Below are 44399 nucleotides of genomic sequence, written 5' to 3'. Positions count from 1 at the left end.
CGGTTACATTCCGAACCCGGAAGCTAAGCCTTTCAGCGCCGATGGTACTGCAGGGGGGACCCTGTGGGAGAGTAGGACGCCGCCGAACAATCATTAGCCTCAGGCCCGAGATCTCTGATCTCGGGCCTGAGGTTTTTTTGCGTTGCGATGCTGCCCGGACGGCTGACACGATCGCCGTATGGGATACGAGATACGTGCCACCAAGCCGCACGAGTGGCAGCAGCGGAAGCAGCTGAGGCTGGCCGCGCTTCTGGATCCGGCGAGCAGCGTGGCCTTCGTCAACACCTACGAGACGGAAGCGGCCTTCCCCGAGGAGACGTGGCAGCGCAGAGGGACCACCCCGGGATTCGTGGCCGTCAACGAGGCCGGCGAGTGGGTGGGTTCCGCAACGGTGCTGGTGGAGGTGGGAGCCGCGTTCCCCGTTCCGCAGACCCACATCGTCGGCGTCTACATGGCGCCGGAAGGCCGCGGCAACGGGCTGTCCGAGAGGATGCTGCAGGCCGCGATCGACTGGTCCTGGGAGCTGCCCGAGAAGATCGGCCGCGTTCGGCTGTGGGTGCACGAGGACAACGCGCGGGCGCAGGCGTTCTACACGCGGCTGGGGTTCACCAGGACTGGCGAGACGATGGCGTTCCCGCTGGACGAGTCGCAGACCGAGTACGAGATGGAGCTCCCGCGTCCCTCCTGACCAGCTCCTGAACACCCACCACCTCCTGAACACCCACCACCTCCTGAACACCCCTCCTGAGCATCGGCATCCGCCTGAGCCCCCCGCACCCCGGGTCTACGCGATGCGCTCCAGGTCGGCCGCGCTGACCTCGCCCAACAGACGCTCGCCCCGGGTCCAACGCCGTACCTCGTCGACGGCGTAGGCGCCGAGCCGGCGGACCTCGCTGCCCTGGCAGCCGGCGATGTGCGGAGTGACCAGGACGTTGGGGAGGCCGAACAGCGGATGACCGTGGGGGAGCGGCTCCGGATCTGAGACGTCCAGGTAGGCGTCGAGACGGCCGGTGGAGCATTCGCGGACGAGGGCGTCCGTGTCGATGAGCCGGCCGCGGGCAGTGTTGATGAGCGCGGCACCGTCGCGGAGCAGGGCCAGTCGGCGGGCATCCAGCAGATGGTGCGTCTCGGGCAGGTCGGGGGCGTGGACGGTGACGATGTCGGAGGACCGGCACAGCTCGTCCAACTCCACCCGCTCGACTCCCAGTTCAGCTGCTCGTTCCACGGAGACGTAGGGATCGGCGAGCAGGATGCGGTAGTCGGCGCTCGCGGTCGTGAGACGGTCGATGATCCCGCGGCCGATACGGGACGCCCCGATGACGCCGATGGTCGCCCCGTCCCCGCCCTGGCGCTCGCCGAAGCCGGGCAGGTCGCCGCCGGCGTACTGGGCGGCGGTCCTGAGGGTGCGGCGGGCGGCCAGCACGATGGTGGCCAGGGTGAACTCGATGACGGGGCCCGCGTTGGCGTCGGCCGCGGAGGAGACGGAGATTCCGCGTCCCCAGACGGCCGGGTGCACATGGTGTTTCACGGTGCCTGCGGCGTGGACGACGGCGCTCAGCCGGGGTGCGGCGGCCAGGGTGTCGGGGCCGATGAGCGGGCAGCCCCAGCTGGTGATCAGCAGGTCCGCGGTGCGTAGCGCGGACCGGGCCGCGAGGGTGTCGAAACCGCTGGTGATGACGTCGGGATGGAGCTGTACGCAGCTCTCGAGCCTGGCCCGCAGATCGGCGGGGAGTACCGCGTCGACCACGTCCGCGCGCATGGCCAGGACTGCGGTCGGTCGGTCCGCCATGAGAACCCCCACGATGTAAACGGTTACTTGATGTTGATCGGAGGCTAGGGCTGCCAGCCCTCCAGGTCAAGAAGGACACAGGCTCAGGGTCTTGACCTCACGTAGTAACCGGTTTAGTTTCCTCCCACCTTGACCGTCAGGGAGGACGCGATGGCGATAGCCAACCAGGGCGCCACCGGCCGCAGCCATGCGGTCGCAGCGCCCGTCGGACAGCAGGAACGGGAAGGGCCGGTGCGAGAACCGGGCGGGCCGCCCCGCAAGGACTCGCGGTGGAAGCGGTTTCGCAAGGACCGGGTCCTGCTGCTGCTCATGCTGCCGGGGCTGGGGTACTTCCTGCTGTTCCACTACGGCGCGATGGCCGGCAACGTCATCGCGTTCAAGGATTACGTGCCCTTCGACGGGCTCTGGGCCAGCCAGTGGATCGGGCTGGAGAACTTCCAGCGGATGTTCGAGGACACCGACTTCTGGGCGTCCGTTGTCAACACCCTGTGGATAGCGCTGCTGCAGCTGACGTTCTACTTCCCCGTCCCGCTCGCGCTCGCCATGCTCCTGCACAGCCTGACGAGGGACAGCGTCCGGCGCTTCGTGCAGAGCGTCGCGTATCTCCCGCACTTCCTGTCCTGGGTCATCGTCGTCGCGCTCTTCCAGCAACTGCTGGGCGACACCGGCCTGCTGAACAGCGCGCTCGGCGATGCCGGGCTGCACAGCGTCGACATCATCGGGAACCCCGACGCGTTCAAGCCGCTGGTGGTGGCACAGGTGATCTGGAAGGACGCCGGCTGGGGGACGATCATCTTCCTCGCCGCGCTCGCCCAGGTCGACGAGCAGCAGTACGAGGCGGCCGCGATCGACGGCGCCGGGCCGTGGCGGCGCTTCTGGCACGTCACGCTGCCCGCCGTGCGACCGATCGTCGTACTGCTGCTGATCATGCGGCTCGGCGACGTGCTGTCCGTCGGGTTCGAGCAGATGCTGCTGCAGCGCCCGGCGGTGGGGCCGGAAGCGGCGGAGATCATCGACACCTTCGTCTACTACAAGGGCATCATCGGCGGCGACTTCGGGTTCGCCGCGGCGGCGGGGCTGTTCAAGGGCCTGGTCGGCGCCGCGCTGGTCTACACGGCGAACAAGATCGCTCATCGTCTCGGGGAGCAGGGGGTGTACCGATGAGCGCCGTCCGCCCCAGTTGGATGGAGAGGCCGCGGCCGGTCACGCGGGCGGCGAAGGCCGTGGCGCTGACGGCGGTCGTGGCGCTGGTCCTCGTCCCGTTCCTGATCATCGTCTCGACCAGCCTGGCCTCCAATCAGGAGGTCGTGGACAACGGCGGCTGGGTGCTGTGGCCGCAGCACCCGACCCTGCGCGCCTACCACCAGATCTTCGACGGCGGGATCGTCGGGCACGCGCTGATGGTGAGCGCCGGGGTGACGGTCGTCGGTACGGCGGTGAGCCTGGCGTGCACGATCGGACTCGCCTACGCGCTGAGCCGCCCGGGTGTCTTCGGCGGTCGCCCGGTGCTGCTGCTGATCCTCTTCACGTTCCTCTTCCCGCCCGGCATGATCCCCGGCTTCCTGCTGGTCAAGGGGCTGGGAATGCTCGACAGCTACTCCTCGCTCGTCGCTCCCGTACTGATCAACGTCTTCAACCTGATCGTGCTGCGCGGCTTCTTCCAGTCGGTGCCCGAGGAGCTGTACGAGGCGGCCCGGCTCGACGGCGCGGGCGACTGGATGGTGCTGCGGAAGATCGTCCTGCCGCTCTCCAAGGCGGCCCTGGCCGTCGTGGGGCTCTTCTACGCGGTCTCGTACTGGAACGCCTGGTTCTACGCGTCCATCTATCTCAACTCCGACCACTGGCCGCTGCAGCAGGTCCTGCGGACCTATGTGATCAACGGTGCGCAGATCGCCGACACCGGGGTGAGCGAGGCGGGCATGGTCTCCGCGCCGCAGACGATCCAGATGGCCGTGCTGGTGGTGGCCACCGTGCCGATCCTCATCGTCTACCCCTTCCTGCAGAAGTACTTCACCAAGGGCGTGCTCACCGGCGCCATCAAGAGCTGAGCTCCTCGTCTTCCCTCCGAAAGGACACCTCCGTTGAGTTCCTCGTCGTACTCGCGGCGTACCCTGCTGCGCTCGATCGCTGCCGGTGGCGCTGCCCTCGCTCTCCCGTCCGTACTCACCGCCTGTTCGTCCTCGTCCTCCAGCGGGCACGACGTCTCCAACGCGGGCAAGAAGCTGGTCGGCTGGCCGACGCATCTGCCCTTCCAGGGCCCGGCGCCGGACTTGCCGGGTTCGGCCAACGGGGTGCAGGCCGGATTCACCTCCTACCCGAAGAACCTGGTGCAGGCGGTCGCCGCCAAGCCGGGTGACGGCAGCACGATCAAGGTGCTGACCATCACGTACGGGACGCCGCCCAAGGCGGCCGCGCAGAACAAGTTCTGGACGGCGGTCAACGAGGCGCTCGGGGTGAAGATCGAGTACACCGTCGTCCCGGACTCGGACTACCCCAACAAGATGGCGACGCTGATGGCCGGCGACGACCTGCCGGACATCATCAACATCGGCGGCGGGTACGTGCTGCCGCGCGAGGCCGAGTTCGTGCAGGCCAAGTGCGCGGACCTGTCGGAGTTCCTGTCGGGCGACGCCGTCAAGCAGTACCCGAACCTGGCGAACATCCCCACGTACGCCTGGCAGGACATGGGCCGCATCGGCGGCCGGATCTTCGGGGTGCCGGTGGAGCGCTCCAAGCCGGGCAACCAGCTGTGGATCAACAAGGACCTGTTCGGCGGGGCCGGGATGAAGGACGGCTGGACGGCGGACGACTTCCTGGCCGTGGCGAAGGGCGCGACCAAAGGCAGGACGTACGCGCTGGGCGCCTCGCAGCAGAGCGTCTTCGGGATCAACGTGCACACGATGGCGTTCGGGGCGCCGTACGAGTGGAAGGTGGAGGGCGGCACCTTCACCGACGCGTACGCCACCCCCGAATTCCGGGCGGCCATCGAGTACATGGCGAAGCTGCGGGCGGCGGGCGTGTACGAGCCGAACGCCTCGGCGACCTCGCAGGTGGACCTCAAGACGCAGTTCTACAACGGCACCGTCGGCTCGATGACGGACGGCTTCGGCGCGCTGATCAGCAACGTCCAGGGCATCAAGGGGAAGTTCGACCTGGACGTGGCGCTGCCGTACAGCGCGAGCGGCTCGGGCGGCGCGAAGCCGGCGATCCAGCAGGCGCGCAACATCTTCGGCTACACGGTGCTGAAGCAGGCGTCGAACGACCGGATCAAGCTCATGCTGCGGGTGCTGGACTACCTCGCTTCGCCGTTCGGCAGCAAGGAGTACGAGCTGCTGCACTTCGGCATCGAGGGCACCCACTTCAGCCGCGGCGCCGACGGGTCGCCGAAGCTGAACGACCTGGGCCTGCTGGAGGGCAACACCAACCTGCCGTTCAAGTACCTCTGCGACGCGCCGCAGGTGCTCTTCATCCCCGGACAGCCGGAGGCGGTGCGGATCAACCACGCGTGGCAGGTCAAGGCCGTGCCGTTGATGGTCCGCAATCCGCGCTTCGGGCTGCAGTCGGCGACGCTGAGCCGGGTAGGTGCCAATATCGACCAGTATCTGAAGGACAGCGTGATGAGCATCGTGGCCGGGCGGAAGTCGATCGGCGAATGGGATGCGGTGGTCAAGAAGATGCGCAACGACGGCCGCGCGAAGATGGCCGACGAGTTGGCGAGGGACTACGCCGCCAACAACTGAGGGCGCGTGGATCCGCTGTGCGGATCAGTGGGTGTGGAGGGCGCTGCCGCCGGGCGTGGCACGGTTACGCTGGGCGGCAGCGCGGGGCGGGGGCGCACGGAATCGGACGGCGGGCATGCGGGCATGACGGAAGCAGCATCACGGGCCGGCGGTCAGCGTCGGGTCACCATCCGGGACGTCGCCGAGCGGGCGGGCGTGTCGGTCGCGACGGTCTCGCGGGTTCTGGCGGGGAACTACCCGACGTCCGCCGCGGCGCGCGCGAAGGTGCTGCGGGCGGTCAAGGACCTGGACTATGTCATCGACGCGCGGGCGCGGGCGCTGGCGGGGACCGGTCCCAAGACCGTCGCGGTCATCGTGCAGGCCGTCGACAGCCCGTTCTACGCCGAGGTCGCCCAGGGCGTCGAGCAGGAGGCGGCGGCCCGCGGCCGGCTCTGCCTGGTGTGCAGCCACGGCGGGGACATCGCGCGGGAGCTGGCGCTCGTCCAGATGATGCGCGAGCAGCGCGCCGAGGTGGTGGTGCTGGTCGGCGGCGCCGTCGAGGACGAGCCGTACCGCGCCCGGCTGAACGAGTACGCGCACGCGCTGTCGGCGGCCGGGTCCCGGCTGGTGCTGTGCGGCCGTCCGGCGCCCACGCCCGACATGCCGGTGCTCGTCGTCGAATACGACAACGAGGCGGGCGCCTACGCGATCACCAGCCATCTGCTGTCGGCCGGGCATCGGCGGATCCTGTTCCTCGGCCGGATCCCCGGCCACAGCACGTTCGAGCCGCGCCTCGCTGGATACCGGCGCGCGCTCGCCGACCACGGTCTGGAACCGGAGCCGGCGCAGATCTCCGGATCGGGCCTGGGGCGGGACAACGCCTACACGGCGGTGCGGGCGATGCTCGCGGCGTCCGGCGGCAGGCCGGAGTTCACGGCGATCTTCGCGGGTGACGACCTGGTCGCGGCCGGTGCGATGTCCGCGCTGCGGGACGCGGGGCTGCGGACCCCAGAGGACGTGTCGGTCGTCGGCTACAACAACGAGCGATTCGCGCAGGACCTCAACCCGCCGCTGACGACCGTGCACATCCCGTCGTACGAGCTGGGCCGCGAGGCGGTCAGGATCGCGCTGTCCGAGGACGTGTCGGCCGGGCCCGCGCAGCGCCGCCATCTGCTCGGCACGCACATCGTGGTGCGCGATTCGGTGGGGCGGGCGCCGCGGGGGTGATCGCCCTGCCGGGCGGTCCTGTTGTGGTGGTGCGGGCCCGGATGCTCGCGCCTGGGGCCGGGGGCCTCAGCCGAGCCGGACCGCGTCCGGGATCTCGTCGGCGACCATGCCGCCGGTGTCGCCCAACGAGAGCCGCACATCCGCCTGTTGCCACAGCGCCGTCCGCCAGCGGTCCCTGGCCTGCTCCGGCGACCGGAACACCGCGAGCACCGGGAGCCCGTCGGCCCGGCCGGTGGCCAACAACCCGGGCAGCTCCGGGATCGGAGCCAGCGCCGCGATGTCGTCGAGGACCAGCGTGGTTGGTGGGTCGAGCCGACCGGCAGATGACCTCGCAGCCATGGACCGGCCGTGCTCGACCACGCTCGATACGAGTGCTGTCAGCAGTGGCATCGCACCCGGGCGGGCTCGTGGATCCTCGATCGCTTCACCCACCACGTAGAGCGTTCCCCGCTCGGAGACGAACGACTCCCAATCCGGTGCACCGGCTCGACCGGGATTGCAGGCGTCCCTGATATGGATCGAGTTGAGGCACTCCAGCCCCCGGTGTATCAGCGCCTGCGCGGCATCCCGGCGCTCCGGGTGGGCGTGGAGTATCGACTCCAACTCGCCGCTCCACCCGGGCGCGGCCGTCCGCGCCGTACGCAGGATCCGTACCGCCTCGCCGCCGGCCGCCCCGCCCGCCGCCCAGCGGTGCACCTGACGGAACGGCAGACCGTCGACGGCGGCCGCGTGCAGCCAGCAGCGCAGCAGCGTCTCCGCCGCCGCGAACGTCAGGGAGTCCAGGCTGCTCGTCGGCCGCAGCGGCGCGAGCAGCGCCGCGGCGCGGGTCGCGGCCTTCGGCGCGTCCTCGCAGCCGGTGTGCGGCGCCCAACGCAGCCGTCCCGGAAGGTCGATCAGATGCGCGGGGTCGTAGACGGCGATCGGACCCAGCTTGCTGCGGTTGCCGACGGTCCTGCGGTACGTCTCCGCGTCGGCGGTCGTGACGATCACCGCGCCCGCGGCGTTCAGGATCGCGGGCTCCACGGCCCGCTTGGCCTTGTCGCCGCGCGGTGACGCGAACAGGGCGTACGTACGGGTCAGTTCACCGCCGGTGAGTGGGTCGGCCGCGGGCGGGGCGAGCGGCGGTATCCCGTGTCCCGTGGCGACGGCGGCGTCCTGCGGTACGGGGACCCCGTGGCCGGCCGGTACGGGGGCGAACTCCGCGTGGACCGGGGTGCCGTGGCCGTGTGGCTCCGTGGGAATGTCGGCGGCCGGTTGTGCTTCGTACGCAGTGGGTACGGCCGGTGCCGGAGCCGGCTGCCGCTCGGACGGGCGTTCCTGATCGCTTTCGGCCTCGAAGTCGGGCTCGCGACGGCGGGGCGGGGGGACGGCGCCGATGTCCTGGGAGTGCTCCGGCTCGGAGGCGCGGGCGTCTTCGTTGGCGGCGGCAGCCGTCGCCGCGCGGGCCGCGCGGCGGTTGGCGCGGACGACGCGGTAGCGGGTGAGGACGCCGATGAGGAAGACGGTCAGGACGAAGAGGACCATCAACTGGCCGATGAAGATGCCCCAGAAGAGCCCCGAGCCCGGGAGTTCGGGCGGCGGGGACTCCGGCCAGGCGCCCACGACGTCGTGCGGGTCGCCGATGAGGTGGCGCATGGCCAGCGGGGTGCGGGTGAAGTGCACCGCCGTGGGCCACCGGCCGTGGGCGAAGAGCCCCGCGATGCCGGTGGCCGTCCAGACCATGATGGTCATGCCCAGCAGGAAGCCGAGGATCCCGAGGATCAGCCCGTCGGGAACCCCGCCCTCGGTCTGCCGCCGCTCGGCGGCCCCGCGCCGCTCCGCCGCCACGTCAGGCCACCGCGTCGTCGGCCAACTGCTTCGCGAGCGAGACCTCCGCGGCCGCGGCCGCATCGGCCACCGCCTCCGCCTCGACCTGGGCCGTGTGGTCGACGGACGACTGGGTCATCGCGCTGTCGGTGAAGACCAGCGGACGTTCGGACTCGGTGATCAGGTGTTTGACGACCTGGACGTTGCCGTTGACGTCCCAGACCGCGATACCCGGGGTGAGCGTCGGGATGATCTCGACCGCCCACCGGGGCAGCCCGAGGACCAGACCCGTCGCCCGCGCCTCGTCGGCCTTCTGGGCGTAGATCGTGCGCGTGGACGCCATCTTCAGGATCGCGGCGGCCTCCTTGGCGGCGGCGCCGTCCACGACGTCCGACAGGTGGTGGACGACCGCGACGAAGGACAGGCCGAGCCGGCGGCCGAACTTCAGCAGCCGCTGGAAGAGCTGCGCCACGAACGGGCTGTTGATGATGTGCCACGCCTCTTCGACGAGGAAGACGCGCTTGACCCGGTCGGGCCGGATCCAGGTGTGCTCGAGCCACACGCCGACGATGGCCATCAGGATGGGCATGGCGATCGAGTTGCGGTCGATGTGGGAGAGGTCGAAGACGATCAGTGGCGCGTCCAGGTCGATGCCGTTGGTCGTCGGGCCGTCGAACATGCCGCGCAGGTCACCGTCGACCAGCCGGTCCAGCACGAGGGCCACGTCCAGGCCCCACGCCCGGACGTCGTCGACATCGACGTTCATCGCTTCGGCGGAGTCCGGCATGGGATGTCGGAGCCGCTCGACGATATCGGTGAGGATCGGCTGCCGCTCGGTGGTGGTCTCCGTGACGTACGCGTGGGCGACCTTGAGGGCGAAGCCGGAGCGCTCGTCCAGGGCGCGCCCCATCGCGACCTCGATGATCGTGCGGAGCAGCGCGAGCTGCCCGGTCGCGGCGATCGCCGGGTCGAGCGGGTTGAGCTTGATGCCGCCGTTGAGGGCGGCCATCGGGTCCAGCCGGATGGGAGTTATTCCGAGCGCCTTCGCGATCAGGTTCCACTCGCCGACGCCGTCCTCGCCCTGGGCGTCGAGCACGACGACCTGGCGGTCGCGGAAGCGCAGCTGGCGCAGCACGTACGTCTTCTCCAGCGCGGACTTGCCGTTGCCGGACTCGCCGAGCACCAGCCAGTGCGGGGCGGGCAGTTGCTGGCCGTAGAGCTGGAAGGGGTCGTAGATGTAGCCCTTGCCGGAGTACACCTCGCGTCCGATGATCACGCCGGAGTCGCCGAGGCCGGGAGCCGCAGTGGGCAGGTACACGGCCTGCGCCTGTCCGGTGGAGGTGCGGACGGGCAGCCGTGTCGACTCCACCTTCCCGAAGAGGAAGCCGGTGAACGCGTCGGTGAGCGCGGCGAGGGGGTCCAGCATGGGCATGATGGGCCTCCTGTTAGCGGCGGATTCCGGTCGCGAACGGCAGCGTGTTCACGAACGCACGGTGGTGCTCACGGTCGCACCACTCCAGTTTCAGGTACGACTTACCCGCTGACGCGCGGATCGTGCGCTTGTCCCGGGCGAGGGCTTCGGGCGAGCGGGAGGAAACGGTGATGTAGCCGACGAGGTTCACGCCGGCGGCGCCGCTGGCGAGGTCCTCGCCGCGCTGGTCGACGCGCCCGTGGTGGGCGACATCGCGCGGGTCGATCACCCGGTTCATCTTGGCGGCGCGGCTGGCGTCCGCGTCGTCGTTGGTCTTCTCGGTCAGCATCCGTTCGATGGCGACATCGGTCGGTTCGAGGTCCATGCAGACGGCGACCGTGCGGATCACGTCCGGGGTGTGGACGAGCAGCGGGGCGAGGAAGTTGACGCCGACCGGCGTCATCGGCCACTCCTTCACCCAGGCGGTGGAGTGGTGCCAGGGCGCGCGGGTGGACGACTCGCGGGTCTTGGCCTGCAGATACGTCGGTTCCGTCGCATCGAGCTCGGCCGGCCAGGCGTTGCGGCGGGTCATCGCCTGGATGTGGTCGATGGGGTGGTCCGGGTCGTACATCGAGTGGACGAGGGACGACAGCCGGGCCTGGCCGAGGGGCTGGCGTACCCGGATGTCCGCCTCGGCGAGCCGCGCGCAGATGTCGGTCAGCTCGCGGGCCATGACGGCGGCCAGTCCCGCGTCCTTGTCGACCTCGGAGCGGCGGGTGACCGTCGCGCGGGCCAGCGCGTGGCCCTCGGCGGCCAGCTCGCGGGTGAAGTGCATGCAGGCGACGAGATAGGCGCGGTGCTGCTCGGAGGAGGTCGACACCATCGACTGCAGCTGCTCGTAGGAGTCCTTGAGCCATGTCTCGGCCTGCGGGTCGCCGCGCAGCGAGACGTCCTTCGCGTGTGCGTCCGGGTCGGCGGGCAGCGTGCGGGCCAGCATCTGGAGGCGGGTGACGTATCCGTCGCCGTTCGCCACGTGCTTGAGCAGTGTGCCGAACCGTTCCACCAGGGCTTCCTGGTCCTCGCTGTCGCGCAGCCCGACGCCGGGGCCCTCGATCTCGATCGCGGCGGTCACGGTCCTGCGGTCGACGTGCAGCAGCACCGCGATCTCGTCGGGGCCGAACGGCGCGGAGAGCCAGTTGATCCGGCCGATGCCGGGCGGCGGCCCGACCTCGACCTCGCGCCCGTCGAGCCCGATGCCGGCCTCGGTGACCGCGGACCGGTACGCCGGGGAGCGGCGCAGCGTACGGCGGTAGGTGCGGTTGATCTCGAACCAGCGGTAGAACGTGCGGCGCCGGTACGGCATGTAGACGGCGGCGAACGCCAGCAGCGGCCACCCGACGAGGGTCAGGATGCGCAACGGAAGTATCGGCACCAGCAGGCCGCACATCATGCCCAGGAACGCGCCGACGACGATCAGCGCGATCTCCCCGGTCTCCCGGTTCTTGCCGACGATCGCGTTCGGACGGGCCTTGCCGATCAGATACGTGCGGCGCGGCTGGGTGAAGGGCTGGGACGTCACCGGCGATCACCTCCGTGCTTGTTTCCGTTGCCGTTGCTGTTGTTCCCGCGGTCCGGCGTGGTGCGGGGCGCGGGAGCCGCGGGGACGCCGTTCGACCCGCCGCCTCCGCCGCCGCTCGGGCCGGGGTTGCCGTTCCGGCTGCCGTGCGCGGCCACGCCGCCGGACACGGGGTTGGACGGCTGCGAGCCCCCGCTGGTTGCCTGCTCCTGTGGTCCGCCGCGCGCGCTGTGCGTCTTGATGCCCTGCTTCACCAGAGCGGCGGGCGAGGAGATCACGGCGGCGGCCTGGGCGCCGCCGGCTTCCTTGCGGTTGTTCTTCAGGCTCACGACGTCATCGCCGAAACCCGGCACGAAGCGGTAGATCATGAAGCTCGCGAAGATCGCCAGCAGGATGATCGCCAGTCCCGAGACGACGGCGGAGAACGAGTTCGGCCCGTCGGACGCGCTCAGCGCTCCCGCCAGGCCCAGCACGATCACGATCACCGGTTTGACGAGGATCACCGCGATCATGATGCCCGCCCAGCGGCGGACATGGCCCCACATGTTCTTGTCGACCAGCCCGGAGTAGACCGCGGTGCCGAGCAGCGCGCCCACGTAGAGCAGCGCGGCCCTGATCACCAGCTCCAGCCACAGCACGCCGGCGGCCAGCACCGACACCATCGACACGACGATCAGCATGATCGGGCCGCCGCCGATGCCGTTGCCCTTGGCGAGGGCCGCGGAGAAGTTCCCGAAGAACGTGTTGGTGTTCGACGACGTACCTGCCGCGATCACGTCCGTCACCGCGTCCGTCGCCGACACCACCGTGTAGAGCACCAGCGGCGTGAACGCCGAGGCCAGCACCGTCAGCCACAGGAACCCCACGGCCTCCGTCAACGCTTCCGTCAGCGGAACACCGCGCACGGCCCGCTTGGCGACGGCCAGCAGCCAGAGGACGAGGGTGAGGATGGTCGACGCGGCGAACACGACGGCGTACTGGCGCAGGAAGGTGGTGTTGGTGAAGTCCACCTGCGTGGTGGACGTGATCGCCTTGGAGAGCTTGGTGATCACCCAGGAGGCGGCGTCGGCACAGCCCTTCGCGAGCGCGCTGAGGGGGTCGAGGGTGTCGGGGAGGGGGTTGGAGGGACCGCCTCCGCCGCCCTTGCCCTTCTCGCAGTAGTCCTTGGCGGGGCCGATCAGCATGGAGCACGGATCGGTGGACGTGGTGGGTGCGGGGGTGGGCGTGGGCGCCGGGGCGGCGTAGGCGCGGGCGGCCAGGAGGACGATGACCGCCTGAACACCGGCCATTACGGTGATCCGTGAGGCGGTGCGACGGCGCGGGCTACCTGGCATACGTGAAGCCTCCGTACTGCTCGACCGCCTTGGTGATGTCGTCGGCACTTGAGGCGGGCACATCACCGGGGACCGGGGCCGGACCGTCCGTCTGGGAGTCGGAGACCGCCTTCCAGTCGTTGCCCGACCACCGCAGGTTGAAGGTCCAGGTCTGCCAGTTGGTGCGTACCGGGTCGGTGGAGCCCTGCCCGGCCATGCCGATCAGGGCCGTGTACCAGACCGCGATCTTGGCGCTGTCGCCGTTGAACTCCAGCGTCTTGGTGCCCACCGGGATGGTGCGGGAGATGAACGTCATGCCGTTCGGCGCGTCGCCGTTCTTGTTCAGTCCCAGCTTGCCGAGGAAGTCCTTCGAGTAGGCCAGGTCCTGGGCGTTCTTCAGCTTGGCCGCCGCGTCGGCGGTGTAGACGGCATCCACGATCTGATGCCGTCGGTCGGTTTTGAACATCCCGTCACCCCCCAGCGCCACCGCGTAGTTCGCCGCCGCGGACTGCGCCCCCTGCTCCGTCTTCGGGAAGCCCGACGCGATCCCCGCGTTGTTGCCCGTGACCGGTTTTTCGCCCGTCGGGGCGGTGGGGTTCGCGTTGGTGCCCTTGGTGCCGCCGGTGGATGCGCCGTCGGAGGCGGTGTTGCCACCGCCCCGGTTGGCGAGGACGATCACGGCGACAAGGAGGACGACGACGCCGAGGACCGTCACCAGCGCGCGGCTCGGCTTGGTGCGGCGTGTCGCGGCGCCGTGCCCGCCGTGGCCCTCGGGCATGCGGGTGCGCGTCGGTGGGCCGTCCTGGCCGGTATCGCTGCTGGGGTGAGTGGGCATCAGCACGCAGCCTCGGGTGGGGGAGGGGGCCTGGGACGGGCTCCCGGGGACATGGGACAGGCTGGCTCTGGGCTACACGACTACACGGCCATGCCGTAGACGATGGTGAACAGCGTGCCGAGGGATCCGATGATGAACACGCCGGTCAGCCCGGCGATGATCAGACCCTTGCCCTGTTCGGCGCTGAAGGTGTCGCGGAGGGCTGTCGCGCCGATCCGCTGTTTGGCCGCGCCCCAGATCGCGATGGCGAGGCAGAGCAGGATCGCTACCGCCATCACCACTTCGATCATCACGCGTGCTTCGTTCCCCAAGGACCCGAAGGGTCCCCAGTTGGGGGCGATGCCACCGATAATGGTGTTGATGTCGCCCTTTGTGGCTGCCAGGAACATATGGAACTCACCACCCCGCTCGGTCAGTTGGAGCCCTCGCCGGGGCGCAAGGGTCCAGGGTCTATCTTGGCCGATGTGTCAACCGGTTCTTGTCGACTCGGCGACTTTCTCGACGGATCCCCCGTGTGATCCGGACCGCAGCGTCCAGAATGTTGCACGGACCGGTGTTCGATGGGACGTAGACGACTACTCTGTGTATCACGGGCGTCACCGTAGGGCAACGATTGGAACGAAGGCGCGGAGTAATGCTGCGGAAAGTCTGGCGCACTGTCACCACCCGTGCCCCGCGGCCCGGACATCACTCCTGAGAGGGCATGGCTGATGGCGAAGAAGGTCTGGCTCACCGTCACTCTCGGCTTCGGGCTGTGTCTTTCGTTCATGGCGCTGCTGGTGATCGGCACGTTCTCGGCCGCGGCGGGGTTAGCCGGCGGGAACGGCGGGTCGGTCACGCTCGCCAAGGGGGCGGTGCCGGCGATGTACCAGTCGATCGTGCAGAAGTGGGGCAACCTCTGCCCGGAGATCAATCCGGCGCTGCTGGCCGCACAGCTGTACCAGGAGAGCGGCTGGGACCCGCGCGCGCAGAGCGCCGCCGCCGCGCAGGGCATAGCGCAGTTCATCCCGGGCACCTGGGCGTCGCACGGGGTGGACGGGAACGGGGACGGGAAGCGGGATGTGTGGGACCCGCAGGACGCGATCCCGTCGGCCGCCTCGTACGACTGCGAGCTGGCCAAGTACGTGAAGGACGTGCCCGGGGACCACAGCGACAACATGCTCGCGGCGTACAACGCGGGCGCGTACGCGGTGATCCACGCGGGCGGGATCCCGGCGTACCGCGAGACGCAGAACTACGTGAAGACGATCAGGACGTTGGAGAAGAGCTTCGCCGCGCCCGTGGGGCGCGTGGCGCCCTCCCAGCAGGCCGCGGCGGCGATCTACTACGCGCAGAGCAAGCTCGGCACGCCGTACCTGTGGGGCGGCAACGGGACGGCCGACCAGGGCGGGCGGTTCGACTGCTCGGGGCTGACGAAGGCGGCCTACGAATCGGTCGGTATCGAGCTGCCGCGGGTGGCCAACGACCAGTGGAACGCGGGGCCGCATCCCAAGCGGGACGAGCTGCTCCCGGGCGACCTGGTCTTCTTCGCCTACGACCTGACCGATCCCCGGTCGATCCACCACGTCGGACTGTACGTCGGGGGTGGGTACATGATCAACGCCCCGTACACCGGGGCGGTCATCCGCTTCGACAAGATCGACACACCGGACTTCATCGGTGGGACCCGCGTGACGAAGGACGGCGCGCAGGCGCTGCCGACTACGAGCTCCGCGTGAGGCTTTGGCCCTTGGATGCGCTTTCCGATCTCTCTTGGATAACTTCCTGGTGATCATCCGGTAGAGACCGGAACGCTACGTACCGTGTGCGCCGTTGCACAGGGAGAATGGCGAGAAGAAACGGCGTTCATGGCCTGGAGGCCAGCAGCGGGGCCGGAGTATGGATCAGGTAAGGGGCACCACCACATGGCAGAGCACGCGACCGACGGCTCGAACCCCGACCTGGGCCTGCTGCGCGACATCAACGGCCTTGCCAAGGACTCCCCGCACTGGGTAGACCGCGCCGTGGAGTTCATCGGCGAGTACGGGTTGATCGTGCTGATGCTGATGCTGGCCGGCTGGTGCTGGTGGCGGGTCGCGCGGCGCAGCGAGCAGGCGCCCGCCGCGGTCGCCGGGGTGGTGTGGTCCGGCCTGGCGGCCGGGATCGCGCTGCTGCTCAACATCCCGGTGCGCGGACTGGTGGAGCGCCCCCGGCCCTTCGTGGACCATGAGGGGCTCGATGTCCTGATCAGGGGCAAGAGCGACTTCTCGTTCGTGAGCGATCACGCGACGCTCACCATGGCCATGGCCGTCGGGCTGTTCATGGTCAGCCGCAAGGTGGGCCTCGTCGCCATACTGATCGCGCTCGCCGAGGGTTTCTGCCGGGTCTTCATGGGCGTGCACTACCCGACCGACGTGATCGGCGGCTTTGCCCTCGGTACGGCCACGGCGCTGCTGCTCGCGCCGCTCGCGATGGCGCTGCTGACGCCCGTCACGACGGCGATGGCCCGGTCCCGGCTGCGCGGCCTCGTCCGGTCTCCCGCGCGGCGCGGTGGGGCGTACCCGATGCCCACCGCGTACGACAAGGACCTGGCGGCCTGAGGCCGCACGGCTGGGCCTGCCGGCCCCCGCAACGGGTCCGGAGGACCTACAGGGCCTACAGGGCCTGCGGGAAGTCGAAGAGCCGGTCCGGGTCGTACTTCTTCTTCAGCTCCGTCAGACGGGTCGCGGCGCTGCCGTAGTAGGCCTGCCGCCAGTCCTTCAGGGCCGGGTCCGTGTAGTTCTGGTAGGCGGAGCCCGAGGCGTAGCGGCGCATCGCCCCGTAGAGGGTGTCCAGCCAGGTCGTCCGGCTGAGGGCGTCCGAGGCGATGTACTGCGCCAGGAAACGTGAACGGCGGTGGACGAACGCCGTCGCGCCGGGGTCGACCCGGTTCACCGCGCCGCCCAGGGCGGTCAGCGCCACGCTGCCGGTGCCGCCGCCGGAGAGCGAGCCGAGCCGCTCGACCTGTCCGAGCAGGGCCTGGATGCCGGCCGGCGCCAGCGAGTGGTCGTAGAAGTCGGAACGGCCGGTGTACGTCTCGCGGTTCAACCGGCCCTTGGGCTGCAGATGGCACTCGGCGGTGGACAGGCCCGAGCAGCCGGCGTACGAGAACATCGCCTCCATGTACGAGTGCGGGTGCGTCGAGAACGAGGGCGAACCGCCCCCGACGGCCCCGGCGAGCCGGTCAACGGCATTGGCCAGATCGGTCCGCGAGCCGGTCGACAGGGTGGCGAGGGAGACCGTCGGCGAGCCGCCCGCCGGCCCTTCCAGGTGCAGCGCCGACCAGATCTGGTCCGGCTGGTCGGGCCCCCACTCCTGCCAGGCGCGGACGACGGCCGCCGCCCGGCTCCATGGCCAGGTGGCGTACCCGACCACGACGGAGGGCGCGGGATGGGTGGCGAAGCGGAGCTCGGTGACGACGCCGAAGTTGCCGCAGCCGGCGCCGCGCAGCGCCCAGAAGAGGTCGGAGTTGGCGGTCGCGTCGCAGTCGAGCTGTTTGCCGTCCGCGGTGATGATGGTGGCGCCGGTGAGGCTGTCACAGGTCAGACCGTACGAGCGGCTGAGCACGCCATGGCCGCCGCCGAGGGTGAGGCCGGAGACGCCGACCGTGGGGCAGGAGCCGGCGGGGATCGTCCGGCCGTGTTCGCCGAGCCGGGAGTACACCTCGATGAGTTTCGCGCCGGCGCCGACGGTGGCGGCCGTGCCGCTGGTCGCTACGGAGTTGAGCCGGGACACGTCCAGGACGAGGTGGTCCTGGCCGCCGCTGGACCAGCCCGCGTACGAGTGGCCGCCGCTCCTGACCGACAGCCGGACCGACCGGGAGCGGCGGGCGAAGTCCAGGCACTCGCGGATGTCGTCCGGGCCCGAGGCGTAGGCGATGGCGGCGGGACGCAGCCCGTCGAAGCGGGTGTTGTAGAGCCGGCGGGACGTGTCGTACGCGCTGTCGTCCGGGCGGACGAGCGCGCCGGTCAGGCCCTTGGCCAGGGCCGGCCAGTCCGGCGGTGAGCTGGGGGTGGCGGTGGTGGAGCCGGAGCCGCTCGGGGCGGCCGGGGTACGGGTGGGGCTCGGCGGCTTCGCGTCGTCGCCGTGGCTCGCGCCGCAGCCGGCCAGCCACGTCGACGCGGCGACGCCGTATCCGGCGCGGAGCGCATCTCGTCGGTTCACGGCCGCAGCCTCCTGCCCGGGGCCCGCCGTCGGCGGGCGACTGCTCACCCTCCTACCCGCCGCGGGCCGTACGCAAGAGGCGGCCGGTTCGGGAAAGGCGCGAGGGGCGCCGGTCGGGGGAGATCAGGGGCGCGTCAACCGCCCGTGTGGGCCTCGGCGTCCCGGCGGGCGCGGTCGCGGGCGCGGCGGGCGGGGCCCTTCCAGCCGCAGGAGCAGCGGGCGGAGGCGAAGGAGCCCTTGTCGGTGACCGTCGTGTGGTGGGTTGCGGACGGGGCGGCATCGGACTGGATGAGCACACAACCACGGTACGGGACGCGCGGGCGGGTCGTGGAGGGGCTGATTCCACCCGCGTGCGGCCGCCGGCCGCTCCCTCGCGCGCTTCCGCGCGACCGGCGCCTCCCCGTGGTTCGGGGCGGGCGCCGTTACGGGGGCGGGCGGCTCGTCGTTAGTCGGACGAGGCCGGTTGCGGGATTCCCAGGGGGTAGCGGGCGATGGTGATGCAGCGCAGGCGGATGGTGACGGCCGCCGCCGCGGCGGGGTTCGTGTGCGGGGTGGCGGTGCTGACGGGGTGTGCCGGGGACGGCGCGGCCGCCGACGGGCTGGGGGCGGACACCGGCGACTCGGTGCGCCGGGCCGCCGACGCCCTGGTCCGGGCGGGGAGTTCGAAGGTCACCACGTCGATGGAGATGGCGAGCGGCGGGACGCGGGTGATGATCACCGGGGCCGGCGGCTTCGACTACCGCAAGGGCCTCGGCGAGCTGCGGATCACCCTCCCCGAGGACGCGGCCGGAGCCCAGGAGCACCGCCCGGTCACCGAGCTGATGACGCCGGGGTCGCTGTACATGAAGGACCGCGGCGCGGGGGTGCCCGCCGACAAGTGGGTGCGGGTGGACACCACGCAGCTCTCCGACGGCAACCTCGTGACCGGCGGCGCGACCGATCCGCTGGCCGCGGCGGAACTCCTGCGCGGGGCGCAGCAGGTGGAACTGGTCGGGGACGAGACGCTCGGCGGGGTGAAGGTGCGGCACTTCCGGGGTGTGACGGACATCGCGCGCGCGGCCCGCGGTGCCTCGCCGGCCACCCGGCAGCCGCTGGCGGCGGCGGCCAAGGGATTCTCCGTGACGCGGGTGCCGTTCGATGTGTACCTCGACGCGCAGGGGCGGCCGCGCAAGGTCAGCCAGCGCTTCACGTTCAGCAGTGGCGCGAGCGGCGGCGCGAGCAGCGCAACGAGCGGCGCTGCGAGCGGTCGGAGTGGTGCCGGGACCCCGGGCGGCAAGCCCAGTGCGCCGAGCGATGTGACGGTGACATCGACCACGGTGTTCGACGCGTTCGGTCTGCAGGTGAACGTCGTTCTGCCGAAGTCGGCCGATATTTACAACGGGAAGATCGTTACTGCACCTCCGAAATGACGGTGGTCTAAATGGTCCGTCCGTGCCATGCGCGGACCGTGTGCGGGTGCCTACTCTGACCAGTGGCCGATAGAACCGGCCACTGCTCGAGGACGAGGAGGTGGTGCACGTGGCTTTGTCTCGCGAATCGCACATGTCTACGCATAACGGGTCGAGTCAGGACTTCGTGGCCCTCGCGGAGATCGAGCTGTGCGGCGAGCTGATGATTGCGGCTTCCGCCGCCGGTGAGGAGCGGTTGAGCTTCGCCCGGATCGACGAGGTGCTCGAAGTGGACCGGACGACGGAGCTTCAGCCGGTGCGGATTCCCGCGCAGGCGGCCCGGCGCCCGAACTGAACCAGCGCATCACCGCAGCACGGAACCACCGCAGCACCGAACCATCGCAGAACCATCGCAGGAACAGCCGTCCTGGTCGCCGGCCGGGTCCGTGGGAACGCCCGCGGGTCCGGCCGCCGGTCGGGGCTCAGGTGCGCAGCAGCCGGGCTATGGCCGCGGTCGCTTCGGCGACCTTGTCGTCGATCTGGGGCCCGCCCTCGGCGGCGGCAGCGGCGACGCAGTGCCGCAGGTGCTCCTCCAGCAGCTGCAGCGCGAAGGACTGCAGGCCCTTGGTGCTGGCCGAAACCTGTGTGAGGACATCGATGCAATAGACGTCCTCCTCCACCATGCGCTGGAGCCCGCGGATCTGGCCCTCGATCCGGCGCAGGCGCTTGAGGTGGGCGTCCTTGTTGCTGCTGTAGCCGTGCGGGCCCGGCGGGCTGTGCGGTGCCACGGCGCTCGGCGCGGCCTCCGCGGCCTCGTCGGCCTGGCCGGTCTCGGTGGTCGTCATCCCGTTCTCCCTGCCCCGAAAATACCCCTGGTGGGTATATCTTACCGAATCGGTACCTTGTACGACCGGCCCCGGTGAGGGGCAGTCTGTCCGATGGGCGACACTGGGTGACGCCCGTTAGCCGTGGCCGGATGATGCGCCTAGCATCAACGAGACCTGACGAGACCGAATCCGATGCACCCCGAGGACCTCACGTGCGCTTTCGTCTGACCCCCAGGGAGACGAGCTTCTATGACATGTTCGCCGCATCCGCGGACAACATCGTCACAGGTTCGAAGCTCCTCATGGAACTGCTCGGGGCCGATTCGGCCACGCGTATCGAGATCGCCGAACGGATGCGGGCGGCGGAGCACGCGGGGGACGACGCGACCCACGCGATCTTCCACCAGCTGAACTCCTCCTTCATCACGCCGTTCGACCGTGAGGACATCTACAACCTCGCGTCGTGTCTCGACGACATCATGGATTACATGGAAGAAGCCGTCGACCTGGTCGTTCTCTACCAGGTGGACGAGCTGCCGAAGGGTGTCGAGCAGCAGATCGAGGTGCTGGCGCGGGCCGCGGTGCTGACTGCCGAGGCGATGCCCAACCTCCGGACGATGTCGAACCTCACCGAGTACTGGATCGAGATCAACCGGCTGGAGAACCAGGCGGACCAGGTCCACCGCAAGCTGCTCGCGCACCTGTTCAACGGCAAGTACGACGCCATGGACGTGCTGAAGCTCAAGCAGATCGTGGACGTACTGGAAGAGGCCGCGGACGCGTTCGAGCATGTCGCGAACACCGTGGAGACCATCGCGGTCAAGGAGTCCTGACCTTCTGTGGACACCTTTGCACTGATCGTGACCATTGGCGTCGCGCTCGGATTCACCTACACGAACGGGTTCCACGACTCGGCGAACGCCATCGCCACGTCGGTGTCGACGCGCGCGCTGACGCCCAAGGCCGCGCTCGCCATGGCCGCGGTGATGAACCTGGCCGGTGCCTTCCTCGGCAGCGGCGTCGCCAAGACGGTCAGCAAGGGGCTCATCGAGACGCCCCAGGGGAACTCCGGGATGGCCGTCCTGTTCGCGGCCCTGGTGGGCGCGATCGTATGGAACCTGGTCACCTGGTACTTCGGACTACCGTCGAGTTCCAGCCATGCCCTGTTCGGCGGAATGGTCGGCGCGGCCCTCGCGGGCGGCATCACCGTCATCTGGTCGGGTGTGCTCGACAAGGTCGTCATCCCGATGTTCCTGTCGCCGGTGGTCGGCCTGGTGGTCGGTTATCTGGTGATGCTCGCCATCCTGTGGATGTTCCGGAAATCCAACCCGCACAAGGCCAAGCGCGGTTTCCGGATCGCGCAGACGGTCTCGGCGGCGGCGATGGCGCTGGGTCACGGTCTGCAGGACGCGCAGAAGACGATGGGCGTCGTGGTGATGGCCCTGACGATCGCCGATGTGCAGAACGGCGACTCGATCCCGATCTGGGTGAAGTTCGCGTGCGCGGCGACGCTGTCGCTCGGCACCTACGCCGGTGGCTGGCGGATCATGCGGACGCTGGGGCGCCGCATCATCGAGCTGGACCCGCCGCAGGGCTTCGCGGCCGAGACGACCGCCGCCTCGATCCTCTACACGACCTCGTACGTCTTCCAGGCGCCCGTCTCGACGACGCATGTGATCACCTCGGCGATCATGGGTGTCGGCGCGACGAAGCGGGTCAAGGCCGTGCGCTGGGGTGTCGCCAAGAACATCGTGGCGGGCTGGTTCATCACGATGCCGGCGGCGGCCATCGTCGCCGCGGTCGCCTACTGGATCGTCGAGCTGATCTTCTGATCCGCAGGAGCTGAGATCAAAAGGAATGGGCCCGCCCCCCTCACGGGGGCGGGCCCTTCGCCTTGCGGTGGCACCGCCATGCAGCACCGCAGGACGGTTCAGGTGCCGGCCTAGCCGAAGCGGCCGGAGATGTAGTCCTCCGTGGCCTGGACCGACGGGTTGGAGAAGATCCGCTCGGTGTCGTCCAGCTCGATGAGCTTGCCGGGCTGGCCGACGGCCGACAGGTTGAAGAAGGCGGTGCGGTCCGAGACGCGCGCTGCCTGCTGCATGTTGTGCGTCACGATCACGATCGTGAAGCGGGACTTCAACTCGCCGATCAGGTCCTCGATCGCGAGGGTGGAGATCGGGTCGAGCGCCGAGCAGGGCTCGTCCATCAGCAGGACCTGCGGCTCGACCGCGATGGCGCGGGCGATGCAGAGCCGCTGCTGCTGGCCGCCGGACAGGCCCGAGCCGGGCTTGTTCAGCCGGTCCTTGACCTCGTTCCAGAGGTTGGCGCCCTTGAGGGACTTCTCGACGACGTTCTCCAGCTCGCTCTTGCGGCGCATGCCGTTGAGCTTGAGGCCGGCCGCCACGTTGTCGAAGATCGACATCGTGGGGAACGGGTTCGGGCGCTGGAAGACCATGCCGACGGTGCGGCGGACCGCTACCGGGTCGACGCCCGACGCGTAGAGGTTCTCGTCGTCCAGCATGACCTTGCCCTCGACGCGGCCGCCGGGGGTGACCTCGTGCATCCGGTTCAAGGTGCGCAGGAAGGTGGACTTGCCGCAGCCGGACGGGCCGATGAAGGCCGTCACGGAACGGGGCTCGACGGTCATCGAGATGTCGTCGATCGCCTTGTGGTTGCTGTAGTAAGCGGAGAGACCGCTTACGTCGATGCGCTTGGCCATGGTGGGGCTCTCCATCAGAGGTCGCTGGGTTGGTCGCGTCAGCGACCGGTCTTGGGGGCCTTCCAGCGGGCGATGCCGCGAGCCACCATGTTCAGGATCATGACGAAGGCGATCAGTACCAGGGCCGCGGCCCAGGCTCGGTCGTACGACGCGTCGTTGCCGTTCTGGAACTGCTCGAAGACGTAGTACGACAGGGAGGACTGACCACCCTCGAAGGGGTTGTTGTTGATGATCTGGCTGCCGAAGACCAGCAGCATGATCGGCGCGGTCTCGCCGGTGATGCGGGCGACGGCCAGCATGACGCCGGTCGTGATGCCGCCGATGGCCGTGGGCAGGACCACCTTGAGGATGGTGCGCCACTTCGGGACGCCCAGCGCGAGGGACGCCTCACGCAGCTCGTTCGGAACGAGCTTGAGCATCTCCTCGGTCGAGCGGACCACGACCGGCAGCATCAGGATCGTCAGGGCCATCGAGCCGGCGAAGCCGGACGGGCCGTTGCCGAGCATCAGGACCCACACGGTCAGGATGAACAGACCGGCGACGATCGACGGGATGCCGGTCATGACGTCCACGAAGAACGTGACGGCCTTGGCGAGCTTGCCCTTGCCGTACTCGACCAGGTAGACCGCCGTCAGCAGACCGATCGGGGTGGCGATCAGCGTCGCGATGCCGACCTGCTCGATGGTGCCGATGATCGCGTGGTAGATGCCGCCGCCGGGCTGGATCGTGATGACCCCGCCCATCGAGTGGCTGAGGAAGTTGCCGTCCAGGACCTTCAGGCCCTTGGAGATCGTTGTCTCGATCAGCGAGTACAGCGGGACGATGGCCACGATGAAGCAGGCCCAGACGACACTGGTGACGACCCGGTCCTTGGCCTGCCGGCGGCCCTCGACGGCCGTGGTCACCGCGTAGGTGCCGGCCACGAAGAGCAGCAGCGCGATCATGCCCCACTGGATCCGGCTCTCCAGCCCGGCCGCGAGGCCGATGCCGATACCGAGCACGATCGCGGCGGTGGCGATGGCGGCCGGTGCCCAGCGGGGCATCCGGCGCTGCGACAGCTGCCGGGTCGCCGGGACCGCGGCGGGCGCCTTGTCGGCGATGGTGTGGCTCATGCGTTGGCCCCCGAGTACTCCTTGCGGCGGGCGATGATCAGGCGGGCCGCGCCGTTCACCAGCAGCGTGATGACGAACAGGACGAGGCCGGAGGCGATCAGCGCGTCACGTCCGAACGGTGACGCCTCGCCGAACTTGGCGGCGATGTTCTGCGCGAAGGTCCCGCCGACCGGGTCGAGGAGCTTCGCGGACAGCACCGGGGAGGCCGACAGGACCGTGGCCACAGCCATCGTCTCGCCCAGCGCGCGGCCGAGGCCGAGCATCGAGGCGCTGATGATTCCGGAGCGGGCGAACGGCAGCACCGACATCCGGATGACTTCCCAGCGGGTCGCGCCGAGCGCGAGCGCCGCTTCCTCGTGCATCTTCGGCACCTGCCGGAAGACTTCACGGCTGACGTTGGTGATGATCGGCAGGATCATGATCGCCAGCAGGATGCCGACGGTGAAGAGCGAACGGGCCGCGCCCTCGGGGTCGGTCTTGTCGAAGACTCCGGTCCAGCCGAGGTACTCGTCGAGCCAGAGGTTCAGGCCCTTCAGGTGCGGCACGAGGTAGATCGCGCCCCACAGGCCGTAGATGATGCTCGGGATCGCGGCGAGCAGGTCGACGACGTAGGCGAGCGGGGTGGCCAGCCGGCGCGGCGCGTAGTGCGAGATGAACAGCGCGATGCCGACCGCGATCGGGACCGCGAGAGCCATCGCGATCACGGAGCTGACGATCGTGCCGTAGATCAGGACGCCGATGCCGAAGACCGGCGGGGTCGCGTTGGCGTCCCATTCGAAGCTGGTGAAGAAGTTCGCGTGGTCCTGGGAGATGGCGTGCGTCGCGCGGATCGTGAGGAAGACCGCGATCGAGGCCATGACGACCAGGAGGAAGATGCCGGACCCGCGGGCGAGGCCGCTGAACACGCGGTCCCCGATACGGGTGACGGAACCCTGGGAGGGGGGAGGCAGAGCGCTGTCTGTCGGTGTTATGTCCATGAGGTTCTCCGGTCTGGGTGGGGGATGGCTCCCCCGGCGGCGGTGCACCGGAATGTGCGGCCGGCCCCGTGCCGTGAGGTACGGGGCCGGCCGCGCGTGCTAGGAGAGGGTCGCGATCTGGGCGCGGACCTTGGTGGCGATCTCCGTCGGCAGCGGGGCGTAGCCGATGGCGGAGAGGCCCTTCTGGCCGTCCTCGCTCGCGATGTAGGTGAGGAAGGACTTCGCCAGCTCGAGCGTGTCGGCCTTGTTGCCCTTGTCGCAGGCGATCTCGTACGTGACGAGGGCCAGCGGGTAGGCGCCCTCGGCCTTCGTGTCGTAGGCCAGCTTCAGCGACAGGTCGGTGCCGGTGCCGGTGACCTTGGCCTCGGCGATGGCCTTGGAGGCGTTCTCCGAGGAGGCCGCGACGGGGGCAGCCGCGCCGGTGGCGAGCTTGACCGTCTGCAGGTTGTTCGCGGTGGCGAACGACAGCTCGAAGTAGCCGATGGTGCCCTCGGCCTGCTTCACGTTGGAGGCGATGTCGGCGGAGCCGGGAGCGGACTGGCCGCCCTTGCCCTTCCACGCCTTCGCGTGGTCGTAGGGCCACTCGGCCTTCGCCGTCGCGTTGAAGTACTTGGTCAGGTTGTCCGTGGTGCCCGAGTCCGTCGAGCGGTGGAACGCCTGGATGTTGCTGCTGGGGAGCTTGGCGGTCGGGTTGAGCTTCTTGATCGCCTCGTCGTCCCACTTGGTGATCGTCGAGTTGAAGATCTTCGCGAGGGTCGGCGCGTCCAGGACCAGGTTGTCGACGCCCGGCAGGTGGTAGCCGATCGCGATCGGGCCGCCGACCATCGGGAGGTCGATGCCCTGGCCGCCCTTGCAGATCGTCTTCGAGGCGGTGACCTCTTCGGGCTTCAGCGGCGAGTCGGAGCCCGCGATGCTGACGGCGCCCTGGTTGAACTGGGTGACACCCTCGCCCGAGGACGAGCTCTTGTAGTTGATGTTCGTGCCGGAGCACGCCGCCATGTAGTTCTTGACCCACACGTCCATCGCGTTCTTCTGCGCGCTGGAGCCGGAGGCGAGCAGCTGACCACCCTTGGCACACGCGATGGAGCTCTTCGCGGCGTCCGAGGTCTTGGTGTCGCCGGGCGAAGCGTTGTTGTCGGAACCACAGGCGGTCAGGACCAACGCGCTGGAAACCGCGACCGCGCCGACGGTCAGGGCGCGCAGTCCGCTGTTACGGGAAAGCTTCACCTTCTGTGTTCCTTCCAGGAGCCCGCCGGTGGACGGCGAAGCAGAGGTATGGAGGTCTGCATCCACCCGGCACAGCGTGATGCTCACCGGTAAGGCCGAAATTAGGCAGGGGAAGTGAATCGACCAACGGGAGAGGGTGAACGCAAGGTGAACCTCGTCTATCAGTGCGGGGCGGGTCGTCGCCGGCGCCGCTCCGAGAGGCGTGAGGGTGCCCTGGGGCAGGTGGTGCCGGCCCGGGAAAACCCTGGTCCGGGGCGGGTCGGGACCGGCTCCGCCTACCGCTGCCGAGCGGCGCCGGGCCGTACGGCGCGCAGCAGGGCGTCGACGAGCGGGCGGTCGCGCTCGTGCGTGAGACGGTTGCGCGCCGCCGCCGGGGGGAGCCAGACGAGCCGGTCGACCTCGTCGTTGACGGCGAAGGTGCCGCTCACGGCCTCGGCGGCCCAGTAGCGGACCTCCTTGGGGCGCCCGTCGGCAAGGTAGCGGGCGGTCGGCAGCGGCGTGCCGAGCACGCACTCCATGCCGGTCTCCTCGCGGACCTCCCGCAGCGCGGCCGCCACCGGGTCCTCACCGCGTTTGAGCTTGCCTTTCGGGTGCGACCAGTCGTCATATTTCGGTCGGTGGATCAGCGCGATCTCCACGCCGCCGTCATGGGGCGAACGGCGCCAGAGGACCGCGCCCGCGGCCAGGACGGGGGGCTGTTCCCCCGGGGAACGCAGCATCGTGGCTCACCTCGAACCGGGGACGGCGGGGACGGTGGCGGGCGGTACGGAGGTGCGCTGCCAGAGGCGGGCGAAGGCGAAGCGGGCCGCCTCGACCTCCTGGCGCTGGTCGGCGTGGAGCACGCCCAGCGCGTACGCGGTCGCCGGGGCGATCCGCGGGGTGCGGGCGGCGGTCGCCACCGCGGTGGCGGACTCGGCGGCCTCCCGGTGCCGTTCCAGCAGCCGTGCCGCGTCCTTGAGCCGCTCGTGCAGGCCCCCGGCGGCGTCGGCGTCCAGGCTGCCGGGGTCCTGGCTGCCCGGGTCCTGGGTGCCGTCGGAGCCGGGCTCGTCGGGCGGCCAGACCTCGGCGGCGTAGCGGCTGAGCCGCAGCAGGGTGCGGGCCTGGTGCCACGGGGCGTCCTGCAGGTCGCTGGTCAGCTCGGGGCCGAGCGCGGCGCGCACGGCGTCGGCGTTGTACGGGTGCCCGGCGCGCGCCAGCGGCAGCGCCGCGGCCGCCTCGGCGATCCGGTGGTGCGCCAGCCCCGCGAGCGGGGGCAGCCGTACGGCGGCGGGTGCGTCGGCCGCCGCGGTCAGCGGCACTTCGGAGGCCAGTACGGCGACGGCGTCGGCCACCGCGTGGAACCGCGACGAGCCCAGCGCCTGCAGCGCGGCGGAGTGCGCCCGGGTGCGCGCCAGCGTCAACTGCCGTTCCAGCAGCGCTCCCGCGCGGGCCGCCCCGACCGCCAGCGGCCCCTGCGCGGCAGTGGCGGTGGCGGGCTCGGCGGCAAGGACCGGGTCGTCCGACTCCGGGGCCGGCCGGTCGGGCTCGGAGGCCAGCCGGTGCAGGGCCGAGAGCAGCCGGGTGAGCCGGGCGGCGTACTGGTGCTCGTGGGCCAGGGCCGTGGCGAGCCAGCTGAGCTCGATGCGCAGCGGGTCGGCCCAGCCGGGGTCGGTGAGCGGGCCGTACGTGTGCAGGGTCGCGCCGATCCGGCGGGCGGACCGGCGCAGCAGCAGGCCGGCGGCGGCCCCGTCGTCGTCGCCCTGGGAGCTCTGGCTCAGGGCGCGCAGGAACGTGGACGCCTGCTCATGGAGGTAGCCGGAGACCACCTCCCCGGCGCTCAGCGCGCCGAGGCGGGCCGGCTTCCCGTCGAGGACGGTTGCCGGCTGGCCGGCCTGGGCGTACGCGGTGTCACGGTGTCGCTGGGCCACGCCGGCGCCTCCGGGCGTCGATGAGCATCTCCTGGACACTGCCCAGCGGTTGGCCCTCGGGGCCGGTGCCGTGCCGGGTCCAGTTCCCGTCCGCCGCGAGGTGCCAGGATGCGGTGTCGTCCGACATCCCGGTCTCCAGCAGGCGGTTGAGGGTGGCGCGGTGGGCCGGGTCGGCGACCCTGACCAGCGCCTCGATGCGGCGGTCGAGGTTACGGTGCATCATGTCGGCGCTGCCGAACCAGACTTCGGGTTCGCCGCCGTTGCCGAAGATGAACACCCTGGAGTGTTCGAGGAAGCGGCCCAGGGTGCTGCGGACCCGGATGTTCTCCGACAGTCCGACGACGCCGGGCCGGACCGCGCAGATGCCGCGTACCCAGATGTCGACGGGTACACCGGCCTGCGAGGCGCGGTAGAGGGCGTCGATGATTCCTTCGTCGACGATGGAGTTGAGCTTCATCCGGATGTACGCGGGGCGTCCGGCCCGGTGGTGGGTGATCTCCTCCATGATCCGGGAGACCAGACCGTCGCGGAGGTTGCGGGGCGCCACCAGCAGCCGGTTGTAGACCTCGCGGCGCGAGTAGCCCGACAGCCGGTTGAACAGGTGCGAGAGGTCCGCGCCGACCTGCGGGTCGGCGGTGAGCAGGCCCAGGTCCTCGTAGAGCCGTGCGGTCTTGGGGTGGTAGTTGCCGGTGCCGATGTGGCTGTAGCGGCGCAGCGTGTCGCCCTCCTGGCGGACCACGAGCGACAGCTTGCAGTGCGTCTTCAACCCCACCAGGCCGTAGACGACATGGCAGCCGGCCTCTTCCAGCTTGCGGGCCCACTTGATGTTGGCCTGCTCGTCGAAGCGGGCCTTGATCTCGACGAGGACGAGGACCTGTTTGCCCGCCTCGGCCGCGTCGATGAGCGCGTCCACGATCGGGGAGTCGCCGGAGGTGCGGTAGAGCGTCTGCTTGATCGCCAGTACGTCCGGGTCGGCCGCCGCCTGGTCCAGGAAGGTCTGGACGGAGGTCGAGAAGGAATCGTACGGGTGGTGCAGCAGCACATCGCGTTCGCGCAGCGCCGCGAAGATGTCGGGCGCGGACGCCGACTCGACCTCGGCCAGGTCGCGGTGGGTGCCGGCGATGTACTTGGGGAACTTCAGCTCCGGCCGGTCCAGGCCCGCTATCGCGAACAGTCCGGTCAGGTCGAGCGGGCCGGGCAGCGGGTAGACCTCGGTGTGCTTCATCTTCAGCTCGTGCACGAGCAGGTCGAGCACCCTCGGAGCAATCGATTCTTCTACTTCGAGGCGCACCGGCGGCCCGAAGCGGCGCCGCATCAGTTCCCGCTCCAGCGCCTGGAGCAGGTTCTCGGTGTCGTCCTCCTCCACCTCCAGGTCCTCGTTGCGGGTGACCCGGAACATGTGGTGGTCCAGGACCTCCATGCCGGGGAAGAGCTCCTCCAGGTGCGCGGCGATGACGTCCTCCAGCGGGACGTAGCGCTGCGGGCTCGCTTCGAGGAAGCGGGAGAGGATCGGCGGGACCTTCACCCGGGCGAAGTGCTCGTGCCCGGAGACCGGGTTGCGTACGACGACGGCCAGGTTCAGGGAGAGGCCGGAGATGTACGGGAAGGGGTGCGCCGGGTCGACGGCCAGCGGGGTCAGCACGGGGAAGATCTGCTGGCGGAAGAGGGTGAACAGGCGGGCCTGCTCCTTCTCCGTCAGCTCAGCCCAGCGGATGACGTGTATGCCCTCGTCGGCCAGCTGCGGCGCGATGTCGTTCTGGAAGCAGGCGGCGTGCCGGGCCATGAGCTCACGGGACCGGGTGAGGATCAGGTCCAGTACGTCGCGGGGCTGCAGGCCGGACGCGGAGCGGGTGGCGACACCGGTCGCCATGCGGCGCTTGAGACCGGCCACCCGGACCATGAAGAACTCGTCGAGGTTGCTGGCGAAGATCGCGAGGAAGTTCGCCCGTTCGAGGAGTGGGGTGCTCGGATCCTCGGCGAGCTCCAGCACGCGTTCGTTGAACGCGAGCCAGCTGCGCTCCCGGTCCAGGAAGCGGCCCTGGGGAAGATCGCTGTCGGTCTCACCCTCGGTGGCGGGGCCGATGGGGGCCTCCACGTCGGGGACGACCTGGGGGCGGAAAGCGGTGCTGACCGTGCCCGCCCCATTGGGCTGACCGGGGACACCGGGTTGATTCATCGAGGCCATGGAGTACGAGCCCTCCTCCGGTTCCGGCACGTCGAACACGTCGTACGGCCTACCGGGAGCCCTCGGGGACCGCCCAGGGGCCGTCCGTTCATTGTCCCGTGCCGAACGGGAAAGCGGCAGGTCGGGCGGCGGGGGGTGCTGCTGGTTGGGGGGAGGGGCAGCGGGCTGCATTCCGTGATGCTCGCAAGGCATTCTGAATCAGCGGTAACGAGAACATGACGGGCCGGACAGCGGGGGGCGACTCCGTGGTGCACAAAGTCTCAGTACCGGCTCGGAACGATTCCGGTCCGGTTTCGGGCGGACCGCTCCGCCCGCCGTGCGCTACATCCGGCTCGGATCTCTGCGTCGTCCGCCGGGCTCAGCTCTCCGTGCGGTACATCAGGTCCGTCTCGTGGGTCGTGAAGCCCAGCCGCTCGTAGACGGTGACGGCCGGGATGTTGTCCGCGTCCACGTAGAGCATCGCGGTGGGCAGCTTCTCGTGGTCGGCGAGGTGGCGCAGGCCGATCGCGGTGAGCGCCTTGCCCAGGCCGCTGCCCTGCTCGTCCGGGTGGACGCCGACGACGTACACCTCGCCGAGCCGGTCCTCGCGGTGCACCTTCGTCCAGTGGAAGCCGACGACTTCCTCCCCGCGGACGGCGAGGAAGAAGCCCGCCGGGTCGAACCACGGCTCGGCCTTGCGGTCGTCCAGGTCACGCTGGGTGAGGGAGCCCTGCTCGGGGTGGTGCGCGAACGCGGCGGCGTTCACCGCCAGCCAGGCGGCGTCGTCCTGCCCGGGTACGAAGGTCCGTACGGTGACGCCCGCCGGGATCGGCGGCTCCGGCAGCGCGGGACCGCCGTCCAGCGGGCGGCGCAGCTGCCGCAGCTCCCGGAACATGCTCAGTCCGAGCTGTATGGCCAGGTGCCGGGCGGCCGGGTGGCCGCCGTGCGCCCACACCCGCAGCCGCTTGCCGCTGGCGCCGAGCAGCGCCCGGCCGAGCGCCTGGCCGTGGCCGTGCGCGCGGTGGGCGGGGCTGACCAGGAACTCGGCGGCGGGCGGCTCGACCGGGTCGGTGTCCTCGAGCTGCCCGTAGCCGGCCAGCTCGTCCCCCACGTACAGCAGCAGATGCTTCACGCCGGGGCGAGCGCCGCCGCGCAGATTGAGGCGGCCCTGCTCCGAGACCGCCCACTGCCCGTCGCGCGCCGCCGCCTCGCCGAGGAGCGCCAGGACGTCCCGCGCGGTGTCGGGCGCGAGCGCGTCCACGTTCTCGATCCGGCGGGTGGTCGGGGTGGGCTGCGCGGCGTCGGTCATGAACCCGAGCCTACGACCCGGCGATCGGTGATTTCGCCCCTATGGAGCCAAGGGGGTCGTCCGTCCGGATCACTCCCGTGGCCGTCGGCCGCTCCGCTCCGGCGGCCACCGGATCGCGGGCGGGTACGAGGACGGCCGCGGCACAGGCCGCGGCTGCCGCGACGGCGAAGCCGGGCCAGTAGCCGACGCCGGTGATCAGGGCGCCCATGACGGGTGGGACCAGGGCGGCCGTCAGGTTCTGGCCGGTGTTGTGGACGCCCAGCGCGCGTCCGGACCAGGCGGGCCCGGCGCCCTCGGCGGTGGCGGTGAAGGACAGGCCGTTGGTGCTGGCGGTGATGCCGATGGCCACCACCAGCGCGATGTCGGTGAGCGGGGAGGGGAAGGCCGCGGTCAGCGCGGTGGCGCCGATGACCGCGGTGGTGATCAGAGCCAGCTGCCGCATCGGCCGCATCCGGCTGCCGACCCGGTCCGACCAGCGGCCCGCGACGATCCGGGAGACCGCGCCCAGCCCTTGGCCCAGCGCCACCAGCTGCCCGGCCGCGACCGGCGACCAGCCGCGTACGTCGACCAGCAGCACCAGCGCGAAGGCGCCCGCCGTGAACTGCGGGACGACGAGCAGCGCGCCGGAGCCGTGGATGCGCCACAGCACCTTCGAGCCGCGGTACGGATTGGCGGTGCGGACGGCCGGGTCCTTGACGGCGCGGGCGGGGTCGGCGGCGAACGCGGCGATCAGGACCGCGATCACCCCGCAGACCACGGCGAGGAAGGCTATCGCGCCCCGGACCCCGTACGCGGCGGCGATCGGCGGCATGGTCAGCGCCGCCACGGCCATCCCGAGCGGGGTGGAGGTCTGCCGGATGCCCATGGCCAGCCCGCGTTCCCCGGCGGAGAACCAGCCCATCACCAGCCGGCCGCTCGCCGAGTAGACGGAGGCCGAGGCCGCGCCCGCCAGGGCGAGAACCAGGCCGAACGCGGCCATCGAGTGGATCCTCGTGGCCACCGCGAGCAGCACGGCCGCCACTCCCAGCCCCGAGGAGATGACGATGCGCTCGCCCCAGCGGTCGGCGGCGGCGCCCCAGGCGATCAGGGCCAGCACCAGCCCCGCCGTCGGGCAGGCGGCGAGCAGGCCGACCTGGGTGAGGGTGAGGTGCTCAGCGGTGCGCAACTCGTCGGCGAGGGACGGGATCGCGTAGACGAACGCGCAGGCCGAGGTCTGCGCGGCGGTTCCCAGGGCGAGCATCAGCCAGCGCTTCGCCGGCACGGTCGTCCGCTCGGGCGTCGGAGCCTGTGGCTGGGGTGAGTTGGGCGTCTGCATCGCTGGGTGCGCCTCCTCGGTCGGTGGTGGACACAACTATGCCGCCGTTCTGGATGGTGAGACAGATTGTTTCGCATCCTGGGACGATGGGCCGAGCGGCAGCCGACCGGCCGCTGAAGTTCCGCGAGTCGAAATCAGCTTTTAACCCTCGAACGCCTGTCGCGCTACGCGCGTTGACCCTAGGCTCCCCCAAATCGGCCACACCTGGACGGCTCTTTACCTTGAGGACTCAGAGGGAACCCATGTCTCTGGCACGTAGATTGACCGCCGCTGCCGCCGGGCTCGCGGCCATCGGCGCGCTCGCCGCCGCCGCGCCCGCGCACAGCGGCCACGGTGGCGGCCACGGCGGAACCGGCCACGGTGGCGGCGGCCACGACAGCCGCACCGTGGACCTCCAGCTGCTCGCGCTGAACGACTTCCACGGCAACCTGGAGCCGCCCGCCGGTTCGTCCGGCCGGGTCACCGAACTCCAGGCCGACGGCACCACGAAGACCGTCGACGCCGGTGGCGTCGAGTACCTGGCGTCGAGCCTGCGCACCGCCCGCCAGGGCCACGACCGCTCGATCACCGTCGCCGCCGGCGACATCGTCGGAGCGAGCCCGCTGATCTCGGGGCTCTTCCACGACGAGCCGACCGTCGAGGCGATGAACAAGCTCGGCCTGGACGTCACCAGCGTCGGCAACCACGAGTTCGACGAGGGCAAGGCCGAGCTGCTGCGCCTGCAGAACGGCGGCTGCCACCCCACCGACGGCTGTTACGAGAAGGGCCGCACGTTCAAGGGCGCCGACTACCCGATCCTCTCGGCGAACGTCGTCAACGAGAAGACCGGCAAGCCGCTGCTGGCGCCCTACTCGATCCAGAACGTGAACGGCGTCCGCGTCGGCTTCATCGGGGTCACGCTCAAGGGCACCCCGAACATCGTCTCCGCCGAGGGCGTCAAGGGCCTCAAGTTCCTCGACGAGGCCGAGACGATCAACAAGTACACCAAGGAACTGAAGCGCAAGGGCATCAACGCCGTCGTCGCGCTCATCCACGAGGGCGGCTTCCCCGCGTCGCCCGCGTACAACTACAACTGCGACGCGGGCGGCGCCGGTTCCGGCCTGTCCGGGCCCATCGTCGACATCGCCAAGAAGACCTCGGCCGACGTGGACGCGCTCATCACCGGGCACACCCACACCGCCTACGTCTGCACCATCCCCGACCCGGCGGGCAACCCGCGGCTGGTGACGAGCGCCTCCTCGTTCGGCCGGCTCTTCACCGAGCTGGACATGAAGTACGACCGCAGGACCCAGGACATCGTCCGCACGTCCGTCAAGGGCTCCAACCACGTCGTGGACCGCGTCCAGCCCAAGGCGGCGGACCTCACCAAGCTCGTCGACCACTGGCGCACGCTGGCCGCTCCGGTCGCCAACCGCACGGTCGGCTACATCGGCGCGGACATCAAGGCCAATGACTCCGACGGCAACGAGTCGCCGCTCGGCGACGTCATCGCCGACGCGCAGCTCGCCTACGGCAAGACACTCGACCCCAAGACGTCGATCGCCCTGATGAACCCGGGCGGCATCCGCACCGACCTCGTCTACGCGCCCTCCGGCAGTGAGGGGCCGGGCGTCGTCACGTACGGGGAGGGCTTCGCGGTCCAGCCGTTCAGCAACACGGTGAACCTCGTCGACCTGACCGGGGCCCAGGTGATCACCGCTCTGCAGCAGCAGGTCAGCGGAGCGAATCAGGCTTCGCCCAAGATCCTGCAGATTTCGTCGGGGCTGACGTACACGCTCGACCTGACGAAGACGGGTGCGGACCGCGTCGTCGCGGACACGGTGAAGCTGGGCGGGGTGCCGATCGACCCGGCCGCGACGTATCGCGTCGCGATGAACTCGTTCCTGGCGGGTGGCGGGGACGGGTTCGCCGCTCTCGGCTCTGGTGTCAATCCGGTCGTCGGTGGCGACGACCTCGCTGCGCTCAACGCTTATCTGACGGCCAACTCGTCGGCTGCCAGTCCGCTTGTGCCTCCGGCGGCGGACCGGATCACTGTCGTGAAGTAGCTGCTGCTGGTTGGGGGTTCGGGGGTCGGGTCCTCCGGGGTGGGGTTTCGAAATCGACTATTTAGGGCCTGGCGGCCCTCAAATAGCTCGGCAGCATTTCGAAACCACCCCTGCGGCCCCGGCCCCCTTACGTTCCTGCCTGCGCCGCTACTGCTGGTGGAGTGGTGGGTGCGCCCGGGAGGCGGACGGTGGCCACGGTGCCGCCGCCGCCGGCCGGGCGCAGGCTCACCTCGCCGCCGGACTGCTGGACGGTGCGGGCCACTATCGACAGCCCCAGGCCGCTGCCGGGCAGGCTGCGGGCGGACGGTGAGCGCCAGAAGCGCTCGAAGACGTGCGGCAGTTCGTCCTCGGGGATGCCGGGTCCGTGGTCGCGGACGGTCAGTACGCCGTGGTCGAGGCGTACTTCGACCGAGCCTGACGGCGGGCTGAACTTCACCGCGTTGTCGAGGAGGTTCACCACCGCGCGTTCCAGAGCGACCGGCTCCGCCCGCACGTACCAGGGCGCCATCTCGGCCCGGATCGTCAGATCCGGTCCGCGCAGCCTGGCCCGTTCCAGCGCCGCCTCCGTGATCTCGTGCAGCGCCACCACCTGGAGTGTGGGTGCCGCGTCAGGGCGGGAGAGCTCCTGAAGGTCGCCGATGAGCGCCGCGAGTTCCGTCATCTGCGCCTTCACGCTCGCCAACAGCGCCTTGCGGTCCTCCGGAGGGATCGGCCGCCCGGCTGCCTCACTGCGCTCCAGCAGCTCGATGTTGGTGCGGAGGGAGGTGAGTGGGGTGCGCAGTTCGTGGCCCGCATCCGCGATCAACTGCTGCTGCCGGTCACGGGACAACGCCAGCGCGGCCGTCATCGCGTTGAACGATTCGGAGAGTCGCGCGATCTCGTCCTCCCCCTCTACGGGGATCCGGACGCTGAGGTCTTCCGTGCGTGCGATGTGCTCCACGGTTTCGGTGAGGCGGTCGACCGGCTTCAGCCCGGCGCGGGCGATCAGCAGCCCGGCGGTGGCCGCGCCGACTACGCCGACGCCGGCGACTGCGAGCAGCACCCACGCGAGGGTGCTGAGGGACTTCTCGACCTCGTTGAGGGGGCGCGAGACGGAGACGGTGAACTGCTGGAACGGCCCAGGAGGGCCGCCTCTGGGCTTGAGCTGGACCTGGACCTGGGTGGTGTAGACGCGTACGGAGGCACCGGTGGTCGTCACACCGTCATGTGTGGTGCTGAGCCTTTCCTGGTTGGCCACCGCGATGTCCGATTGCTGCACGACTACCGCCGTGTTGTTGTGCAGGCTGACGCAGCGGTCCCCGTTGGGCTTGAGAACCTGCACGTTCACCACACCGGGAAACCGTTCTGCTCCGGGTGAGACATTGGGCGCGCAGTCGGCGGCTGCCGAAAGGACCGTGTTGGCGCTCAGCTCCTGGACGGAGGTTCGGAGCGAGCCGTCGAGCTGCTCCGTCAGCTGCTGACGGGTAATCAGCCAGCACGCCAGTGCAACCGCGGCCACCGCCACCGCCACCGCCCCAGCGGTGAGAATCGCCAACCGCGAACGGAGTGGCAACCGCTTCATGACTTGCCGTCCGGAGCCCGCAGCGCGTAGCCGACGCCTCGGACGGTGTGGACCAGGCGCGGGAGGCCGTCGATTTCGGTTTTGCGGCGGAGGTACATGACGTAGACGTCGAGGGAGTTGGAGGAGGGTTCGAAGTCGAAGCCCCAGACGGACTTGAGGATCTGCTCGCGGGTCAGGACCTGGCGCGGGTGGGCGAGGAACATTTCCAGGAGGGTGTATTCGGTGCGGGTGAGTTCGACGGGGCGGCCGGCTCGGGTTACCTCTCGGGTGGAGGTGTCCATGCGGAGGTCGGCGAAGGTGAGGGCGTTGTCCTCGTCGACGGCCGCCGCCGCGGCGGCGTAGGAGCTGCGGCGCAGCAGGGCGCGCAGCCGGGCGAGGAGTTCGTCGAGTTCGAACGGCTTGACGAGGTAGTCGTCGGCGCCCGCGTCGAGGCCGGTGACGCGGTCGCCGACGGTGTCGCGGGCGGTGAGCATCAGGATGGGTACGGTCACACCCGTGGCGCGCAGCCGGCGGGCGGTGGTGAGGCCGTCCATGCGGGGCATCAGGACGTCGAGGATGATCGCGTCCGGCTGGTAGCCGTCGACCTGGTCGAGGGCCGCCATGCCGTCGGCGGCGATGGCGGTGTCGTAGCCCTCGAAGGCGAGGCTGCGCTGCAGCGCTTCGCGTACGGCGGGCTCGTCGTCGACGATCAGGATGCGGGCGGGGGCCTCGCCGTTCTCGCCGGGGCTCATGGGGGTCGCGACCTCGTTGTGGTGAAGGGGGGCGGGGACGGCTATCAGCCTCGCACGGCGGCGGGGCGGTGGCGCGCGGCGCCGCGTCGGGCGGGTGCAGGGGCGGCGACTTCGGCGGCGCGGGGCGGCTGCGGCGCGGCCGGCGTCATCGGCATCCCGAGCGGCAGGTCGAGATCGGCGGGGCCGGTGCGGACGGCGGTGTCGGGTGCGGGGCCGCCCGCTCCCCAGGAGACGGCGGCGGCGAGTGCGTGCCGGGCACGGTTGACGTTGACGGTGATGGCGTTGCTGTTCATGGGACTGCCTCCCCTGGGTCGGAACTCGGGTGCGGAACGCGGATCAGTTGCTGCCGCCGCTGCGCAGTGAGTCGAGGTCGGCCTTCACGGTGTTGATCGGGATGGAGAAGCCGAGGCCGACGCTGCCGGCGTTGCTGCCCGAGGAGCCGGACGAAGCGGCCGAGTACATCGCGGAGTTGATGCCGATGATCTCGCCGTTCATGTTGATCAGCGCGCCGCCGGAGTTGCCGGGGTTGAGGGAGGCGTCGGTCTGTATGGCCTTGTAGGTGGTGGTGGAGTTGCCGGTGTCGCCGTTGTACTGGTTGCCGCCGAAGCGGAACGGCCACTGGTCGGAGCCGCCGCTGCCGCCTTGGCCCTGGCTCTCGTCGGTGGAGACGGTCACGTCGCGGTTCAGGGCGGAGACGATGCCGCTGGTGACGGTGCCGGTCAGGCCTTCGGGCGAGCCGATGGCGACGACCTGGTCGCCGACGGCGATGGAGTCGGAGTTGCCGAGCTTGGCGGCGGTGAGGCCGCCGGCGTTGTCGACCTTGATGAGGGCGAGGTCCTTCTTGGCGTCGGTGCCGACGACCTTGGCGGTGCCGGTCTTGCCGTCGCTGTAGGTGACCTTGATGCTGCTGGCGCCGGCGATGACGTGGTTGTTGGTGATGATCTCGCCGTTGCTGGTGATGATCACGCCGGCACCGGTGGACTGGCCGGCGTTGGACGTCGCGCCGATCTCGACGATGCTCGGGCTGACGGCGGAGGCGACGCCGGCCACGCCGGTCTTGCTGGAGCTGGCGTTGACGGCGCTGGCCGCGGCGGTGACGGTGGGGTGCGAGGTCGTGTTGCCGATCAGCGCCACCGTGCCGCCGCCGACGACGCCCGAGGCGATCGCGACCGCGGCGAACAGGGCGATCGGCTTGCGGATCTTGCGCCGCGGGGTGGGGACGGGGGAGGGGCCGGGAGAGGGCTGGGCGCCGGGGGGCGGTGGCGGGTACATCCCGCCGGAGCCGCTGCCTGCTCCGGGGGGAGCCTGGTGTGCCGCCGGTCCGCTGGGCCACACCGTGACCCCGGACGGGGTCGTCACGGGCTGCTCCGGCTCGTACGCCGGCGGGGGCGGATAGGCCGCGTTCGGGTCGTAGTCGCTGTTGCTGCGCTGCGTGTGATCGGTCATGTCAGTGACTCTGCGACGGGAATATGAGAGCTTCCTGAGTGCCCGCTGAGAAGCCCGACAGAAGTAGGTATGACCGATATAAAGGCCAGGGGTCCCCAGGGGGGCGGGCCTTTAGCAGGGCCCTACTGGCAGCCGCAGGAGGCCCGGACGACGAGCCGGGACGGGAACTGCCGCAGCCGGTCGCGGCGCGAGCCGTTGACGCGCAGCGAGTCGTCCAGGACGAGGTCCACCGCGGCGCGGGCCATCGCTTCGCGGTCCGAGGCGACCGTGGTGAGCGGCGGGTCGGTGAGGGCCGCTTCCTTCACGTCGTCGAAGCCGGCGACGGCCAGCCCGCCGGGGACGTCGATCCGCAGCTCGCGGGCGGCGCGCAGCACGCCGATCGCCTGGTCGTCGGTGGCGCAGAAGATGGCGGGCGGCCGGTCCGGGCCGGCGAGCAGCCCGAGGGCGACCTGGTAGGCGTCGTAGCGGTTGTAGGGGGCCTGGAAGAGCCGGCCCTCGATGGAACGGCCGGATTCCCGCATGGCCCGCCGCCAGCCTTCGACGTGGTCGGTGACGGGGTCACCCAGGACCGGGGTCTTCTCGGTTCCGCCCAGGCACGCCACGTATTCGTGGCCGTGTTCCAGCAGGTGGCGGGTGGCGAGCTGTGCTCCGCCGATGTCGTCCGTGACGACCGCGTACTCGTCGATCGCCTCGGGTCGCTCGTGCAGCAGGACGATACGGGCGTCCCACGCCTCTATCTCAGCGGCGGCGTTCGCGCTGGGGCCCTGGCTGATCAGGATCAGCCCGGAGACCCGCATCCCGAGGAACGCGCGGAGGTAGTGGATCTCGCGGTCGTCCAGATAGTCGGAGTTCCCGACGAGGACCATTTTTCCGCGGTCGGAGGCCGCCTGCTCGACCGCGTGCGCCATCTCGCCGAAGAACGGCTGACGGGCATCGGGGACGATCAGGCCTATGAGGTCCGTGCGGCGGCTGGCCATCGCCTGGGCCACACGGTCCGGGCGATAACCGAGCTGCGCGATGGCCGCCTGCACCCGCTCGCGGGTGGCCGGGGCGACCGGCCGGGGTCCGTTGTTGATGACATAGCTGACGACGGCGGTGGACGTACCCGCCAGCCTGGCCACATCGTCACGCGTCACCTTTGCCACGGGCCGCAGTCTACGCGGGTCCACCCCGTCCGTTACGCGGATCGGTCGGCGCCCGCACGTGCTCGGGCCTGAGCCTGGGCCTGGGCTTGCGCCTGAGCCTGGGCCTGCGCCTTCGCGGCTTCCTCGGCGGCCCGCTCGACCTTTTCCGGGGTGACGAAGCGGTAGCCGACATTCCGGACGGTGCCGATCAGCGACTCGTGCTCGGGGCCGAGCTTCGCGCGCAGTCGCCGGACGTGCACATCGACCGTCCGGGTGCCGCCGAAGTAGTCGTATCCCCAGACCTCCTGCAGCAGCTGGGCGCGGGTGAAGACCCGGCCCGGGTGCTGTGCGAGGTATTTGATCAGCTCGAATTCCTTGAAGGTCAGATCCAGCACCCGGCCCTTGAGCTTCGCGCTGTACGTCGCCTCGTCGACCGACAGGTCGCCGTTGCGGATCTCCATCGGGCTGTCGTCGACGCCGATCTGCTGGCGGCCCATCGCGAGCCGCAGCCGTGCCTCGACCTCGGCCGGCCCGGCCGTGTCAAGAAGAACGTCGTCGATGCCCCAGTCGGCGGTGACGGCGGCGAGGCCGCCCTCGGTGACGACCAGGACCAGCGGACAGCCGGGGCCGGTGGAGCGGAGCAGCTGGCACAGCGAGCGGACCTGGGGCAGGTCGCGGCGGCCGTCGATCAGGATGACGTCGGCGCCCGGGGTGTCCACCAGTGCCGGTCCCTCGGCCGGAGCCACGCGGACGCTGTGGAGCAGCAGCCCGAGCGCGGGAAGTACTTCGGTGGACGGCTGGAGCGCGTTCGTCAGGAGCAGGAGAGAGCTCACCGTCGGCTCCCATCGGTCGTCCGGTACTGCTGCTGCACACTTTGCTTGCCCATTTGCGAACCCTCCTCGGTCCCTGCGAGGACGTACCTGGTGAAGCGGTGTCTCAGAAAGCGATATCTCAATAGGTGGACAGAAAAACTGGTTCAGAAAGCACGAAAGGACCCGGGGGCGACGCTGCCCGGATCCTCTTCCCCAGGAGAATAGCCCACATGGAGAGCCTCGGTGAGTCCCTGAACGGGCCTTTGTGTGTTTCATCGATCACTTCGGGTGGTCGGCGTGCGGTTCTGTTGACGGAGGACGGCGTACGAATCGAGGCCGAACACCGGCCGTCGGACGGCGGAACCTCCGGCGCCGGGAACCCGGCGTACGAAGGCTGCGCGATCGTTGTCGCGCACGGTTTCTCCGGGGCTCTGGAGCGCCCCGCGATCCGCCGGGCGGCTGAGGTGTTCGCCGAGTTCGCGGGCGTGATCACCTTCTCCTTCCGGGGCCACGGCGGCTCCGGCGGCCGGTCCACCGTCGGTGATCTGGAGGTTCTCGACCTCGATGCGGCGGTGGGGTGGGCGCGACGCCTGGGGTACCGGCGGGTGGTCACGGTCGGCTTCTCGATGGGCGGATCCGTCGTGCTGCGGCATGCGGCGCGACCTGTGGAGGCACCGTCCGCCGGACGGCTGGGCGGCGTTCCCGACGCGGTCGTCTCGGTGAGCGCCCCGGCCCGCTGGTACTACCGGGGGACGGCGCCGATGCGCCGGCTGCACTGGGTGGTCACCCGGCCCACCGGGCGGCTTGTCTCACGCCTCGGACTCGGGACCAGGATCCACCCGCACGAGTGGGACCCCGTCCCGCTCTCGCCGATCGAGTCCGCGGCTCTGATCGCGCCGACGCCGCTGCTGATCGTGCACGGCGACCGGGACGCGTATTTTCCGCTCGACCACCCCCGGTCGCTGGCGGGCGCGGCCGGCGAAGCGGCTGAGCTGTGGATCGAGCCCGGGTTTGGCCACGCGGAGAACGCGGCCGACGACGCTCTGCTGCGCCGGGTCGGCGGCTGGCTCGGCACGGTCTGACCGGCTCGCGCCGGGGCTCACATCCGGGGTCCCGGGCGGGTGTCATCATGGACGGCGGCTGTACCTCGCAGGAGCCGCAGGGACCTGCGGGACCGCAATGACAACGACAAGGAGCCGCTATGGCGGCAAGCGACATTCCGGTGACGCCCGCCCTAGGCGCCGGCACGATCCGCTACTGGGCCGCGGCCAAGGCAGCGGCCGGCACGGCCGAGGAGCCGTACCGCGCCGCCACGCTGGCCGAGGCGCTCGCCGCCGCGCGGGAACTGCACGCGCGGCAGCCGGAGTTCGCTCGCGTGCTGCTGCGGTGCTCGTTCCTGGTCGACGGCGACCCCGTCGGGACGCGGGACCACGCGATGGTGGCCCTGGCCGACGGCGGCACCGTCGAGGTCCTTCCTCCGTTCGCGGGTGGGTGACATGACCTCCTCCGACTGGGACCAGAACCCGAACCAGAACTCGCATCAGAACCAGAACCCGGGCCAGAACCCGAGCGCGTACGAGCCGTACGACCCGTACGCGGCCGGGCAGCCGCAGGCGCACCCCGGGCCGATGCCGCCGGCGGAGCCGGTGTGGCCGGACCAGGTGTCCGGCGCCCAGCACGGCCGGCAGTACGGCGGCAGCCATGCGGCGCCCGGCTACGACGCTCCCGCGCAGCAGCCGTACGGCGACCAGCACGGCGTCCCACCGGCCCAGTACGACCAGTACGGGCAGTACCCGCCGTACGACCCGGCGGCCGAGGGCGATCACACCGCCGTGCTGCCGGCCATCGACGACTTCGTCCCGTCCCAGCCCGCGCAGCCCGCCCCGGAGCCCGCTCCCACCGAGCCGCGCGCCGGTGGCAGGCGGGCGGCCCGCGGCCGGGCCGCGGCGCCGGCCGCCGCGGGGCAGCGCACCGGGTCGCCGATCATCGCGCCCGGGATGCAGCCGGCCGCGCTGACCGCCGTTCTCGCCCTGCTGATCGCGGGCGGGGCCGTCGTCGGCCGTCCGGGGCTCGCGCTCGTCGTCGCCGTCCTGCAGGCCGTCACCGCCGCCGGTTGGTTCCGGCTGAACGGCATGTGGCCGGCCCGGCAGGGCATCATGCTGGCCTTCCTGGCCGGCGTCACGGCGGACATCGCGCTGCTCGCGACGGGCGGCGACAACGTCCCCGCCGTGGTCGTCGGCACGCTGGGGACCTGGCTGCTGCTGGTCCTCGTGCTGCAGATGCGCCACCGCGGGACGACGGACGAGCGGCTGTCCTCGCTGACGGCCACCTCCGCGTCGACGCTGATGACCGTCCTGGCCACCGGCTTCCTCGCGGTCGCCTGGACACCCGGCGGCAGCGATCCGGTGGTGGTCGGCGCGGTCGCCGTCGCCGTCGCGACACTCGCCCGCGCCCTGCCGCTGCCCGGCGCCGCCTCCGTCGCGGTGGCGGTGCTCGCCGCCGCCGGCAGCGGCATCGTCACCGGCCGGCTGACCGACCTCGGCACCCAGGGCGCCCTGCTGGGCCTGGCCGCCGGTGCCTGCGCCGTCATCGGGCTGCGCGTCGCCAGCTACGACTTCCCGTCGCGCTTCGTCCACTTCACCGCGGGCGTCGCGCTCCCCCTGACGGCCGCGGCTCCCGTCGTGTACGTACTGGGCCGGGTGCTCACGGGCTGACATGTAGCTGAACGCCACGGCGACGGAACGCCGTTGGCCCGGAACGCCGTGGGGGGCGGAATCCGGGCCCCGGCCCCGGGCGGGCCGCTGTCACAACCTCACGACAAACGACAGCGGTCCCCCCGGGTGCCGGGGGCGGGCGGGTTAGGGTCGGTCGATCACGCCGGAACCGGGGGAGAGCCATGCGAGCCGCACGAATACTCCTGATCGTCCTCGTCGTTCTCGGCGGGCTGTTCGTCGCGGCAGATCGCATCGCGGTGTCGGTGGCCCAGGACAAGGCGGCCGAGCGCGCGCAGCTGACCCAGGGTCTGAGCTCGAAGCCCGAGATCTCGATAAAGGGTTTCCCGTTCCTGACGCAGGTCGCCTCGGACAAGCTCGATGACGTCAGCATCACCGCGCACGACATCCAGGCGGGCACCGGCGCCGAGCGGCTGCGGATCGACAGTTTCACCGCCGACCTGCGCGGGGTGAACCTCTCCGGCAACTATCAGCGGGCGGTCGCCGACACGGCGGACGGCTCGGCGTTCATCACCTACGCGGACCTGTCGGCCGCCGCGCCTCCGGGCGTGACGGTGGCGTACGGGGGCGAGAGCAAGGACGGCAAGGGCAGGGTCAAGGTGACCGGCAGTGTGACGATGCCGCTGATCGGGACGGTCAAGCGCAGCGTGACCAGTGTGATCAGCGTCGAGCACGGCGACACGGTGCGGCTGCACGCCGACGCGATCCCGGGCGCCGACACCATCCCCGGCCTCGACAAGCTGATCCGCGAGAAGATCGACTTCACGCGGAGCCTGGTGGGGCTGCCCACCGGCATCAAGGTGCAGTCGGTCGTGACGACCCCGAGCGGCATCTCGGTGGCGGCGTCCGGAACGAACGTCGTTCTCGCGGGCTGAGACGGCGGCGTCCGCACCTCAGTCAGAAATCGCCGGTCGAACGCCGTCCGGGCGTGCCGCGTAAGGCCCGACCCTTTGCACGTCCCAGTATTCGGACAATCTTGTCTCGCTATATGACACCCTGGTGACACTTTCGGGGAGGTTTCCCTACGATCGGGGTCATGAAGCGACAGGCGGATCTCACGAAGCGGCGGGCAGTCGACCTGTGCCGCGTCGCCGCCAGTCTCTGTCGCATGCCATAGGGGCGGCAGCCTTCTACGTACCGGACCA

At 70.3% G+C, this 44399-nt stretch carries 42 protein-coding genes and 1 rRNA gene; 18 read left to right on the top strand and 25 right to left on the bottom strand.

Going from position 1 to position 44399, the window contains the following annotated elements:
- Positions 1–88: ribosomal RNA gene (rrf, locus tag AC07DC_RS36625) — 5S ribosomal RNA — on the top strand; the annotation flags it as partial.
- 90 nt (positions 89–178) lie between these two features.
- Positions 179–688 carry a GNAT family N-acetyltransferase gene (locus AC07DC_RS36620; protein WP_478918936.1) on the top strand — a complete coding sequence of 170 codons (510 nt, stop codon included), beginning with the start codon at positions 179–181 and terminating at the stop codon, positions 686–688.
- 96 nt (positions 689–784) lie between these two features.
- On the opposite strand, the gene AC07DC_RS36615 is transcribed toward AC07DC_RS36620, so the two are convergent.
- Positions 785–1789, bottom strand: a complete 1005-nt coding sequence (locus tag AC07DC_RS36615; RefSeq protein WP_478918935.1) for a hydroxyacid dehydrogenase — start codon at positions 1787–1789, stop codon at positions 785–787.
- Positions 1790–2098: 309 nt separating this feature from the next.
- On the opposite strand from AC07DC_RS36615, the gene AC07DC_RS36610 reads away from it, so the two are divergent.
- The 4 genes from AC07DC_RS36610 (at position 2099) to AC07DC_RS36595 (ending at position 6735) form a co-directional block, all read left to right on the top strand.
- The gene (locus AC07DC_RS36610) at positions 2099–2953 is read left to right on the top strand and encodes an ABC transporter permease (RefSeq protein WP_478918948.1); all 855 of its coding nucleotides are present in this window, start codon (positions 2099–2101) and stop codon (positions 2951–2953) included.
- On the top strand, positions 2950–3837 hold the full coding sequence (locus AC07DC_RS36605; protein WP_478918933.1) for a carbohydrate ABC transporter permease: 888 nt from the start codon (positions 2950–2952) through the stop codon (positions 3835–3837). The genes AC07DC_RS36610 and AC07DC_RS36605 overlap by 4 nt, the downstream gene beginning before the upstream one ends.
- 33 nt (positions 3838–3870) lie before the next feature.
- A complete protein-coding gene (locus AC07DC_RS36600) occupies positions 3871–5529 on the top strand; it encodes an extracellular solute-binding protein (RefSeq protein WP_478918932.1) in 1659 nt (552 codons plus the stop codon).
- A gap of 123 nt (positions 5530–5652) precedes the next feature.
- Entirely contained in the window at positions 5653–6735 is a 1083-nt protein-coding gene (locus tag AC07DC_RS36595) for a LacI family DNA-binding transcriptional regulator (protein ID WP_478918931.1), read from the top strand.
- A gap of 66 nt (positions 6736–6801) precedes the next feature.
- Here the strand turns inward: AC07DC_RS36595 and AC07DC_RS36590 are convergent, their stop codons facing one another.
- The 6 genes from AC07DC_RS36590 to AC07DC_RS36565 all read right to left on the bottom strand — a co-directional run bounded on the left by AC07DC_RS36590 (position 6802) and on the right by AC07DC_RS36565 (position 14065).
- Positions 6802–8466: a TraM recognition domain-containing protein gene (locus tag AC07DC_RS36590; RefSeq protein WP_478918947.1), complete on the bottom strand. Its 1665-nt coding sequence runs from the start codon at positions 8464–8466 to the stop codon at positions 6802–6804.
- Between the two features lie 97 nt (positions 8467–8563).
- Complete coding sequence (locus tag AC07DC_RS36585) at positions 8564–9967, bottom strand: ATP-binding protein (RefSeq protein WP_164295100.1); 1404 nt, start codon at positions 9965–9967, stop codon at positions 8564–8566.
- Between the two features lie 19 nt (positions 9968–9986).
- Positions 9987–11531: an SCO6880 family protein gene (locus tag AC07DC_RS36580; RefSeq protein WP_478918929.1), complete on the bottom strand. Its 1545-nt coding sequence runs from the start codon at positions 11529–11531 to the stop codon at positions 9987–9989.
- Positions 11528–12862, bottom strand: a complete 1335-nt coding sequence (locus tag AC07DC_RS36575) for a hypothetical protein (protein ID WP_478918927.1) — start codon at positions 12860–12862, stop codon at positions 11528–11530. Before AC07DC_RS36575 ends, AC07DC_RS36580 begins: the two co-directional genes overlap by 4 nt.
- Positions 12852–13676, bottom strand: a complete 825-nt coding sequence (locus AC07DC_RS36570; protein WP_478918926.1) for a hypothetical protein — start codon at positions 13674–13676, stop codon at positions 12852–12854. The genes AC07DC_RS36575 and AC07DC_RS36570 overlap by 11 nt, the downstream gene beginning before the upstream one ends.
- 80 nt (positions 13677–13756) lie before the next feature.
- Entirely contained in the window at positions 13757–14065 is a 309-nt protein-coding gene (locus tag AC07DC_RS36565) for a hypothetical protein (protein ID WP_138358463.1), read from the bottom strand.
- A gap of 321 nt (positions 14066–14386) precedes the next feature.
- Between AC07DC_RS36565 and AC07DC_RS36560 the strand changes: the two genes are divergently transcribed.
- Together AC07DC_RS36560 and AC07DC_RS36555 are read left to right on the top strand one after the other, a co-directional pair.
- Positions 14387–15394, top strand: a complete 1008-nt coding sequence (locus AC07DC_RS36560) for a C40 family peptidase (RefSeq protein WP_478918924.1) — start codon at positions 14387–14389, stop codon at positions 15392–15394.
- 186 nt (positions 15395–15580) lie between these two features.
- Complete coding sequence (locus AC07DC_RS36555) at positions 15581–16255, top strand: phosphatase PAP2 family protein (RefSeq protein WP_478918923.1); 675 nt, start codon at positions 15581–15583, stop codon at positions 16253–16255.
- A gap of 55 nt (positions 16256–16310) precedes the next feature.
- Here AC07DC_RS36555 and AC07DC_RS36550 read toward each other — a convergent pair whose 3' ends face one another.
- Complete coding sequence (locus AC07DC_RS36550; protein WP_478918922.1) at positions 16311–17858, bottom strand: FAD-binding oxidoreductase; 1548 nt, start codon at positions 17856–17858, stop codon at positions 16311–16313.
- A gap of 134 nt (positions 17859–17992) precedes the next feature.
- Complete coding sequence (locus AC07DC_RS36545; protein ID WP_478918920.1) at positions 17993–18154, bottom strand: hypothetical protein; 162 nt, start codon at positions 18152–18154, stop codon at positions 17993–17995.
- Positions 18155–18349: 195 nt separating this feature from the next.
- Between AC07DC_RS36545 and AC07DC_RS36540 the strand changes: the two genes are divergently transcribed.
- Together AC07DC_RS36540 and AC07DC_RS36535 are read left to right on the top strand one after the other, a co-directional pair.
- Positions 18350–19267 carry an SCO4651 family lipoprotein gene (locus AC07DC_RS36540; protein WP_478918919.1) on the top strand — a complete coding sequence of 306 codons (918 nt, stop codon included), beginning with the start codon at positions 18350–18352 and terminating at the stop codon, positions 19265–19267.
- Between the two features lie 133 nt (positions 19268–19400).
- Complete coding sequence (locus AC07DC_RS36535; protein ID WP_478918917.1) at positions 19401–19601, top strand: hypothetical protein; 201 nt, start codon at positions 19401–19403, stop codon at positions 19599–19601.
- Between the two features lie 127 nt (positions 19602–19728).
- Here the strand turns inward: AC07DC_RS36535 and AC07DC_RS36530 are convergent, their stop codons facing one another.
- Positions 19729–20091, bottom strand: a complete 363-nt coding sequence (locus AC07DC_RS36530; RefSeq protein WP_478918916.1) for a metal-sensitive transcriptional regulator — start codon at positions 20089–20091, stop codon at positions 19729–19731.
- Between the two features lie 194 nt (positions 20092–20285).
- Between AC07DC_RS36530 and AC07DC_RS36525 the strand changes: the two genes are divergently transcribed.
- Entirely contained in the window at positions 20286–20906 is a 621-nt protein-coding gene (locus AC07DC_RS36525) for a DUF47 domain-containing protein (protein WP_138358477.1), read from the top strand.
- Positions 20907–20912: 6 nt separating this feature from the next.
- Complete coding sequence (locus AC07DC_RS36520; protein ID WP_478918915.1) at positions 20913–21905, top strand: inorganic phosphate transporter; 993 nt, start codon at positions 20913–20915, stop codon at positions 21903–21905.
- 110 nt (positions 21906–22015) lie between these two features.
- Here AC07DC_RS36520 and pstB read toward each other — a convergent pair whose 3' ends face one another.
- The 9 genes from pstB to AC07DC_RS36475 all read right to left on the bottom strand — a co-directional run bounded on the left by pstB (position 22016) and on the right by AC07DC_RS36475 (position 32803).
- Entirely contained in the window at positions 22016–22792 is a 777-nt protein-coding gene (pstB, locus tag AC07DC_RS36515) for a phosphate ABC transporter ATP-binding protein PstB (protein WP_478918913.1), read from the bottom strand.
- 38 nt (positions 22793–22830) lie between these two features.
- Complete coding sequence (pstA, locus tag AC07DC_RS36510; RefSeq protein ID WP_478918912.1) at positions 22831–23904, bottom strand: phosphate ABC transporter permease PstA; 1074 nt, start codon at positions 23902–23904, stop codon at positions 22831–22833.
- Complete coding sequence (gene pstC / locus AC07DC_RS36505; RefSeq protein ID WP_478918911.1) at positions 23901–24881, bottom strand: phosphate ABC transporter permease subunit PstC; 981 nt, start codon at positions 24879–24881, stop codon at positions 23901–23903. Before pstC ends, pstA begins: the two co-directional genes overlap by 4 nt.
- Before the next feature lie 99 nt (positions 24882–24980).
- Positions 24981–26108 carry a phosphate ABC transporter substrate-binding protein PstS gene (pstS, locus tag AC07DC_RS36500; protein WP_478918910.1) on the bottom strand — a complete coding sequence of 376 codons (1128 nt, stop codon included), beginning with the start codon at positions 26106–26108 and terminating at the stop codon, positions 24981–24983.
- Between the two features lie 275 nt (positions 26109–26383).
- Positions 26384–26827, bottom strand: coding sequence for an NUDIX hydrolase (locus tag AC07DC_RS36495; protein ID WP_478918908.1), 444 nt, complete (start codon positions 26825–26827; stop codon positions 26384–26386).
- 6 nt (positions 26828–26833) lie between these two features.
- Positions 26834–28015, bottom strand: coding sequence for a CHAD domain-containing protein (locus AC07DC_RS36490; protein ID WP_478918907.1), 1182 nt, complete (start codon positions 28013–28015; stop codon positions 26834–26836).
- Positions 27996–30200: an RNA degradosome polyphosphate kinase gene (locus AC07DC_RS36485; RefSeq protein ID WP_478918946.1), complete on the bottom strand. Its 2205-nt coding sequence runs from the start codon at positions 30198–30200 to the stop codon at positions 27996–27998. The genes AC07DC_RS36490 and AC07DC_RS36485 overlap by 20 nt, the downstream gene beginning before the upstream one ends.
- Before the next feature lie 358 nt (positions 30201–30558).
- Positions 30559–31488, bottom strand: a complete 930-nt coding sequence (gene mshD / locus AC07DC_RS36480) for a mycothiol synthase (RefSeq protein ID WP_478918905.1) — start codon at positions 31486–31488, stop codon at positions 30559–30561.
- Between the two features lie 10 nt (positions 31489–31498).
- Positions 31499–32803 (bottom strand): MFS transporter, encoded by a 1305-nt coding sequence (locus AC07DC_RS36475; RefSeq protein WP_478918903.1) that lies wholly within the window; start codon positions 32801–32803, stop codon positions 31499–31501.
- Between the two features lie 242 nt (positions 32804–33045).
- Here AC07DC_RS36475 and AC07DC_RS36470 point away from each other — a divergent pair, with 242 nt between their 5' ends.
- Entirely contained in the window at positions 33046–34848 is a 1803-nt protein-coding gene (locus AC07DC_RS36470; RefSeq protein ID WP_478918902.1) for a bifunctional metallophosphatase/5'-nucleotidase, read from the top strand.
- 127 nt (positions 34849–34975) lie between these two features.
- On the opposite strand, the gene AC07DC_RS36465 is transcribed toward AC07DC_RS36470, so the two are convergent.
- The 6 genes from AC07DC_RS36465 to AC07DC_RS36440 form a co-directional block, all read right to left on the bottom strand.
- A complete protein-coding gene (locus AC07DC_RS36465; RefSeq protein WP_478918900.1) occupies positions 34976–36409 on the bottom strand; it encodes a sensor histidine kinase in 1434 nt (477 codons plus the stop codon).
- Positions 36406–37140 (bottom strand): response regulator transcription factor, encoded by a 735-nt coding sequence (locus AC07DC_RS36460; RefSeq protein WP_478918899.1) that lies wholly within the window; start codon positions 37138–37140, stop codon positions 36406–36408. Before AC07DC_RS36460 ends, AC07DC_RS36465 begins: the two co-directional genes overlap by 4 nt.
- 44 nt (positions 37141–37184) lie before the next feature.
- Entirely contained in the window at positions 37185–37433 is a 249-nt protein-coding gene (locus tag AC07DC_RS36455) for a hypothetical protein (protein WP_478918898.1), read from the bottom strand.
- 43 nt (positions 37434–37476) lie between these two features.
- Positions 37477–38586, bottom strand: a complete 1110-nt coding sequence (locus tag AC07DC_RS36450) for a S1C family serine protease (protein WP_478918897.1) — start codon at positions 38584–38586, stop codon at positions 37477–37479.
- Positions 38587–38708: 122 nt separating this feature from the next.
- Positions 38709–39731 carry a LacI family DNA-binding transcriptional regulator gene (locus AC07DC_RS36445; RefSeq protein WP_478918896.1) on the bottom strand — a complete coding sequence of 341 codons (1023 nt, stop codon included), beginning with the start codon at positions 39729–39731 and terminating at the stop codon, positions 38709–38711.
- 32 nt (positions 39732–39763) lie between these two features.
- Positions 39764–40543, bottom strand: a complete 780-nt coding sequence (locus tag AC07DC_RS36440; RefSeq protein WP_478918895.1) for a response regulator transcription factor — start codon at positions 40541–40543, stop codon at positions 39764–39766.
- Between the two features lie 209 nt (positions 40544–40752).
- On the opposite strand from AC07DC_RS36440, the gene AC07DC_RS36435 reads away from it, so the two are divergent.
- The 5 genes from AC07DC_RS36435 (at position 40753) to AC07DC_RS36415 (ending at position 44371) form a co-directional block, all read left to right on the top strand.
- Positions 40753–41604 (top strand): alpha/beta fold hydrolase, encoded by an 852-nt coding sequence (locus AC07DC_RS36435; RefSeq protein WP_478918893.1) that lies wholly within the window; start codon positions 40753–40755, stop codon positions 41602–41604.
- Between the two features lie 119 nt (positions 41605–41723).
- Positions 41724–42017, top strand: coding sequence for a MoaD/ThiS family protein (locus tag AC07DC_RS36430; RefSeq protein WP_478918891.1), 294 nt, complete (start codon positions 41724–41726; stop codon positions 42015–42017).
- Position 42018: 1 nt separating this feature from the next.
- A complete protein-coding gene (locus AC07DC_RS36425; RefSeq protein WP_478918890.1) occupies positions 42019–43236 on the top strand; it encodes a hypothetical protein in 1218 nt (405 codons plus the stop codon).
- Positions 43237–43418: 182 nt separating this feature from the next.
- Positions 43419–44129 carry an LmeA family phospholipid-binding protein gene (locus tag AC07DC_RS36420; RefSeq protein WP_478918889.1) on the top strand — a complete coding sequence of 237 codons (711 nt, stop codon included), beginning with the start codon at positions 43419–43421 and terminating at the stop codon, positions 44127–44129.
- Between the two features lie 161 nt (positions 44130–44290).
- Positions 44291–44371, top strand: a complete 81-nt coding sequence (locus AC07DC_RS36415; RefSeq protein WP_358789501.1) for an Ms5788A family Cys-rich leader peptide — start codon at positions 44291–44293, stop codon at positions 44369–44371.
- The last annotated feature ends 28 nt before the right edge of the window (positions 44372–44399 follow it).

This window comes from Streptomyces sp. NPDC045021, from assembly GCF_056432645.1.
This window is presented reverse-complemented; position numbering and strand designations above follow the sequence as displayed.

What these genes read in the sequence shown, in the direction of transcription:
- AC07DC_RS36620 (WP_478918936.1), top strand. Translation starts at nt 179, where the DNA reads ATGGGATACGAGATACGTGCCACCAAGCCGCACGAGTGGCAGCAGCGG.
- AC07DC_RS36615 (WP_478918935.1), bottom strand. Translation starts at nt 1,789, where the DNA reads ATGGCGGACCGACCGACCGCAGTCCTGGCCATGCGCGCGGACGTGGTC.
- AC07DC_RS36610 (WP_478918948.1), top strand. Translation starts at nt 2,099, where the DNA reads ATGCTGCCGGGGCTGGGGTACTTCCTGCTGTTCCACTACGGCGCGATG.
- AC07DC_RS36605 (WP_478918933.1), top strand. Translation starts at nt 2,950, where the DNA reads ATGAGCGCCGTCCGCCCCAGTTGGATGGAGAGGCCGCGGCCGGTCACG.
- AC07DC_RS36595 (WP_478918931.1), top strand. Translation starts at nt 5,653, where the DNA reads ATGACGGAAGCAGCATCACGGGCCGGCGGTCAGCGTCGGGTCACCATC.
- AC07DC_RS36590 (WP_478918947.1), bottom strand. Translation starts at nt 8,466, where the DNA reads ATGACCATCATGGTCTGGACGGCCACCGGCATCGCGGGGCTCTTCGCC.
- AC07DC_RS36585 (WP_164295100.1), bottom strand. Translation starts at nt 9,967, where the DNA reads ATGCTGGACCCCCTCGCCGCGCTCACCGACGCGTTCACCGGCTTCCTC.
- AC07DC_RS36575 (WP_478918927.1), bottom strand. Translation starts at nt 12,862, where the DNA reads ATGCCAGGTAGCCCGCGCCGTCGCACCGCCTCACGGATCACCGTAATG.
- AC07DC_RS36570 (WP_478918926.1), bottom strand. Translation starts at nt 13,676, where the DNA reads ATGCCCACTCACCCCAGCAGCGATACCGGCCAGGACGGCCCACCGACG.
- AC07DC_RS36565 (WP_138358463.1), bottom strand. Translation starts at nt 14,065, where the DNA reads ATGTTCCTGGCAGCCACAAAGGGCGACATCAACACCATTATCGGTGGC.
- AC07DC_RS36560 (WP_478918924.1), top strand. Translation starts at nt 14,387, where the DNA reads ATGGCGAAGAAGGTCTGGCTCACCGTCACTCTCGGCTTCGGGCTGTGT.
- AC07DC_RS36555 (WP_478918923.1), top strand. Translation starts at nt 15,581, where the DNA reads ATGGCAGAGCACGCGACCGACGGCTCGAACCCCGACCTGGGCCTGCTG.
- AC07DC_RS36540 (WP_478918919.1), top strand. Translation starts at nt 18,350, where the DNA reads ATGGTGATGCAGCGCAGGCGGATGGTGACGGCCGCCGCCGCGGCGGGG.
- AC07DC_RS36535 (WP_478918917.1), top strand. Translation starts at nt 19,401, where the DNA reads ATGTCTACGCATAACGGGTCGAGTCAGGACTTCGTGGCCCTCGCGGAG.
- AC07DC_RS36530 (WP_478918916.1), bottom strand. Translation starts at nt 20,091, where the DNA reads ATGACGACCACCGAGACCGGCCAGGCCGACGAGGCCGCGGAGGCCGCG.
- pstB (WP_478918913.1), bottom strand. Translation starts at nt 22,792, where the DNA reads ATGGCCAAGCGCATCGACGTAAGCGGTCTCTCCGCTTACTACAGCAAC.
- pstA (WP_478918912.1), bottom strand. Translation starts at nt 23,904, where the DNA reads ATGAGCCACACCATCGCCGACAAGGCGCCCGCCGCGGTCCCGGCGACC.
- pstC (WP_478918911.1), bottom strand. Translation starts at nt 24,881, where the DNA reads ATGGACATAACACCGACAGACAGCGCTCTGCCTCCCCCCTCCCAGGGT.
- AC07DC_RS36495 (WP_478918908.1), bottom strand. Translation starts at nt 26,827, where the DNA reads ATGCTGCGTTCCCCGGGGGAACAGCCCCCCGTCCTGGCCGCGGGCGCG.
- AC07DC_RS36485 (WP_478918946.1), bottom strand. Translation starts at nt 30,200, where the DNA reads ATGGCCTCGATGAATCAACCCGGTGTCCCCGGTCAGCCCAATGGGGCG.
- mshD (WP_478918905.1), bottom strand. Translation starts at nt 31,488, where the DNA reads ATGACCGACGCCGCGCAGCCCACCCCGACCACCCGCCGGATCGAGAAC.
- AC07DC_RS36475 (WP_478918903.1), bottom strand. Translation starts at nt 32,803, where the DNA reads ATGCAGACGCCCAACTCACCCCAGCCACAGGCTCCGACGCCCGAGCGG.
- AC07DC_RS36470 (WP_478918902.1), top strand. Translation starts at nt 33,046, where the DNA reads ATGTCTCTGGCACGTAGATTGACCGCCGCTGCCGCCGGGCTCGCGGCC.
- AC07DC_RS36465 (WP_478918900.1), bottom strand. Translation starts at nt 36,409, where the DNA reads ATGAAGCGGTTGCCACTCCGTTCGCGGTTGGCGATTCTCACCGCTGGG.
- AC07DC_RS36460 (WP_478918899.1), bottom strand. Translation starts at nt 37,140, where the DNA reads ATGAGCCCCGGCGAGAACGGCGAGGCCCCCGCCCGCATCCTGATCGTC.
- AC07DC_RS36455 (WP_478918898.1), bottom strand. Translation starts at nt 37,433, where the DNA reads ATGAACAGCAACGCCATCACCGTCAACGTCAACCGTGCCCGGCACGCA.
- AC07DC_RS36450 (WP_478918897.1), bottom strand. Translation starts at nt 38,586, where the DNA reads ATGACCGATCACACGCAGCGCAGCAACAGCGACTACGACCCGAACGCG.
- AC07DC_RS36435 (WP_478918893.1), top strand. Translation starts at nt 40,753, where the DNA reads ATGGAGAGCCTCGGTGAGTCCCTGAACGGGCCTTTGTGTGTTTCATCG.
- AC07DC_RS36430 (WP_478918891.1), top strand. Translation starts at nt 41,724, where the DNA reads ATGGCGGCAAGCGACATTCCGGTGACGCCCGCCCTAGGCGCCGGCACG.
- AC07DC_RS36425 (WP_478918890.1), top strand. Translation starts at nt 42,019, where the DNA reads ATGACCTCCTCCGACTGGGACCAGAACCCGAACCAGAACTCGCATCAG.
- AC07DC_RS36420 (WP_478918889.1), top strand. Translation starts at nt 43,419, where the DNA reads ATGCGAGCCGCACGAATACTCCTGATCGTCCTCGTCGTTCTCGGCGGG.
- AC07DC_RS36415 (WP_358789501.1), top strand. Translation starts at nt 44,291, where the DNA reads ATGAAGCGACAGGCGGATCTCACGAAGCGGCGGGCAGTCGACCTGTGC.